At 67.9% G+C, this 43868-nt stretch carries 39 protein-coding genes; 15 read left to right on the top strand and 24 right to left on the bottom strand.

The features are described 5' to 3' along the window. The 4 genes from Q8M82_RS15965 to Q8M82_RS15980 all read right to left on the bottom strand — a co-directional run. On the bottom strand, positions 1 to 1276 hold a 1276-nt coding region (locus Q8M82_RS15965), incomplete at its 3' end, for an AtzE family amidohydrolase (RefSeq protein ID WP_305692314.1). Next, complete coding sequence (locus Q8M82_RS15970) at positions 1273 to 1497, bottom strand: DUF4089 domain-containing protein (protein WP_305692315.1); 225 nt, start codon at positions 1495 to 1497, stop codon at positions 1273 to 1275. The genes Q8M82_RS15965 and Q8M82_RS15970, both read right to left, overlap by 4 nt. After that, a complete protein-coding gene (locus Q8M82_RS15975; protein WP_305692316.1) occupies positions 1494 to 3110 on the bottom strand; it encodes a regulator in 1617 nt (538 codons plus the stop codon). Before Q8M82_RS15975 ends, Q8M82_RS15970 begins: the two co-directional genes overlap by 4 nt. Positions 3111 to 3142: 32 nt before the next feature. Next, entirely contained in the window at positions 3143 to 3781 is a 639-nt protein-coding gene (locus tag Q8M82_RS15980; protein WP_305692350.1) for a cysteine hydrolase family protein, read from the bottom strand. Between the two features lie 320 nt (positions 3782 to 4101). Here Q8M82_RS15980 and atzF point away from each other — a divergent pair, with 320 nt between their 5' ends. From atzF to Q8M82_RS15995, 3 genes are all read left to right on the top strand, one after another. Then, on the top strand, positions 4102 to 5898 hold the full coding sequence (gene atzF, locus Q8M82_RS15985; protein ID WP_305692317.1) for an allophanate hydrolase: 1797 nt from the start codon (positions 4102 to 4104) through the stop codon (positions 5896 to 5898). Between the two features lie 70 nt (positions 5899 to 5968). After that, positions 5969 to 6211 carry a type II toxin-antitoxin system Phd/YefM family antitoxin gene (locus tag Q8M82_RS15990; RefSeq protein ID WP_305692318.1) on the top strand — a complete coding sequence of 81 codons (243 nt, stop codon included), beginning with the start codon at positions 5969 to 5971 and terminating at the stop codon, positions 6209 to 6211. Next, on the top strand, positions 6211 to 6645 hold the full coding sequence (locus Q8M82_RS15995; RefSeq protein WP_305692319.1) for a PIN domain-containing protein: 435 nt from the start codon (positions 6211 to 6213) through the stop codon (positions 6643 to 6645). Before Q8M82_RS15990 ends, Q8M82_RS15995 begins: the two co-directional genes overlap by 1 nt. Before the next feature lie 12 nt (positions 6646 to 6657). Here Q8M82_RS15995 and Q8M82_RS16000 read toward each other — a convergent pair whose 3' ends face one another. From Q8M82_RS16000 to Q8M82_RS16025, 6 genes are all read right to left on the bottom strand, one after another. Then, complete coding sequence (locus Q8M82_RS16000) at positions 6658 to 7344, bottom strand: GntR family transcriptional regulator (protein WP_305692320.1); 687 nt, start codon at positions 7342 to 7344, stop codon at positions 6658 to 6660. Positions 7345 to 7393: 49 nt separating this feature from the next. Continuing rightward, positions 7394 to 7774: an oxalurate catabolism protein HpxZ gene (hpxZ, locus tag Q8M82_RS16005; protein ID WP_305692321.1), complete on the bottom strand. Its 381-nt coding sequence runs from the start codon at positions 7772 to 7774 to the stop codon at positions 7394 to 7396. A gap of 155 nt (positions 7775 to 7929) precedes the next feature. Then, entirely contained in the window at positions 7930 to 9633 is a 1704-nt protein-coding gene (locus Q8M82_RS16010) for a dipeptide ABC transporter ATP-binding protein (RefSeq protein WP_305692322.1), read from the bottom strand. 178 nt (positions 9634 to 9811) lie between these two features. Next, positions 9812 to 10711 carry an ABC transporter permease gene (locus Q8M82_RS16015; protein ID WP_305692351.1) on the bottom strand — a complete coding sequence of 300 codons (900 nt, stop codon included), beginning with the start codon at positions 10709 to 10711 and terminating at the stop codon, positions 9812 to 9814. 13 nt (positions 10712 to 10724) lie between these two features. Next, entirely contained in the window at positions 10725 to 11738 is a 1014-nt protein-coding gene (locus Q8M82_RS16020; RefSeq protein ID WP_305692323.1) for an ABC transporter permease, read from the bottom strand. Between the two features lie 170 nt (positions 11739 to 11908). After that, on the bottom strand, positions 11909 to 13498 hold the full coding sequence (locus Q8M82_RS16025) for an ABC transporter substrate-binding protein (RefSeq protein ID WP_305692324.1): 1590 nt from the start codon (positions 13496 to 13498) through the stop codon (positions 11909 to 11911). Positions 13499 to 13820: 322 nt separating this feature from the next. On the opposite strand from Q8M82_RS16025, the gene Q8M82_RS16030 reads away from it, so the two are divergent. The 3 genes from Q8M82_RS16030 to Q8M82_RS16040 all read left to right on the top strand — a co-directional run bounded on the left by Q8M82_RS16030 (position 13821) and on the right by Q8M82_RS16040 (position 18845). Continuing rightward, positions 13821 to 14744 (top strand): LysR family transcriptional regulator, encoded by a 924-nt coding sequence (locus Q8M82_RS16030; RefSeq protein WP_305692325.1) that lies wholly within the window; start codon positions 13821 to 13823, stop codon positions 14742 to 14744. A gap of 76 nt (positions 14745 to 14820) precedes the next feature. Then, complete coding sequence (locus Q8M82_RS16035) at positions 14821 to 16872, top strand: hydantoinase/oxoprolinase family protein (RefSeq protein ID WP_305692326.1); 2052 nt, start codon at positions 14821 to 14823, stop codon at positions 16870 to 16872. A 2-nt stretch (positions 16873 to 16874) separates the two neighbouring features. Then, complete coding sequence (locus Q8M82_RS16040; RefSeq protein WP_305692327.1) at positions 16875 to 18845, top strand: hydantoinase B/oxoprolinase family protein; 1971 nt, start codon at positions 16875 to 16877, stop codon at positions 18843 to 18845. A gap of 112 nt (positions 18846 to 18957) precedes the next feature. Here the strand turns inward: Q8M82_RS16040 and Q8M82_RS16045 are convergent, their stop codons facing one another. From Q8M82_RS16045 to Q8M82_RS16060, 4 genes are read right to left on the bottom strand one after another with little or no spacing between them, the layout of a single operon-like run. Next, complete coding sequence (locus Q8M82_RS16045; RefSeq protein WP_305692328.1) at positions 18958 to 19671, bottom strand: MOSC domain-containing protein; 714 nt, start codon at positions 19669 to 19671, stop codon at positions 18958 to 18960. A gap of 11 nt (positions 19672 to 19682) precedes the next feature. Continuing rightward, entirely contained in the window at positions 19683 to 20573 is an 891-nt protein-coding gene (locus Q8M82_RS16050; RefSeq protein ID WP_305692329.1) for an ABC transporter permease, read from the bottom strand. Continuing rightward, positions 20570 to 21526, bottom strand: coding sequence for an ABC transporter permease (locus tag Q8M82_RS16055; protein ID WP_305692330.1), 957 nt, complete (start codon positions 21524 to 21526; stop codon positions 20570 to 20572). Before Q8M82_RS16055 ends, Q8M82_RS16050 begins: the two co-directional genes overlap by 4 nt. Before the next feature lie 51 nt (positions 21527 to 21577). Continuing rightward, complete coding sequence (locus Q8M82_RS16060) at positions 21578 to 23269, bottom strand: peptide ABC transporter substrate-binding protein (RefSeq protein WP_305692331.1); 1692 nt, start codon at positions 23267 to 23269, stop codon at positions 21578 to 21580. Between the two features lie 232 nt (positions 23270 to 23501). On the opposite strand from Q8M82_RS16060, the gene Q8M82_RS16065 reads away from it, so the two are divergent. From Q8M82_RS16065 to Q8M82_RS16085, 5 genes are all read left to right on the top strand, one after another. Then, positions 23502 to 24836 carry an NAD(P)/FAD-dependent oxidoreductase gene (locus tag Q8M82_RS16065; protein ID WP_305692332.1) on the top strand — a complete coding sequence of 445 codons (1335 nt, stop codon included), beginning with the start codon at positions 23502 to 23504 and terminating at the stop codon, positions 24834 to 24836. A gap of 248 nt (positions 24837 to 25084) precedes the next feature. After that, positions 25085 to 26428 (top strand): amidase, encoded by a 1344-nt coding sequence (locus Q8M82_RS16070; protein ID WP_305692333.1) that lies wholly within the window; start codon positions 25085 to 25087, stop codon positions 26426 to 26428. A 71-nt stretch (positions 26429 to 26499) separates the two neighbouring features. Further along, the gene (locus Q8M82_RS16075; RefSeq protein ID WP_305692334.1) at positions 26500 to 27822 is read left to right on the top strand and encodes an NAD(P)/FAD-dependent oxidoreductase; all 1323 of its coding nucleotides are present in this window, start codon (positions 26500 to 26502) and stop codon (positions 27820 to 27822) included. Positions 27823 to 28158: 336 nt separating this feature from the next. Further along, on the top strand, positions 28159 to 28827 hold the full coding sequence (locus tag Q8M82_RS16080) for a haloacid dehalogenase type II (protein WP_305692335.1): 669 nt from the start codon (positions 28159 to 28161) through the stop codon (positions 28825 to 28827). A gap of 4 nt (positions 28828 to 28831) precedes the next feature. After that, positions 28832 to 30301 carry an aldehyde dehydrogenase family protein gene (locus tag Q8M82_RS16085; protein ID WP_305692336.1) on the top strand — a complete coding sequence of 490 codons (1470 nt, stop codon included), beginning with the start codon at positions 28832 to 28834 and terminating at the stop codon, positions 30299 to 30301. A gap of 156 nt (positions 30302 to 30457) precedes the next feature. Here Q8M82_RS16085 and Q8M82_RS16090 read toward each other — a convergent pair whose 3' ends face one another. After that, complete coding sequence (locus Q8M82_RS16090) at positions 30458 to 31735, bottom strand: NAD(P)/FAD-dependent oxidoreductase (RefSeq protein ID WP_305692337.1); 1278 nt, start codon at positions 31733 to 31735, stop codon at positions 30458 to 30460. 183 nt (positions 31736 to 31918) lie between these two features. On the opposite strand from Q8M82_RS16090, the gene Q8M82_RS16095 reads away from it, so the two are divergent. Continuing rightward, entirely contained in the window at positions 31919 to 32797 is an 879-nt protein-coding gene (locus Q8M82_RS16095) for a GNAT family N-acetyltransferase (RefSeq protein ID WP_305692338.1), read from the top strand. A gap of 108 nt (positions 32798 to 32905) precedes the next feature. Here Q8M82_RS16095 and Q8M82_RS16100 read toward each other — a convergent pair whose 3' ends face one another. The 9 genes from Q8M82_RS16100 to Q8M82_RS16140 form a co-directional block, all read right to left on the bottom strand. Then, positions 32906 to 33382, bottom strand: a complete 477-nt coding sequence (locus Q8M82_RS16100) for an Lrp/AsnC family transcriptional regulator (RefSeq protein ID WP_210184465.1) — start codon at positions 33380 to 33382, stop codon at positions 32906 to 32908. A 118-nt stretch (positions 33383 to 33500) separates the two neighbouring features. Further along, on the bottom strand, positions 33501 to 34895 hold the full coding sequence (locus Q8M82_RS16105; protein WP_305692339.1) for an aminotransferase class III-fold pyridoxal phosphate-dependent enzyme: 1395 nt from the start codon (positions 34893 to 34895) through the stop codon (positions 33501 to 33503). A 42-nt stretch (positions 34896 to 34937) separates the two neighbouring features. After that, the gene (locus Q8M82_RS16110) at positions 34938 to 35372 is read right to left on the bottom strand and encodes a helix-turn-helix transcriptional regulator (RefSeq protein ID WP_305692340.1); all 435 of its coding nucleotides are present in this window, start codon (positions 35370 to 35372) and stop codon (positions 34938 to 34940) included. A gap of 163 nt (positions 35373 to 35535) precedes the next feature. Further along, a complete protein-coding gene (locus tag Q8M82_RS16115) occupies positions 35536 to 36462 on the bottom strand; it encodes a 2-hydroxyacid dehydrogenase (RefSeq protein WP_305692341.1) in 927 nt (308 codons plus the stop codon). Between the two features lie 10 nt (positions 36463 to 36472). Beyond that, positions 36473 to 37333 (bottom strand): GNAT family N-acetyltransferase, encoded by an 861-nt coding sequence (locus Q8M82_RS16120; protein WP_305692342.1) that lies wholly within the window; start codon positions 37331 to 37333, stop codon positions 36473 to 36475. Then, on the bottom strand, positions 37333 to 38052 hold the full coding sequence (locus Q8M82_RS16125; RefSeq protein ID WP_305692343.1) for a cupin domain-containing protein: 720 nt from the start codon (positions 38050 to 38052) through the stop codon (positions 37333 to 37335). The genes Q8M82_RS16120 and Q8M82_RS16125 overlap by 1 nt, the downstream gene beginning before the upstream one ends. A 90-nt stretch (positions 38053 to 38142) precedes the next feature. Next, positions 38143 to 39492 carry an oxygen-independent coproporphyrinogen III oxidase gene (hemN, locus tag Q8M82_RS16130; protein WP_305692344.1) on the bottom strand — a complete coding sequence of 450 codons (1350 nt, stop codon included), beginning with the start codon at positions 39490 to 39492 and terminating at the stop codon, positions 38143 to 38145. A gap of 103 nt (positions 39493 to 39595) precedes the next feature. After that, a complete protein-coding gene (locus Q8M82_RS16135; protein ID WP_305692345.1) occupies positions 39596 to 40351 on the bottom strand; it encodes an SDR family NAD(P)-dependent oxidoreductase in 756 nt (251 codons plus the stop codon). A 327-nt stretch (positions 40352 to 40678) separates the two neighbouring features. Continuing rightward, positions 40679 to 41488 carry an IclR family transcriptional regulator gene (locus tag Q8M82_RS16140; RefSeq protein ID WP_305692346.1) on the bottom strand — a complete coding sequence of 270 codons (810 nt, stop codon included), beginning with the start codon at positions 41486 to 41488 and terminating at the stop codon, positions 40679 to 40681. Between the two features lie 203 nt (positions 41489 to 41691). Between Q8M82_RS16140 and Q8M82_RS16145 the strand changes: the two genes are divergently transcribed. The 3 genes from Q8M82_RS16145 to Q8M82_RS16155 form a co-directional block, all read left to right on the top strand. Beyond that, on the top strand, positions 41692 to 41982 hold the full coding sequence (locus Q8M82_RS16145; protein WP_305692347.1) for a DUF1330 domain-containing protein: 291 nt from the start codon (positions 41692 to 41694) through the stop codon (positions 41980 to 41982). A gap of 182 nt (positions 41983 to 42164) precedes the next feature. Beyond that, on the top strand, positions 42165 to 42710 hold the full coding sequence (locus Q8M82_RS16150; protein ID WP_305692348.1) for a TRAP transporter small permease: 546 nt from the start codon (positions 42165 to 42167) through the stop codon (positions 42708 to 42710). After that, the coding region (locus tag Q8M82_RS16155) for a TRAP transporter large permease (protein WP_305692349.1) at positions 42605 to 43868 on the top strand (1264 nt) is incomplete at its 3' end. The genes Q8M82_RS16150 and Q8M82_RS16155, both read left to right, overlap by 106 nt.

The raw sequence follows: 43868 nt of genomic DNA on the forward strand, positions 1-43868 counted from the left end.
CGTCGCCGAACACCGGCACCGCCGCGACCGGCAGGCCGATCGCGGAGATCGGCTGGGTGAACAGCCCGAGATTGGGCCGCAGCGGCACGGTCTCGCCGCGCAGTTCCAGCGTCCTCTGGCCGACCAGCGGCGCCGGACAGGGCGTGGCCGGCGCGATGATCAGGTCGACATCGCCGAACACCCGCATCATCGCGTCATGAAACCAGCGCCGCGCCCGCTGCGCTTGGACATACCAGGCCGCCGGCAGCATGGCCCCGGCCAGGAAGCGGTCGCGCGTCTCGGGGTCGAAATCATCCGCCCGCTCCCGCAGGCGGTCGAGATGGAAGGTTGCGCTTTCGCTGTTGGTGATGAGGAAGGCGGCCGCGCGAGCAATCGCCGCGCCCTCCAGCGCGACCGTTCCCGTCGCGCCCAACGCCTGCGCCACAAGCGCCACGGCCGCAGCCGCCTCCGGCATGCCGTCGGTCGCGAAATGCCCGCCCGCCACCGCGATCCGCAAACCACGAATGCCCGCCTGCAGAGACGGCAGTGTCGGTTCGACCGGCCGCTGCGCGCAGGCGGGATCATGCGCATCCGGCCCCTGCAGCGCGTCATAGGCGGTCGCCAGATCGGTGACGTCGCGCGCAAAGGGACCGAGATGGTCGAGCGAATCGCAGAAGGGGAAGCTGCGCGTGCGCGACAGCCGGCCATAGCTCGGCTTCAGGCCGAAGACGCCGCAGAGCGAACTCGGCACGCGGATCGAGCCATTGGTATCGGAGCCGAGCGAAAGCGGGCTGAACCCCGCCGCCGTCGCCGCCCCCGAACCGGAGGAGGAGCCGCCGGCCATGCGGGCCGGGTCGTGCGGGTTGCGGCAGGGCCCGTCATGAGCGTTCTCGCCGGTGAAGTCATAAGCGTATTCGCCCATGTTCAGCCCGCCGAGCAGCACCGCGCCAGCCGCCGTCAGCCGCTCGACCAGCACCGCGTCGCGCGCGGCCGGCGTCCGCGCGCGGTTGATCTTCGAGCCCGCCCGCGTCGGCAGGCCTTCGATGTCGAACAGGTTCTTGGCCGCGAAGGGCACGCCCGCCAGCGGCCCGAGCGGCGCGCCGGTGGCGCGGGCGGCATCGACCGCGCGCGCCTGCGCCAGCGCCCGTCCGGCGGTGACGTCGGTGAAGGCGTTGACGACCGGATCGAGCGCCGCGATGCGGGCCAGGAAGGCCTCCGTGACGGCCACGGCCGTCACCTGCCCCTCCCGGACCTGCGCCGCGATGCGGTGGGCCGGCGCGAAGACATCAACGCTCACGCGGTCGCCTCCGGCGGACCCGGCCGGAACACCGGGGCCAGTTCGAGCGAGGCCTCGTCGATCGGTGCAGAGCGGACGACCTCGGCCATGCCATGGGCGATGGCCAGGAACTGCAGCACGACCGGCCGCTGCGCATCCGTGATGGTCAGCCCCAGCACCGGCGCGATCGCATCGCAATGGCGCGCGGCGTCGAAGCCTGCTTTCGGCTCGGCACCGCTCATTCCGCCGGCTCCAGCGTCGCGCGCGGCTCGGTCGTCATTGTCTTGGCTCCGCTTTCCGCCGCCAGGTTCTTGCCGCAATACCAGAGGAACCCCGCCACCATCGCATAGGCGAGGCTGATCGAGGGTGTCACGCCCAACCCCCTCCCGATGCCGATCGCTTCGCCATGCATCAGGCCGAAATAGGTCAGCACGGCGCCGGCAGCCGCGAAGGCCGCGGCCTGCAGGAACTGCCTCTCGATGACGAAGACGGCGATGGCACCGAGCACGAGCCCCGACAGGATCGCCCCGCCGCCCATCAGTTCGAGCCCGTGATAGAGCACGCCCATATTGGCCATCTTGTCGATGCCGACGGCCGCCGCATTCGTGCCCGCTGCGCCGAGCGCGCCGTCGATCTGCACCTTGGCCCAGGCCGCCAGATGCGGCGTCACCGCCAGCACGATGGCGGGGGCATGGCTCCTCGGCGTGGTCTGGAAGGCCTGCGCGCCGATCAGCATGCCGATATAGAGCAGGATCGGCGAGATCGCGACGATCGGGATCAGCGCCAGCAGCAGCGCGACGATGCCGAACCAGCACAGCACGATCACGATCAGCCCGGTCGCCGCCGAGTAGCCGATGCGCCCGCCCATCGCCTTCCAGCCGGGATGACCGATATAGACGGCGTTGATGAAGGGATTGCCCATCAGGCAGCCGATTAGCGAGACGACGCCGTCGGCCGTCAGCACCTGCGTCGTGGGGTAGTGGTCGCCCGCCGCCTCCGCGCTCTCGACATTGTCCATCGCCTCGACGAGATCGTAGATGCCGAAGGGGATGGCCGTGACCAGAATGATGCCGAGATAGGTGAAGCCCGAGAAGACATGGTCGAAGGCCGGCACCGGCAGCGAGAAGCCGAAATTCGAGAAGGCCGCGCCGAGCTTGGCCAGCGAGAGTCCGCCGACATCGAGCCCGACCAGCGCGGATCCCCAGGCGATGACGAGGCCGAAGGCGATGGCCACGAGCCCGGCGGGGATGCCGCGCGGATAGCGAATGCCGCCGAACCAGCTCACCAGGATGATGGCCAGGCACACCAGCCCGATCGCCGGTGTCAGGAAGATCTCCAGTGCTGGCCGCATCGAGATGAAGGCGATCGAGACGCCCGCCAGCGTGCCGAGCAGCGCCGCGCGCGGCGTGATCTTGCGGATATAGGGCGCGATGAAGCCGCCGATCATCAGGATGAAGCTCTGGAAGAACACCCAGACGAGGCCCGCCTCCCAGCCTTTGACCGGATCGCCGGTCATCGTCGCGATCGGCAGCATGATCACGAAGGTGACGACGAACATGTGCGGCACGCTGATGCCGGACGGCAGCGCGCAGACATCGTCGCGGCCGGTCTCCCTGGCGAGCTTCCAGGCCAGCCAGGCGTAGTAGCCGGTCGAGAGCGCCATCATCAGCCCGAGCGCCGGCAGGATGCGCCCGTAGATCAGCTGCGTCGGCATCTTCAGCACGAATTGCAGGAGCCCGGTCAGCACCAGCAGGTTGACCAGGATGTTGGTGCCGAAGCCGAACAGGGCGTTCCAGTCGCCCGGTGCCCAGAGCTTCGGTGAGGTCGTCGTCGCGCTCGCCGTCGTCGTCGCCATGTCCCCCTCCTGTCCCGGCTTCCCAGCCCCGATCAGGCCGCCTGCTCCCGCCCGGAGAGCGCGGCCAGCACCTCCGTCGTCGTGGAAACCCAGCCGAAGATCCCGCCCTGGGCAGCGATCATCGCCAAGCCGACTTCGTGAAACTCGGGGAAGTAGGAAGCGCAGGCATCGCCCAGCACGAGGCAGCGATAGCCGCGGTCATTCGCCTCGCGCACCGTGGTGTGGACGCAGACCTCGGTGGTGACGCCCGTCACCATCAGCGTCTCGATGCCGCGATTGCGCAGCATCAGCTCGAGATCGGTCTGGTAGAAGGCGCCCTTGCCCGGCTTGTCGATCACCGGCTCGCCGGGTAGCGGCGCGAGCACGGGAATAATCTCGTGCCCGGCCTCGCCGCGGATCAGGATGCGCCCCATCGGCCCGCAGGCACCGATGCGCTTGTCGGCCGGGCCGCGCAGGACCTTGGCCGGCGGCGCGTCGGCGAGGTCGGGCCGGTGCCCCTCGCGAGTGTGGATGACGAGCAGCCCCGCCGCTCGCGCCATCGCCAGGATCGCCCGGCACGGCTCGACCGCCGCCAACAGCCGCGAGACGTCGTTACCAAGAGCGGCCCCGAAGCCGCCAGGCTCGAGGAAGTCGCGCTGCATGTCGATGATGATCAGCGCGGTGCGCGCCATGTCGACGCCGAGCGGGAAGGGCCGGGCAGGAATTTCGATGCGGCTCACGGTGCGGCGCTCCCCGGATCGCGGATCAGCGGAACGGGCTTTGCAAGGCCCGTGCCTGACAGCGAGTCAGTGCCGGAAGCGGAATCAGATCATGAGAAGCGCAGCCGAACCCATTGCCGGAACGGGGAAATTCCGACGATCCCAAATCTGAGCCGAGACGGCCTCCGCCCGCCGCAATCGAGAAAGCGGCGGACGAGCGCGCTCGTTGCATAATCCTTGCATGCAATTCCTTGTGTTTTGCCTAATCGATAGGCGCCACGAAAGAGAACCCTGTGACGACCCTGACCAGCCTGCTCGCCGCCCATCTCGATGGCAGCGCCACCATCCCGCAGACGATCGCCGCCTGCTATGCCCGCCACCGCACCCATGGCGACGCCGCGATTTTCATCGCGCTGCGGCCCGAGGCGGAGGTGCTGGCGGAGGCTGAAGCCCTGCAGGCGGAAGGGCCGCGCGGCCGCGCGCTCTGGGGCGTGCCCGTCGCGGTCAAGGACAACCTCGACGTCGCCGGCCTGCCCACCACCGCGGCCTGCCCCGCCTTCGCCTTCACGCCCGCACGGGACTCAACTGTCGTCGCGCGGCTGCGGGCAGAAGGCGCCATCGTCATCGGCAAGACCAATCTCGACCAGTTCGCCACCGGGCTGAACGGCACTCGTTCCCCCTATGGCGTGCCGCGCAATGCCCTGCGCGCCGATCTCGTCCCCGGCGGCTCCAGCTCCGGCTCCGCCAGCGCGGTCGCGGCCGGCATCGTTCCGGTGGCGCTGGGCACCGACACGGCCGGCTCGGGCCGCGTTCCGGCGGGACTGCAGAACCTCGTCGGCCTCAAGCCCAGCCTCGGCCTCGTCTCGACGGCGGGCGTCGTACCGGCCTGCCGCACGCTGGACTGTGTCTCGGTTTTCGCGCTGACCGTCGAGGATGCCTGGGCGGTGCTGTCGGTGGCGGCCGGCCCCGACGCGGGTGATCCCTGGTCACGCGCCCTGCCGCTCGGCCGGCCAGGCGCGGTGCCACCAAAGCTCAGGATCGCGGTGCCCCGCCCGGAGGATCTCGACGTCGCGGGCGATGCCGCGGCGGCCGCGAGCTTCGCCGCAGCGGTCGAGCGCGCCAAGGCCCTCGGCGCCGAGATCGTCCCGCTCGACATGGCGCCGTTCTACGAGACCGCGCGCCTGCTCTATGAAGGACCCTGGGTCGCCGAGCGCTACCTGACGATCCGCGACCTCCTGGCGAAGGACCCAGAGGCGGTCCTGCCCGTGATCCGCCAGGTCGTCGCGCGGCGGCCTTTGCCCGACGCGGCCGAGACCTTCGCCGCGCGCTACCGCGTCGCCGAACTCGCGCTCGCGGCCAAGGCGGCGATGAAGGGGATCGACGCGCTGATGGTGCCGACGGCGCCGCGCCCCGTCACCTTGGCCGAGATGGCCGCTGACCCCGTCGGCGCCAATTCGCTGCTCGGGCGCTACACTAATTTCGTCAACCTGCTCGATCTCTGCGCGCTGGCCATTCCCGCCAGCCTGGCGGCCGACGGCACGGCGGCGGGCGTGACCCTGATCGCCCCGGCAGGCCACGATGCCGTGCTCGCGAGCATCGGACAGGCGCTCCATGCCGCCGCCGGGCTGCCGCTGGGCGCGACCGGCCTGCCTCATCCCGCCGTGACACCAGCGCCGGTTCGGCCTGCACCCGACGCCATCGAGATCGCCGTCGTCGGCGCTCATCTTTCCGGCATGCCGCTGAACCGCGAACTGACCGACCGGGGCGGCACTTTCCTGCGCGCCACCACCACCACCGCCGATTACCGCCTCTTCGCCCTGCCGGGCGGCCCGCCGGCGCGGCCGGGGCTGATCCGTGTCGGGACCGGCGGCGCCGCGATCGCGATCGAGGTCTGGTCCCTGCCGCCGGAGGGCTTCGGCCGCTTCGTCTCCGGCATCTCCTCCCCGCTCGGCATCGGCACGCTGGCGCTCGCCGACGGTACGAGCGTCAAGGGCTTCCTCTGCGAGACCATCGCCACGGACGGCGCGCGCGACGTGACGGAGTTCGGCGGCTGGCGCGCCTTCGTGGCCGCGCAGGCGAAGGTGGGGTGACGCAGGGACGGGACTTCGCCGAACAGCGCGCACGTGATAAGGTCACTTGTAGTCACCATGCGAGGTCGCGATGAAGGAAGTCCAGTTGCGGGAAGCGAAGGCTTCCCTCTCCGCTCTCGTCGACCGCGCCGTCGCCGGCGAGCCCGCGCTCATCACCCGGCACGGCCGCAAGGAGGCGGTCGTGCTGTCTTTCGCCGAGTACCAGCGGCTCGCCAACGTACCGAGCTTTGAGGAGCTGCTGGCCGCCTTTCCGGGCGAGCCTGGCGATGTTCCCGATCGGGATCGTTCTCCGCCACGCGAACTCGAGTTCTAATGTACCTGCTCGACACCGACATGCTTTCGGCATCGGCTCCGACCAAGGCCCGGCAGCACGACACCTGGCTGGAATGGCAGGCTCGGGCCAAGGGACGGCTTTTTCTGTCCGCGATCACGATCGCTGAGGTCGAGGGCGGCACCTGCGCATGCTTGCGTCGTGGCGCGACCGCCAAAGCACTCCGACTGCGGCAGTGGATCGATACGATTGCGCATCTCTACGACGGACGCATCCTGCCGTTCGATCTCAATGTCGCCCGCGCCGCGGGGCCGCTGCTCGACCGGGCGCGCGCTCACGGGACGGGTTTCGCCGACATTGCCATCGCCGCGACAGCAGCGGCATACGGTCTGGTCGTCTTGACCGGCAACGAGAGGCACTTTCGCCCACTCGAGATCGCCTGCATCAACCCCTTCCGGGAGCTTCCGCCGCTGTGAACCGGCCTGCGCTCACCGCGTCTCCGCATAGCTGCGGAACACGTCCCTGACGATGCCGATATGGGCGCGCATCGCCTCCTGCGCGCCCGGCTGGTCGCCGCGCAGGATCGCCTGCACGATCAGGTCGTGCTCCTGATAGGAGCCGCCGAGCCGGCCGGTCGCGCGAAACTGGGCGCGACGGAAGGGCGCGACGCGCAGGCGCGTCATCAGGGTCAGTTCGGCGAGATAGCTGTTATGCGAGCCGGCATAGATCGCGGCGTGAAAGGCCTCGTTCTTCTCGTGATAGCTCGCCGGGTCGCCCTTATGAACGAGCAGCCGCAAGGCCTCGTGCAGGGCTTCGAGCGCCCGCCGCTCGGGCACGGTCATGTTGCGGGCGGCGAGCCCGGCGCAGAGCGCCTCCAGCTCCGCCATCGCCTCGAACATGTCGTTCAGCTGACTCGGCGTCGGCAGCGCCACCACCGCGCCGCGATGCGGCCTGACGCTGACCAGCCCCGAAGCCGAGAGCTGGCGGATCGCCTCGCGCACCGGCGTGCGCGACACGCCGAACCGGGTCGCGATCTCCTGCTCGTCCAGTGGCGTCCCGGGCTCGAGTTGGCCCGAAACGATCGCATCGGAGAGCTGCAGCCGCAGCGCCTCGGTGCGCGTCACCGGCACTGTCGCAGGCCTTGGGGTTCGGATGGGAGCGGAACCTGGCTGCATGACCCTGTCGCGTCGGGAGAAGGAGGGAAGCTGCGGTCGCCCGCGCCGCTCACTCGACGATGGCACTGACATGGGCGGCGACGACGCGCCAGCCCTCGGGAAACTTGACCCAGGTCTGGCTCTGGCGGCCGATCTTGCCCGCCATGCTCTCGCGCCGGAACAGCGTATTGGCCGTGGCGAAGGCGTCGCCATAAGTGGTGATGACGGTGCGCTCGATGGTGCGCGTCAGCCCGGCGGACGGTCGCGCCGCCCGGAACGCCGCGATTTCGCCGAAGCCGTAGAGATTTTCGCCGATGCCATAGCGGATCGTCTCCGGTGCATCCTTGAAGCAGGCATCCAGCACCGCGACGTCGTTCTCGTTCAGCGCCTTCTCGTAGACCATGAAGGCGGCCTCGACTTCGGCGACGACGGCGGGATCGTTGAGGGTCATGGTGAGGTCTCCAGTCATTGTCGCGTCGTCTTCCTCAGCCCTCATCCTGAGGAGCGACGCAGGCGCGTCTCGAAGGATGCTCCAGAAGGCGCAAGCTGGAGCATCCTTCGAGACGCCGCTTTGCGGCTCCTCAGGATGAGGGCTGTGAAGACCATTCAAACCGGCGGATGGGGAATCGCCGTCAGCAGTTCCTTGGTATAGTCCGCCTTCGGGTCGCCGAGCACCTCTTCGGACGTGCCCTGCTCGACGATCGCGCCCGTCTTCATCACGATTACCCGGTCGCAGAGCAGGCGCACGACATTGAGATCATGCGAGACGAAGAGGTAGCTCATGCCGAGCCGCTCCTTCAGCTCCTGCAGCAGGTTGAGCACGACCGCCTGGACCGAGACGTCGAGCGCCGCCGTCGGCTCGTCGAGGATGACGAGGTCGGGCTCGAGCGCGATCGCCCGCGCAATGCCGACGCGCGCCTTCTGCCCGCCCGAAAGCTGGTGCGGAAAACGGTCGATCAGCTCGACCGGCAGCCCGACCAGCCGCGCCAGATCCTCGCAGCGCGCCCGCAGGGCGTCCCGCCCCGAAATCCCGCCCATCCGCAGGATCGGATCGGCGATGGCGCGCTCGGCCGTGAAGCGCGGATTGAGGCGGTCGGTCGGGTCCTGGAACACCATCTGGATGCGCCGGCGATGCGCGGAGGCCGCAAACTGCTTGGCAGGGATCGCGCCGATATCCGTGCCGTCGAACAGGATCGAACCGCTGGTCTTGTCGATCAGCCGCGTGATCATCATCGAGGTCGTCGACTTGCCGCAGCCGGACTCGCCAACGAGCCCGAGCGTCTCGCCCTTGGCCACGCTGAAGCTGATGCCGTCGACGGCGCGGAACGGGGCCTTCGGCTCCTCCGTCTTGCCCATGAGTTTCGAGAGGAAAGAACCGCTCGCAGGCCGCGGATACTCCTTCACCAGATTCTCGACCCGCATCAGCGGGGCGGCATCGGGCGCCGGCGCGGGCTTGGGGGCAGCCAGCTGTGCGGCCGGTCCCTTTTGCGCATCGGGCAGCAGGTCGCGCAGGCTCATGCCGATGCGCGGCGTCGCCTGCATCAGCTTGCGAGTGTAGGGGTGCTGCGGATTGCGGAAGATCTCGCCGGCCCGCGCCGTCTCGACGACGTTGCCCTTCTCCATCACGACGACCTTGTCGCAATAGGCCGCCGCCAGGCCGAGATCATGGGTGATCAGGATCGTCGACATGCCGCGCTCGCGCGTCAGCTCGACGATCAGGTCCATCACCGCCTTCTGGGTCGTGACGTCGAGACCCGTCGTCGGCTCATCGGCGATCAGGAGCTGCGGCTGGCAGGCGAGCGCCAGCGCGATCACGACGCGCTGGCACATGCCGCCGGACAATTCGAACGGATAGGCGTCGTAGCGCTCTTCGGGCCGCGCGATCCTGACCTTGGCCAGCGCCTCGATCGCCTTATCCCGCGCCGTCGCCCGCGTCGCCTGGACATGCTCGAGCAGCACGTCCTCGATCTGCTTGCCGACCTTGCGGATCGGGTTCAGCGCGGCGCGCGGGTTCTGGAAGATCATCGAGATTTCGCGCCCGCGGATATCGCGCATCTGCGCTTCGCTGGCAGCCACGAGGTCCACGCCGGAAAACGAGATCGAGCCTTCCGCGACCTTGCCGGCACGGTCGAGAATCCGCACCACGGCATAGGAGGTCACCGACTTGCCGGAGCCGGATTCACCGACGATGGCAACCGTCTCGCCCTTGGCGACACTGACATCGATCGCCTTGACCGCCTGCACCGTGCCTCGCCGCGTGGCGAATTCGACGGTGAGGTTCTTGATGTCGAGGAGCGGGGGCGTGGTCATGGCAAGGTGCTCCCGTCATTCCGGGGCGACGCAAAGCGTCGAGCCCGGAACCCATATCCGCTGTCGGCGCAGGATGAGATACAAGCGTCACAGATATGCTGGAACCCCCTGTGGCTATGGGTTCCGGGCTCTCGCTCCGCGAGCCCCGGAATGACGCAGAGGTTCACGAGCGCGCCCATCAATTCCTCCGCTGCGGATCGACGAGGTCGCGCACGCCGTCGCCGAGCAGGTTGAAGCAGAACACCGCGGTCATCAGGGCGAGCCCCGGGAAGAAGGCGATCCACCACTCGCCGGAGACGATGAAGCTCGCCCCCTCGGCGACCATGATGCCCCATTCCGGCGTCGGCGGGCGCACGCCGAGCCCAATGAAGGAAAGCCCCGCCGCGTTCAGGATGGCGTAGCCCATGGTCAGCGACATCTGCACCGCCATGATCGGCATGATGTTGGGCACGATCTGCGTCAGCAGCAGCCGCCAGTCGGAATTGCCCGAAAGCCGCGCCGCCTGGACGAAGCCGGCCTCGCGCCGGACATTCGCCTCGGCGCGGGCGACGCGGGCATAGAGCGGGAAATTGATGATCGCGGTGGCGATGACGATGTTGGTAACGCTGTTGCCGAGCGCAGCCACGATGCCCATCGCCAGCACGAAGAGCGGGAAGGCCATGATCGTATCGGCCAGGCGCCCGACGACCTTGTCGACCCAGCCGCCATAAAAGCCGGCCATGACGCCGGCCAGACCGCCCATCGCGAAGACGAGCGCGACCGAGCAGACCGCGATGGCGAAGTCGAGCCGCGTCGCCACGATCACTCGGCTGAAGATGTCGCGCCCGAGCTGGTCGGTGCCGAACCAGTGCCGTGCGCTGGGCGCCTGCAAAGCGGAGTTGGTGTTGCTGGCCAGCGGATCAAAGGGGACCAGCGAAGGTCCGAAGATCGCCGCCAGCAGGATCAGCGCGAAGAGCCCGAAGGCGAGCCCCGTCACGGGGTTCTCGGAGACGATATGGCGGGCATGCGCCAGCAGGCTGGTCGAGGGCGGCGCCTCGAAGCGCAGCGCGGGCGCGGCCGTGGGATCAACCTTGGTCATGTCGTTCATGCCCTCACCCCTCCAGTCGGACGCGGGGATCGATGACGCCGTAGAGCACGTCGATCATCAGGTTCAGCGCGACATAGAGGATCGCCATCGTCAGCACGAAGCCCTGGATCGGCGCATAATCGGAGGCGATCAGCGCCTCGACCGCATAGGAGCCGACGCCCGGCCAGGCGAAGACCTTCTCGACCAGCACATTGGCGCCGAGCAGGAAGGAGAACACCATGCCCAGTGTGGTCACGACGGGCAGCATCGCGTTGCGGAAGGCATAGGTGCCGATGACCTTGCGGCTGGAGAGCCCACTGGCACGCGCGGTCCGGACGAAATCGGCGCCGAGCACGGCGAGCATCGAGGCTCGCGTCATCCGTGTGATCGGTGCCAGCGAGAAGATCGCCAGCGTGATCGCCGGCAGCGCGATCTGGGCGAGCGCGGCGCGGAAGGTCGCGCCATCCCGCGCCAGCAGCGTGTCCACCAGATAGAGCCCGGTGACGCGGGCCGGCTCCGAGGCGAAGACATCGAGCCGCCCCAGCGGGGCCGGCGCCCAGCCGAGGATGAAGTAGAACACATAGACGAGCAGCAGCCCGGTGAAGAACACCGGCAGCGAAACGCCGGCCGTCGCCACGATGCGACAGAGATGGTCGATCCAGGAGCCCTGCCGGACAGCGGCGAGCACACCGAGCGGCAGCGCGACGGACATGGCGAGAAGCAGCCCCGCCAGCGTCAGCTCGGCCGAGGCCGGCAGGCGGGCCGCGAGATCGGCCGTCACCGGCTGGCCGGTCGTTAGCGACATGCCAAGATCGCCCTTCACCAGGGCGGTGACATAGGAGACGAACTGCACCGGGAGGGGCTGGTCGAGCCCGAGCTTGCTGCGGATCTCGATGATCGCCTCCGGCGAGGCGGCCGGGCCGGCGAAATAGGCCGCCGTATCGCCGGGCAGCACCCGCGTCAGCAGGAAGGTGACGATGATGACGCCGATCACCGAAGGGATCGTCGTCATCAGGCGCTGGCCGATCAGGCGAAGCATGGCGCGCGCTCCGTCATTCCGGGGCTTCGCGCAGCGAAGAGCCCGGAACCCATGAACACGAGGGTCACTGATCGAAGCGGCGGCATGGCGGCGCCTTCCCGGAGAAGAGGGTGGTCATGGGTTCCGGGCTCGGCCCTGCGGGCCGCCCCGGAATGACGGCCGTTGCACCCTCACACGCCCTTGGTCAGGTAGCGGAAGTCCGGCTCGCGGCAGGGCTGGAACTGGTAGCCGCCGATCGACTTCTGCAGCGCGACGTCATGCGTCGGCTGGTTGATCGGCACCATCGGCACCTCGGCATTGATCAGCTTGATGAAGTCGATGACGTTGGCGTCGTAGGAGGCCTTGTCGGGCGCGAAGCGGGCGGCGTCGACGAGCTTGTCCAGCGCCGGGTTCTGGTAGGCGGCGATGTTGAAGATCGAATTGTTGCCGTGCATCGTCCAGAACAGGTAGTAATCCGGATAGTCGAGCCAGCCGGCGAAGCGGTTGAGCACCATCGGATTGGTCTTCTTGGCGATCTCGGTGCGGAAATTGGCGCCCGGAACCTTATTGATCTCGACCGTGATCCCGATCTGCGAGAGCGATTCCTTGATCAGAACCGCCATCGGCTCGGCCACCGTCGCGTTGCCGGCGTCGAAATACAGCGTCGTCGAGAACGGGCCGCCAGCGGCGTCGACCAGCGCCTTCGCCTTGGCGACGTCGGTCGTGTAGGGGAAGGGCTGCGGCCAGGCGACCTTCGGGGTCGTGCCGCCGGCCATCGAGACGCCGCGGCCAAACAGCGCCGCCTGCATGATTTTCTCGTAAGGCATCACCCAGGCGACGGCCTGGCGCAGGCGCACATCCTTGAACGGGCCGACCTGCGTGTTGAGGTAGCAGCCCCAGACCCCGTTGGGGATCGGCACGCCGACGACGTTGATCTTGCCGGCGTCAGCCAGGTCCTTGAAGTCCTTCGGCGGCAGCCCGTAGGACACGTCGGCATCGCCGCGCTCGATCAGCGCCCGGCGGGTCGAGGGCGAGGCGATGTCGCGGGCGATGATCCGGCGCAGCTGCGGCAGCTTTCCGCAGGCCCAGGCGTCGTTGCGGACATAGATCGTCTCGACGCCTGGCTTCCAGCTCTCGACCTTGAACGCGCCGGAGCCGGCGATGTTGTTCTTCAGATACTCCTTCGCCCATGCGTCGCCGCCGCTATTGGCGATGGCGAGTTCGGAGTCGAACACGAAGGGAATGGTGACCGCCAGATTGGGCAGGGTCATCTTGTCCTTGCGGACGAAATCGATGCGGAAGGTCTTGTCGTCGACCGCGACGAACTGCTCGGGCTTCTCCAGCGAGCCGGCATTCATCTGCGTCGTCGCGAAGCCGCCGATCGAGACAGCGCGGTCCATCGACCACTTCACGTCCTTGGCGGTAACCGGCCGGCCGGAATGGAACTTGGCGTCGCGCAGCTTGAAGGTGGCGCTCATGCCGTCGGAGGCGACCTGGTAGCTCTCGGCAAGTTCGCCCTCGAGTTCGCCCATCGCGATGGTGTTGCCGCCCCCGCCTGGGATCGGAACCGGCTTGAAGCGCAGCAGGCGATCATAGCAGTTCAGCGACACGCCGTTCACCGGCTGCGACGAGCCGATGCCCTGCATGTCCAGGCTGTTGGGCCCGTATTCCTGTACCAGCAGCAGCGTCTCGTTGCGGCTCGGCGCCTGGGCCTGGGCCGCCCCCTTGGCGACGAAGGGAGCAGCGAGGCCTGCGGCCAGGGCGGTACGGCGCGTGATCATCGAGGTCTGTCCTTGGTTGGCAGGCGGGTAAAGGAACGGCTCAGCCCGCTTCGCTAGCAGGGAGTGTGCCAAGTCGGACGGCCTGTGATTCCAAGGACTTCTGGGCAGATCGACAATGACGACCCGGCTACTGGCGCATCATTGTATGCACGGCAGCTAAAATTGATGATCAATTAGGCAATTTGTCGAGAGCCTCCCCGCCGGGCTTAACTATTCGTTCAGTGTCGGCTGGCTCGGCTGCTCCAGCCTCGCCACCCCTTGCGCTGCGGCGAATCCAACTGTGGAGTTGTCTCGCCGGCGGCACCGGGCAGGAGAGAAGCGGATGCGCGCGCGTCAGATCGAGGTCTTTCGGATGGTGATGCGCTGCGGCACGCTCACCAGCGCGGCCGAGGCCCTGAACGTTTCGCAGCCGGCGCTGAGCCAGATTCTGCTCCACACCGAGGACGAGCTCGGCTTCAAGCTGTTCCAGCGCGTCAAGGGCCGGCTGATCCCGACGCCGGAGGCGGAGGATCTCTACCCCGAGGTCGAGCGCCTGTTCGGCGACCTCGAGGCCCTGCGCCGCCGCGCCCGCGACCTGCGTCACGGCAAGGCCGGCATCGTGCGGCTCGCCGCCTCGGCGCCCCCCTCGCTGTCGGTCGTGCCCGAGGCGCTGCGCCATTTCCGCAGCGCCCACCCCGCCCTGCGGGTGCTGTCCTATGTCGTGCCGGCCGAGATCATCATGCGCATGCTGGACGACGGCCAAGCCGGGCTCGGCATCGCCATGACCGACGAGCCGATAGCCGGCATCGACACCGAGATCATCGGGCGGACGCAAATCGTCTGCGTGCTGCCTACGGGCCATGAGCTGGCGCAGAAGGCCTCGATCGCCGCCGCCGACCTGCAGGACGAGACGCTGATCTCCTACCGCGCCACCTCCCTGCAGGGACGATTGCTGCGCGACGCCTTCGCCCGGGAGGGGCTGGCCTTCCAGCCGGAGATGGAAATCGACGTTTCCATCATCGGGCTCGCCTTCGTCCAGCAGGGGCTCGGGGTCGCGGTGGTGGATGGTCTCCTGCCCTGGCACAGTTTTCCCGGCCTCGTGACCCGGCCCTTCCTGCCTGAGGTCTCCCTGCCTCTGTGCCTGCTCACCAGCGCGCGCCGCCCCCTCTCGCGCAGCCACGATCTCCTGCGCGCCCATCTGCGCACCGCCTGCCGCGATCTCGGCCTGCTGCCGGCGCCGGATCCGGACCATAAGCCAGCCTTATAAAGCTGGATGGGCTTGGTCTTTGACGGCGAGGCGCGCGGGACCCGAGATGGCGACGCACTTCAGGGACAGGCGGATCATGAGCTGGCGTATCGGCGTCGACATCGGCGGCACCTTCATCGACTTCTGCGCCCTCGAGACCGGCACCGACCGCGTCGAAACCATCAAGGTGCTGACGACGCCGGACGCGCCCGGCAAGGAACTGCTCGACGGGCTGGCCCTGCTGCGCGAGCGCCACGGTATTGCGCCGAGTGAGGTCGTCTCCTTCGTCCACGGCACCACGGTCGGCATCAACACCATCATCCAGCGCAAGGGCAGCCGGCTCGCGCTGATCACGACGGCTGGTTTCGAGGATGTCATCGAGCTCGCCCGGCTGCGCATGCCCGAGATGTACTCGCTGTTCTGCGCCAGGCCCGAGCAGTTGATCCCGCGGGACCGCATCCGCGGCGTCCGGCAGCGTCAGCTCGCCAGCGGCGAGATCGCCGAACCGCTCGACACCGACGGTCTTGCCGCAGCCGTGGCCGCCATCCGCGCCAAGGGTATCGACGGCGTCATCGTCTCCTTCCTCCATGCCTATCGCAATGGTGCCCATGAGGCGCAGGCCAAGGCGCTGATCGCGAAGCTCGCGCCGGAGCTCTTCGTCTTCACCACCAGCGAGGTCTGGCCGGTCATCCGCGAATATGAGCGCACGACCACCGCGATCCTGAATGGCTATGTCCATCCCCGTGTCGCCGGCTACCTGACCGCGCTGGAGGAGGCCCTCGCCTCGCGTGGCGTGCCGGCAACCCCCATGCTGACCAAGTCGAACGGCGGCATCATGAATGCGCCGACCGGCAAGCGCGCCTGCGTCAACATGCTACTGTCCGGCACGGCGTCCGGCGTCATCGGCGCGGCCTGGCTGGCGGAGCAGGCGGGCGTCGGCAACGTGCTGACGCTGGACATCGGCGGCACCAGCGCCGACCTCGCGCTCATCATCGACGGCCAGCCGCAATTCGGCACCGGCGAGGTCGTCGGCGACTTCCCGCTCTTCCTTCCCAGCGTCTCCGTGACCTCGATCGGCAGCGGCGGCGGCTCGATCGCCTGGGCGGATGATTTCGGCGTGCTCAAGGTCGGCCCCGAAAGCGCCGGCTCGACGCCGGGCCCAGCCTGCTATGGCCGCGGCGGCACCCGCGCCACGGTCACCGACGCGATGGCGGCGAGCGGCTTCCTCGGCCACACCCCCCTCGCCTATGACCAGATCGGCATGGACCGTGCCCGAGCCGACGCGGTGATCGGCGATCTCGCCGGGCGCCTCGGCCAGACGCCCCAGGCCACTGCCGAGGCGATCATCGCGGTTGCGGTCTCCGAAATGTTCGTCGAGGTCAACAAGCTCGTCGCGCGCTACGGCGTCGATCTGCGCGACTTCACCCTGATGCCCTTCGGCGGAGCCGGCCCGATGCTCGGCTGCTTCCTGGCGCGCGAACTCGGCATCCCCCGCGTCCTGGTGCCGCATCGGCCCGGCGTCGTCAGCGCGCTCGGCGGGCTGATCGCCGATGTGAAGGGCGACTTCATCCAGACCGTCTTCGCTGCGGCCGTGCCGGATGCGCTTCCGCTGCTGCGCGAAGCGCTGGCGCGGTTGAAGGCGGACGGGCTGGCCTGGATCCGGCAGGACCAGGGCTACGACGGCACCGTGGTCGAAGCCTTGAGCGCCGACATGCGCTATCACGGCCAGTCCTTCGAGATCGAGGTGTCGCTCGAGGAGGCCTGGCTGCACGACGGCGACCTTGCCGCCATGACCGCCGCCTTCCACAGCCAGCATCTCGCCATCTACGATTTCAACGACCTCGGCGCCGAAGTGCAGATCGTCAATCTGCGCCTCGTCGTCAGCGGCGCGACGCCGCGTCCCCGGCCCGCACCGGCGGCCGACCAGCCGGCAGCGATGGCGGCGCCTGCGCGCCGGATCGAGGTCTGGCTCGACGGCGCCAGCCGCGAGGTCGATCTCCACCACCGCGATGCCCTGCGCAACGGTCACCGCTTCTCGGGCCCGGCCGTCGTCGCCCAACAGGACACGACGATCTGCATCCCCGAAGGCTTCGATGCGCAGGTCGATGCCCGCCTCAATCTCCACCTCATCCTGCGCAGCGAGGCCTGATCATGGTCGACAAGATCACCTTGCAGGTTCTGGCGAACCACTGCCGCGCGGCGGCCGAGAACATGGCCTACACGCTCTATCGCACGGCCCACTCGACCTTCGTCAAGGAGACCGAGGACTTCACCGTGATGGTGATGGACCGGACCGGCCGCGTCGTCGCCGTGCCGATGGATCTGGGCGCGACCTGGTATCCGGGCATGAACTACAACCGCGCGATCGAGCTCGTCGACGAATACCGGCCCGGCGACATCGCCTTCACCAACGACCCCTATAGCGGCTATCTCGCCACCCACGCGCCCGACACGCATCTGTGGAAGCCGATCTTCCACGAGGGCGAGATCGTCTGCTTCGTCGGCGGCCATGTCCACAACACGGACATGGGCGGCGCCGTGCCGGCCTCGCTCTCCCGCTCGCTGACGGAGATCCACCAGGAGGGCATCCGCTTCCCGCCGATGACGCTGATGCGCGACGGCGCCTTCGACGAGACGATCCTGCGGATCATGACGATGAACGTCCGCAAGCCCGCCCTCAACATGGGTGACCTGAAGGCGCTCGCCGGCGCGCTCAACACCGGCGAGCGCAAGATCCTGGCGATGGTCCGGAAGTTCGGCGCGAAGGGCTTCATGGACGGTCTCGACGGGCTGATGAACTATGCCGAGCATCAGGCCCGCGACATCCTGCGCGGGATGCCGGACGGCGAATATGTCTTCGCCGACTATGCCGACGAGGACGGCGTCGACGGCAATCCCTGCCGGCTGAAGCTGACGCTGACCATCAAGGGCGACGAGGCGATCCTCGACTTCACCGGTTCCGACCCGCAGCTCGGCTCCTCGCTCAACGTGCCCACAGGCTCCGACCCTCGTCACACCCTGCTGCTCGTCGGCGTCTACTACGTCCTCTACACGCTGAACCCGCAGATCCTGCTCAACTCCGGCCTGACCCGACCCTTCACCTGCATCGCGCCCGAAGGCACGGTGCTGAACCCGACCTTCCCGGCCGCCGTCGGCATGCGCAGCCTGACCTGCGCAAGGCTGCGCAGCCTGGTCTTCGGCGCCTTCAGCCTCGCGGTGCCCGAGCGCATGCCCGCCGCGCCGGCGGGCTCCAGCTCGATCGTCAACGTCATGACCACCGACGAGCGCACGCATCGCAGCGTCATCGCCGCGATCAACCCGGTCGTCGGCGGCGGCGGCGGCATGCCCCATCGCGACGGCACCAATGGCTCGGGCGCGGACGCCGCCTATCTCAAGAACACGCCGATCGAGATCACCGAGACCGAGGTGCCGATCCAGTTCACCCGCTATGGCCTGCTGCCGGATTCGGGCGGCCCCGGCCGCTGGCGCGGCGGGCTCGCCACCGTGATGGAGTTCAAGGTCTTCTCGCCGAACTCGCGCATCACCGTGCGCAACCGCGACCGTTCGATCTTCCGCCCCTGGGGCACGCTCGGCGGGCTTAGCGCCGAAACCTCGAACTTCATCATCAACCCCGGCCGGGCCGGCGAACGCATCCTCGGCAACACCGATATTGCCATCGCCGAGCCCGGCGACGTCATCCACATCCATTCACCGGGCGGCGGCGGGCGCGGCTGCCCGCTGGAGCGCGAGCCGGAGCGGGTGCGGCTCGATGTCGAGCGCGGCTATGTCGGGGTTGAAGCGGCGAAAGCGCGCTACGGCGTGGTGATCACCGACGGCGTCGTCGATGCCGAGGCGACGGCGGCCCTGCGGGCCGAGATGCGCAAGGAGGTCCATACGACCCATTTCCATTTCGGCCCGGAGCGCGACGTCTTCGAGCGCCTCTGGACGAAGGGCAATTACGACGCCCTGACGCGGCTGCTCGCGGCCCTGCCGGTCCATTGGCGCTTCTTCGTCAAGACCAAGCTCTTCGCCGCAATGCGCGAGGTGGAGAATGGCGGCGATGTCTCCGCCGCCTTCACAGCCGTGCGGCGCGACTATCCGCAGGTGCCGGAGGTCGTTTGAGCCGCACCGTCATTGCGAGCGCAGCGAAGCAATCCAGGAGCCGTCGAGCGAACCCGTCTGGATTGCTTCGCTGCGTTCGCAATGACGCGGAAAGGCCTCGCAAGCCTGGGAGCTACGATAGGCTCACCACATCTCCGGCCCGAATCTCACCGGGCGCCACCACGTCGCAATAGATCCCGAAATTGCGTCCGTAGCGCTTCACGATCGTTCGCAGCAGCTCGACATCGAGCGGCAGCCCCTCCTGTTCGAGGGTGATGAAGCCGCAGCGCCCGCAGGGCTCGCTGCCCCTCAGCACGACCTCGCCGATCCGGATCTCCCGGCCGATCCAGCCCTGCTCCGGCATCGCGTCCGCCTCGTCCGGCCAGTCTACGACGACACTGGGGCGAAAGCGCCGTTCGTCGATGACGCTCTCGGGATGGTCGCGCCCGAGACTGCGCATCGCGGCCGTGGTGATGAGATGCAGCGGCGCATGCTCGTAGCGCGGCCGGAAGCCCTCGCCGGGAACGGGATCGAAGGGCTTCAGCAGCGGCCGGAACCCGAAGACCGCCGACAGCGCCTCGATCGTTTTCGGATCGTCGGGGCCTGCCCAGCTCTCGCCATCGGCAGTGATCGCGACGCCCTCGCCGGTGAAGCGGGCATGGCCGCGCGGCACCTCGATGAAGTGCTTCTCGCGGCCGGGCGAGGCGATCCGCCCCGTCTGCGCGTCGAGCAGGCCCCAGAGGCGGTCACCCACGATGCCCGCCGGGCCGACCGGCGCCGTCTCCAGCCGCTCCCCGCCCATCGAACTGACCGGATAGCGCCAGAGCGACGCGACCGATCCCGTCACGGCAGTCTCCGTCACGGCAGGTCCATGCGCGGATCGAGAGCGTCGCGCAGGCCGTCGCCGACGAAGTTGAAACTCGTCACCGCCAGCGTGATCGCGGCGCCGGGGATGATGGCGAGCCAGGGCGCGCTCGTCAGATAGCTCTGCGCGTTCTCGAGCATGTTGCCCCAGCTCGGCGTCGGTGGCTGGATGCCGTAGCCGAGGAAAGAGATGTAGCTCTCGGCCAGGATCGCATGGGCGACGTTCAGCGTGGCCGCGACCACGATCGGCGCGATCGCGTTGGGCAGGAGCTCGCGCACCATGATGCGGATGTTGCTCGAGCCCATGGCGACCGCCGCCTGCGCGAATTCCCGCGTCCGCAGCGAGCGGATCTGGGCCTCGACGACGCGGGCGACCTCCATCCAGGAGGTCATCGCGATCAGCATCACGATCGACGGCACGGAAGGCTGGATCAGCGCCGAGATCGCCAGCAGCAGGAAGATCGTCGGGAAGCACAGCATCGCGTCGACGAAGCGCATCAGCGCCGCGCCGATCACGCCCTGATAATAACCCGCCGCGACACCGACCGCGATGCCGATCCCCATCGCCAGCACCATCGCGCAGAAGCCGACGGCCAGCGAGATCCGCCCCGCCATCAGCAGTCTCGCCAGGATGTCGCGCCCAAGCGGATCGGTCCCGAGGATATGCGGTCCCGAGAAGGGTGGCGCGAAACGCTGCCGGATGTCGATGAAGGTGTCGCTGTAAGGCAGCAGCATCGGCCCGAAGACGCAGGCGAGCGTCATCAGGATGATCGTCACCGCTCCGAAGACCGCGAGCTTGTGCCGCCGGAAGCGGCGCATGCCGCGGCTGTTCCAGAAGCCCTCCGCGCGGGCGGGCAGAGCGTCGAGCGTCGGATCGAGACTCATCGGCCGCTCCTCGCGATGCGGGGATCGGCGACTCCGTAGAGCAGATCGGCGAGCAGACTGCCGAGCAGCACCATGACGGCGGTGAACATCAGGATGCCCATCACCACCGGATAGTCGCGATAGCTGATCGAATCGAGGAAGAGCCGCCCCATGCCGGGCCAGGTGAAGACCGTCTCGGTGACGAGCGCGCCCGAGAGCAGCGAGGGCACATGCAGGCCGGTGATCGTGATCATCGGCAGCAGCGCATTGCGCAGCACATGCTTCATCAGGATCTGCCGTTCCGGCACACCCTTGGCACGGGCCGTGCGGACGAAGTCCTGGTTGATGACGTCGAGCATCGAGGAGCGCATGTAGCGGCTCCAGACCGCGGTCGAGACCAGCGCCAGAACGATGCAGGGCCCGACCAGGTGGTGCAGCCGGTTCAGGAAGGAGCCGTCGCCGATGGTGAAGCGGTTGCCCGAGGGCAGCCAGCCGAGCCCGACCGAGAAGACGTAGATCACGACGAGTCCGAACCAGAAGGTCGGAATCGACAGCGCGATCATCGTGCCGATCGTGGCGATGCTGTCGAACAGCGAATAACGCTTCACCGCGCCGATGATGCCGATCCAGGCGCCGATCAGCATGGCGAGCAGCGTCGAGCTCAGCATCAGCTCCAGCGTCGGCCCGAGATGGCCGGCGATGATGTGCAGCACCGGCTGCTGGTCGCGATAGGACAGGCCCCAATCGCCGCTCAGCATGCGCCAGAGCCACTCGGCATACTGAACCGGCAGAGGCCGGTTCAGCCCGAGCTGCTCGATGATGCGGTCGAGATCCTCCTGGTTCATCTCGCCGCCGGCCGCGAATTGCGACAGCGGCCCGCCCGGAGCCAGATGCAGGATCGCAAAGCCGATCATCGAGACGATCAGCAGCAGCAGGATCGCCTGCATCAGTCTTTGCAGAAGAAAGCCGCTCATGGCGCGCTCGGCTTCGCGGTGGAGAGGTCCGGGCGGGGGCGCGTCATGGTCTCAGCGCGCCCAGTACCAGCTGCCCATGTTCCAGGTGTTCTGGCGGGCGTTGACGTTGGGCTCGTAGCCGATCAGGCCTTCCTTGTAGCCCTCGACGGGGGCGTACTGGTAGATCGGCAGGATCGGCAGTTCCTCGCGGGCGATCTCCTGCAGCTTCCAGTAGATCGCCTTGCGCTTCTCCTGGTCGAAGGTGGTCTGTCCGTCCTTCAGCAGCTTGTCGACCTCGGCGTTCTGCCACTGCATCTGGTTGGCGCCGCTGCCGTTCTTGGCCGGGATCGCATCGGAGGCGAAGCGCGCCGCCGGATCGGGATCGATCACGGTACGGAAGGCGGTGCCGACGATCAGCGATTCGAATTTCGAGCGCGTGTAGAACTCGCCCCAGATCACCGCAGCCGGCATGTTGTTGATCGTCATCTTGGCGCCGATCTGGGCCCAGTCCTGCATCATCAGCTGCTGGGCCTGCTCGCGCAGCGCCGCGCCGGTCGTCGTCGAGACGGCAAAGGTCAGCGGGACGCCGTCCTTCATCCGCGTGCCCGAGCCCGAGCGCTTCCAGCCGGCCTCGTCGAGGATCTTGTTGGCGAGGGCAGGATCGTAGACGTGCTTGGGGAGGTTGGGGTTGTAGGCCCAGGAATCCTGAGGCGTGAAGGATTCGGTGGGGATGTGGAGACCGTAATAGATGATGTCGATGATCGCCTGCTTGTTCAGCGAGGCGTAGAGCGCCTTGCGCACCGCCTTGTCCTTCAAGACGGGATGCTCGAGATTCGGCATCAGCATTTCCAGCGAGGCGCTGGGGATCTTCACGACCTTGCGGCCCGGCAGCTTGACCGCCTCGGCATAGAAATTGGCCGGGATGCCGGTACCGATGATCAGGTCGACTTGGCCGGTGCGGAACTGCGCATAGAGCGCGGTCTGGTCGGGCACGTATTTGAGGACGGCGCGCTCCAGATAGGGGCCCTTGCCGTGGAACTTGTCGTTGGCGACGAGCTGGATGTTGTCGCCGGGCGTGCGCGTGCCCCATTTGAACGGGCCGGTACCGACGGGCGTCTGGTTGAACGGCGCGGTGTTCGGGTCGGCCGCCTTTTCGAGAATGTGCTTGGGCACGATGAAGGTGTTGGACAGCAGCGCCAGATAGGGCGCATAGGCCTTCTCCATCCGCCAGGAAATCTCCAGCGGTCCGGTGACCTTGATGTCCTTTACGAAGGCATGGCCGACGCGGGTACGGGCCTTGAAGCCCGGCGCGTTGATCAACTCGAGCGTGTACTTGACGTCCTCTGCCGTGAAAGGCGTGCCGTCATGCCAGGTGACGCCGGGACGCAGCTTGACCTTCCAGGCGAGACCGCCCTCGGAGATCCCGCCATTGGCTTCGCTGGGTATCTCCCGCGCGAGGTCGGGCATGAGATTGCCTTTGGGATCGGCCACCCACATCGTGTTGAAGATCTGCATCCAGACCGTCTCGTCGACCTCGATGCCCGGCATCAGCGGGTTGAAGGCGGTCGGCTCCTGCGACAGGCCGACGACGACCTGCCCGGTGGGTTTGGACGGCGGTGGCGGGGCCGCTTTGGTCTGGGCGCGGGCACTGCCCAGCCCCGTCGCCGCGAGCAGGCCGCCGGCGCCGAGCGCGAGCATGTCGCGGCGGTGGATCGCGGGCATCGGGAAAGCGGACGTCACGCTGCCGTCGGATATCTTGGTCATTGGAAACCCCTCTTTATGAGCGACGAGCCTGCTTCTGCGGCAGGCGATGACGGTTGGCCGATTGTCGGCCCTCCCCTCACGCTAGGCAACGTCGGCGGTATCGGACGCCGATGACCGCGGGCAGGTGCACAGATTATGCCGTTTGACGGCACGCCTTTGGCATAGGCTTCTGCCGCGATGCGGTGCTATCGAGGCCCCGTTTCCGGCCCATGCCGAAGGATCGAACGCTGCCATGTCGCCCCCGGTCACACGCATCCACAGCGACGAGACGCTGCCCGCTCAAGCCGACGTCGTCGTCATCGGCGGTGGCGTCGCCGGCATCACCGCAGCCTACAATCTCGCGAAGAAGGGCCATTCGGTCGCGGTGGTCGAGAAGGGCTATGTCGCCGGCGAACAGTCGAGCCGGAACTGGGGCTGGTGCCGCCAGCAGAACCGGGACCTGCGCGAACTTCCCCTCGCCCAGCGCGCGCTCGAAATGTGGAAGGGCATGAACGAGGAGCTCGGCGCCGACACCGGCTTCCGCCACACCGGCCTCGTCTATGTCACGACCAAGCCGTCTGACCTCGCCGCCTGGTCGGGCTGGATCGACAAGGCCCGCGAGATGCAGATGCACAGCCGCGTGCTCTCCGCCGCCGAGGCGAAGGAGATGTCGCCGGGCTCGGCCGAGAACTGGATCGGCGGCGTGCATTCCCCCGGCGACGGCAAGGCCGAGCCGTCCCTGGCGGTTCCCGCCTTCGCCGAAGCCGCGCGCAGGCTCGGCGTCACCATCCACCAGGACTGCGCGGCCCGCGGCCTCGAGACCTCGGCCGGCCGGGTGTCGGCCGTCGTGACCGAAAAAGGCACAATCAGGACCAGCAGCGTGCTCGTCGCCGGCGGCGTCTGGACCTCGATGTTCTGCCGCCATCACGGCATCGACATGCCGCTCGCCGGCGTCCAGTCGACCTCCTTCTTCACCGCGCCGATCTCCGGCCCGCCGATCACCGAGGGCGGCATCTCGACGCCCGACGTCACCTTCCGGCGCCGGCTCGACGGCGGCTACACCATCGGCATCAGTGGGCGGGGCCTGCTGCGGCTCAGCCCGCAGGGCATGATGTATGCGAGGCCGTTCTGGCGGACCTTCAAGAAGCGCCACAAGCTTCTCACGATCACCGCGGACAAGACCTTCTTCGCCGGCCCCGAGGCGCTGATGCGCTGGAGCAACGACAGCGTCTCGCCCTTCGAGCGGATGCGCACCTTCGATCCGCCGCCGCAGGAGAAGCTGATCTCCTTCGCGCTCAAGCGCATCGCCGAGATCTATCCGCAGCTCGCCGATGTGAAGATCGTGCAGAAATATGGCGGGCTGATCGACTTCACGCCCGACTGGGTGCCGGTGATCTCGCCCATCGACAAGCTGCCGGGCCTCTATGTCTCGGCCGGCTTCAGCGGCCACGGCTTCGGCGTCGGCCCGGCGGCTGGCAAGCTCGCGGCCGACCTCATCGCCGGCGACGCCCCCATCGTCGATCCCCACCCCTATCGCTACAGCCGCCTTGTCGACGGTTCGGATCTGGGCGAACCCGGGCTGATGTGAGTACGGCGTGGGGTCCTCCCCTCCACCATCTTGGATTACACGCGACGTCATCCCGGACAAGCTGCGACAGCGGCGCCGATCCGGGATCCATGCCGGAGCGCGTCCGGGAGAGGCTCAGGCATGGATCCCGGGTCTCCGCTTCGCTCCGCCCGGGATGACGCGAGGATGCCAGAACGGCCGGTGCGGCATGGATTTCCGCGGTAGCCCTCGCTAAGCGAAAAGGCTCGAATCCAACCGGAGAGACGATCATGCTGCGGACCGTGCAAGGCTGCGCCGAGGCGCTCGCGAGCGGCGCCACCACGTCGCGCGCTCTGGTCGAGGACTGCCTGGCGCAGATCGCCGAGCCGGCGGGTGAAGGCGCCCGCGCCTTCATCTCCGTTTCAGCCGAAGCCGCTCGTATCTCGGCCGATGCCCATGACGCCCTGCGCAAGGCCGGTCGCGCGCCATCGCGCTATGCCGGCATCCCCTTCGCCGTGAAGGATCTGTTCGATGTTGCCGGCGAGGTCACGACGGCGGGCTCGCGCGCGCTCGCTAACGCCCCTCGGGCGAAAGTCCACGCCCCGACGGTGGCGCGCATGCTGGCGGCCGGCTTCATCCCCGTCGGCCGCACCAACATGACCGAGTTCGCCTATTCCGGCATCGGCGCCAACCCGCATTACGGCACGCCGCTCAGCCCGTGGGACCGCGCCGCAGCCCGCATCCCCGGCGGCTCCTCCTCCGGCTCGGCGGTGGCGGTGGCCGACGGCATGGCGGTGGTTGCGCTCGGCAGCGACACGGGCGGCTCCTGCCGCATTCCCGCCGCGCTCTGCGGCATCGTCGGCTACAAGCCGACCGCGCGACGCGTGCCGCTCGACGGCGTCGTGACGCTCTCGGGCAGCCTCGATTCGCTCGGCCCGCTCGGCGCCAGCGTCGCCTGCTGCACCATTGTCGATGCGATCCTCGCCGGAGAAGTCCCTGCCCTGCCGACGCCGCGCCCGCTCGCCGGCCTGCGCCTCGCCATTCCCCGCGAGATCATGCGCGACGGCATGGACGCGACCGTCGCGGCCGCCTTCGAGCGAGCCATCGCGACGCTGTCCGCGCAGGGCGCACAGGTCAGCGAAGTCTCGTTCTCAGCCCTGCTCGACATCGCCCCCGCGATGAGCCGCGGCGGCTTCACCGGCCCGGAATCCTATGACTGGCATCGCGATCTGCTGGCCGCGAAGGCCGAACTCTACGATCCGCGCGTACGCAGCCGCATCGAAGCCGGTGCGACGATGACGGCCGCCGACTACGTTGCCCTGACCGCAGCACGCCGTCGCATCGTCGCGGCGATGGACGCGCTGACTGCACCCTTCGACGCGCTGCTGATGCCGACCTGTCCGATCGTGCCCCCGCGCATCGCCGAACTGGCCGAGGACGCGGAATACTACCGCCTCAATGCGCTTTTGCTGCGCAATCCGAGCCTCGGCAACTTCCTCGACCGCTGTGCCATCAGCCTGCCCTGCAACCGCCCGGGCGAAGCGCCCGTCGGCCTGATGCTGATGGGCGAAACCGGTGGCGACGCGGCTCTGTTCGCGATCGCCGCCTCCGTCGAGGCGGCATTGGCCGCCTGATGCGAAAATGATCCAAGGCAGCGGCGCCGAACGCCGCTAGTGGTCCGGCCTGGATCTGCCGGAGACACGCCATGAGCCCCACCATCAAGCCCATCGCCAGCGACGCCGCCCTGCCGGCTGAGGCGGATGTCGTCGTCATCGGCGGTGGCATCGTCGGCGCGGCGGCGGCCTATGTCCTGGCCAAGCGCGGCCGCTCGGTGGCCCTCGTCGAGAAAGGCGTCGTCGGCGGGGAGCAGTCGAGCCGTAACTGGGGCTGGTGCCGCCAGCAGAACCGCGATGCGCGAGAACTCCCGCTTGCGATCCGCTCCATGGAGCTGTGGGACGCACTTGCCAGCGAGATCGGCGAGGATACCGGCTTCCGCCGCTGCGGGCTCGTCTATGCCACCAATGACGCCGCGCAGATCGCCCAATGGGAGCGCTGGCGCGAAACGGCGAAGCAGTTCGGCGTCGAGACGCGGATGCTGACCGGGCCGGAAGCCTCCGCCATGACGGCGGGCACCGGCCGCAACTGGCTCGGCGGCGTGCATTCCGTGACCGATGGCAAGGCCGAGCCGGCGCTTGCCGCGCCGGTGCTCGCTCTGGGCGCCCGCCAGCATGGCGCGACGATCCATCAGGGCTGCGCCGCGCGCGGGCTCGACGTGACCAACGGCACCGTCACCGGCGTCGTGACCGAGAAGGGTACGATCCGCACCCAGTCGGTCATCCTGGCGGGCGGCGCCTGGGCCTCGGGCTTCTGCCGCCATCACGGCGTCGTCTTCCCGCAGGCCAGCGTCCGCGTCACGAGCCTGCGCACGGAAGTGGCGCCGGCCTGGCTCGACGCCTTCTACACGCCCGAGATCGCCCTGACCCGCCGGCTCGACGGCAGCTACACCATCGCCATCAGCGGCAAGGGCACGCTCGAATTGACGCCGCAGGGCATCCGCTTCGCCCGCCAGTTCATGCCAATGTTCGTCAAGCGGCTGAAGGCGGTCGAGTTCGGCATCGGTTCTTCCTTCTTCCACGGGCCGGAAGCCCTGGGCGGCTGGACGCTGGACAAGGAAACCCCGTTCGAGCGCATCCGCGTGCTCGATCCCGCGCCCAGCCGCAAGGCGATCGCGACGCTGCTGGAGCGCGCCCATGCGCTGGTTCCGGCGCTGCGCAGCGTCGCCGTGCGGGAAAGCTGGGGCAGCTATATCGACTCGACGCCCGATGCCGTGCCGGTGATCTCGCCGACCGTCGGGCTAAAGGGCCTCGTCCTGGCCGCCGGCCTCAGCGGCCACGGCTTCGGGCTGGGCCCCGGCGCCGGCCATCTCGCCGCCGATCTCGCCACCGGCGACACCCCGATCGTCGACCCCCGCCCCTTCCGCCATGCCCGCCTTCTCGACGGGTCGCAGGGCGAGGTCGGCGAGTTCTGAGGCGCCCACTGACTCTGTCTCTGCGCCGGTCATTCCGGGGCAGGCCGCAGGCCTGAGCCCGGAACCCATGAACACCACGGCCCCGAGGATGAAGCGGCCGCATCGCGCCGAGTTCTGACGCGACGGCGGATATGAGTTCCGGGCTCGCCGCTGCACGGCGCCCCGGAAAGACGGACAGGCTACCCGCTACCAGCATGGCAATCCGTGCTGCCGATGCCGGGTCGATCGGCAGAATCTTGGGCCGCCGGCCCGCAAATCCGCGCCCGACGTCGCACCCTCCCGCTAGTCTTGGCTCATCGGCGGCGATGTCCGCCCTTTCGAGAGAGCGAGCGGACCATGACCATCTGGCGGCCGAAATTCATCACCTTCGACTGCTACGGCACCCTGATCTATTTCGAGATGGGGCCAGCCGCGCGTCGCGTCTACGGATCGCGCCTGTCGCCGGCACAGATGGACGCCTTCGTCGAGGATTTCAGCAGCTATCGTCTCGACGAGGTGCTCGGCCCCTGGAAGCCCTATCCCGACGTCGTGCGCAGCGCCGTCGCGCGCACCTGCAAACTGCACGGCTTCGCTTATGACCCGGCCGACGCCCAGGCAATCATCGACGAGATCCCGACCTGGGGTCCGCATCCGGACGTTCCGGCCGGCTTGGCCAAGGTGGCGAAGGACATTCCCCTCGTCATCCTCTCGAACTCGATGACCGACCTCATCCCGCATTCCGTGGCGAAGCTCGGCGCGCCCTTCCATGCCGCCTACACGGCGCAAGAGGCCCAGGCCTACAAGCCCCGCATGCAGGCCTTCGAATACATGTTCGACCAGCTCGGCTGCGGGCCGCAGGACGTGATGCACTGCTCGTCCAGCTTCCGCTACGACCAGATGACCGCCTATGACATGAAGATCGCCGCCCGCGTCTTCGTCAATCGCGGCCACGAGCCGTCGAACCCCTATTACAGCACGCATGAGATCAAGGACATCGGCGGCCTGCCGGCTCTGGTCGGGCTCTGAACCGATGACCGATTTCGCGCCGGACTCGATCGCCTTCTCGACCGGCCACTATATCGGCGGCGAGGTCGTCGAGGCGGGCGAGCGGATCGCCGTCTCGCGACCGTCTGACGGCGCGACTTACGCCGATCTGCCGATCGCCGATGCCGAGACCGTCGACCGCGCCGTCACCGATGCGACGAAGGCGGTCGCGGCGAGCGGCTGGGCGACGCAGCCGCCACGCGAGCGCGCCCGCGCCCTGCGGCGCTGGGCCGATCTGATCGAGGAGCGCGCGGTCGAACTCGGCCGGCTCGAGGCTGTTGGCTCGACGCGGCCCATCGCGCAGGCGGTCACGGGCGACGTCGCCAGCGTTGCCGAGGGCATCCGCTTCTTCTCCGAATGGGCCGACAAGCTAGGCGGCGAGGTCGCGGCCACTCGGCATGACCATCTCGGCCTGATCGTCTCGGAGCCCTATGGCGTCGTCGGCGCGATCACGCCCTGGAATTTCCCGCTCAGCATGGCCTCCTGGAAGGTCGGCCCGGCGCTCGCCGCCGGCAACGCCATCGTGCTGAAGCCCTCGGAGCTGACGCCGTACTCCACCCTGCGGCTGGCGGAACTCGCCGTCGAGGCCGGCATCCCCGCCGGCATCTTCAACGTCGTCCAGGGCAATGGCGTCGTCACCGGCGATGCGCTCTCGCGACACCCCGGGATCGCCAAGCTCTCCTTCACCGGCTCGACCCGCACCGGCATCGCTGTGATGAAGGCCGCCGCCGAAACCGGCATCAAGCCGGTGACGCTGGAGCTCGGCGGCAAGAGCCCGCAACTCGTCTTCGCCGATGCCGATCTCGACAGGGCCGCCGCCTGCATCGCGGGCTCCCTGCTCGCCAATGCCGGCCAGGCCTGCGTCGCCGGCTCGCGGCTGATCGTTCAGCGTTCCGTGATGGACGAGCTGGTGGCGCGGCTGCAGGCGCGGCTGGCCACGGTCGCGCCCGGCCCGACCTGGAAGGCCGCGACGGGCTATGCGCCGATCATCTCGGAGACGCAGGCGCGGCGCATCGACGACATCCTCGCCCGCAGCAGGGGGCAGGGCGCGGAATGCCTGCTCGGCGGCGGGCGCATCGAGGGTCATGGTGGGGCCTTCTACCAGCCGACGCTGCTCGCCGGTGTGACCGCGCAGACGGCGGCGGTGCGCGAGGAGATCTTCGGGCCGGTGCTGACCATCCAGGCCTTCGACGACGAGGCCGAGGGGCTGAGCCTCGCCGACCACCCCGAATACGGGCTCGCGGCCGGCGTCTACACCGCCGATCTCGGCCGTGGCCTGCGCGCCATGCGCGCGCTGAAGGCCGGCACCGTCTGGATCAACCGCTACAGTCGCACGCTCGACTTCATCCTGCCGACCGGCGGCTACAAGACCGCCGGCATCGGCAAGGACCTCGGCCGCCAAGCGGTGGAGGCCAATCTGCGCCACAAAACGGTGTTGATCGACATCGGCGGGTGACCACCGTTCAGGCTTCTGCGGCCCTCATCCTGACGAGCCGCGCAGCGGCGTCTCGAAGGATGCTTCAGAGGGTGCCGGAACCTCCTGAACCATCCTTCGAGACGCGGGCGTTCGCCCGCTCCTCAGGATGAGGGCTGAGGGTCGGCAGGAACCTCCTCAGTGCCGCCAGTCCTGATATTTGTAGTACATCCCGACGAAGGGCAGGAACCAGGGCGGGCCAAAATGGCCGGGCACCACCGGCCAGTCGAGCCCGGCGAGCGGGTTGGCCGCCGCATCGCCGCCCATCACCCGCGCCATGATCTGCCCCATATGCACCGACATCTGCGTGCCGTGGCCGCTATAGCCGGTGGCGTAGAACACGCCTTCGCGCTCGCCGGCCCGCGGCAGCCGGTCGGCGGTCATGTCGACGAGCCCGCCCCAGCAATAGTCGATCCGCGTCTGAGCGAGCTGCGGGAACAGCTCCAGCATCCGCGCCTTCAGGATGCCGCCGCTCTTGGCGTCCGATGCCGGGCTCGACAGGGCGAACCGCGCCCGCCCGCCGAAGATCAGGCGGTTGTCGGGCGTCAGCCGGAAGTAGTTGCCGATGTTCATCGTCGTCGTCGCGGTCCGGCGCGTCGGCATGATCGAGGCGGCGAGATTGTCCGAGAGCGGCTCTGTCGCGATGATGAAGCTGCCAACCGGCACGATGCGCCGGCGCAGCCAGGCGAAAGGCCCCTGCCGCGAAGCGCCGGTCGCGAGCAGCACCTGCTTGGCCTCGAGCGCCCCGCGCGTCGTGACGACGCGATGCGCCTGCCCGGCGATCCGCTGGAGCGACGTTACAGCAGCGCCTTCATGAATTTGCGCCCCTGCGCGGGCCGCGGCCTCCGCCAATCCGACGCCGAAACGGCCCATATGCATATGGCCGCTGCGCGGGAAGACGAGCCCGCCATGAAAGCCGGACGAGCCGATCTCGCTCTGGACATCGCCTGGCGCCACCACCGCGAGGTCGGGCTCGACGGTGGCCTTGAGCAGCTCGGCGCTCTTCTGCAGCTTGGCGAAATGCCCCGGTTTGGCCGCGAGCTTGATCTTGCCGGTGCGGGTGAAGTCGCAGTCGATCGCCTCCTCCCTCACCAGCGCCTCGACCGTGTCAACGCCGGCGTCGAAGACGCGATAGAGCGCGCTCGCCCGCTCGATGCCGATCTGCATCGCCAGCCCGCCGAGATCATGCGCGAGGCCGTTGTTGCAATGGCCGCCATTGCGGCCCGAGGCCTCGCCGACGACGCGCCCTGCTTCCAGCACGGCGACGCGCGCCCCTGCCTTCGCCAGGCTGCGCGCCGCCGAGAGACCGGTGAAGCCGCCCCCGATCACCGCGACATCGACCTGCCCTTCGAGGGGTTCCGTCGAACCGGACGTGAAGCGCGGCGCGGAGGCCAGCCAAAAGGGTTCGAGCTTCATCGCAAATCGGCCTCGGTTGGAAGCAGGGCCCGGCCGGCGCCCGCGCGCAAGCGCGCGAGGCAACCGCGCCGGGGCGGGGAACACGCAGCTTGCACGACCCTAACCTGCTGTATTGTATGAATTATGCTATTCCCGAGCAGCCTCCGCGGCCCTATGATCGGGACTTCCCGTGAGGCACAGGCCTTGGCTTACAAAACGGCAAAGCGCCGGCTCGGCTACGAGATCGCCATCAGGCCGATGGCGGAATCCGATCTCGACCAGTTGCATCAGCTGTCGATCGGCGTCGGCTGGCCGCATCGTCCGGAGGACTGGCGCCTCGTTATCGGGCTCGGCCACGGCATCGTCGCTTGCGACGCGATTGGGCGGGTGCTGGGCTCGGCGATGTGGTGGCCCTTCGGCGAGCGCTTCGCGACCGTCGGCATGGTCATCACCTCGCCGCGGCTGCAGGCGCAAGGCGCCGGGCGCGAACTGATGGAGATGATCTTTGCGCAGACCGGCTCCCGCGATCTGCGCCTGACCTCGACCAAGGCGGGCTACAGGCTCTACCGCTCGCTCGGCTTCGAGCCGATCGGCCGCATCTTCCAGCATCAGGGCAAGGCTCTGCCGCCCCATGGGCCTGTCGCCGCCGCGCCCGGCCTGCGCCAGGTCGTTCCCGGCGATCTCGATGCGCTCGCAGCCCTTGATGCAAGCGCCTATGGCGCCGACCGGCGGCAGGCTATCGCCGCAGCACTGCTTTTGGCCTCGGTGGGCACGCTCGTGGAGCGCGATGGCGCGGTCGTCGGCTTCGCGCTTTGCCGCCCGTTCGGCCGCGGCCATGTCGTCGGACCGATCGTCGCGGAGGATGACGCGATGGCGATCGCCCTGCTCACGCCGCATGTCGAGGCCCATCAGGGCGCCTTCCTGCGCGTCGACACCGCCCAGGAACAGGGCGCCTTCGGCGCCTTCCTCGAATCCTGCGGCCTGACGATCTTCGACACGGTCACCCCGATGATCCGTGGAAGGGCACATGGCCCAAGCGGCTGCGCGCGCATCTACGGACTGGTCAACCAGGCGCTGGGCTGAGCCCACCCGTCATTGCGAGCGCAGCGAAGCAATCCAGGGGACGTCGAGCGGGCGGCCGGCTGGATTGCTTCGCGGCGCTCGCAATGACGGGTCAGAGACCCGGATCGCTCACACGTCGAAGAGCACCGGCAGCGGATATCCCGGCTTCTGGATCGGCGACTTGATCACGACATAGCTGAAATATTTGGAGATGCCGATATTGCGGTCGAGCAGGGTCTCGATCAGCGACTGGTAATGCGTCAGGCCTCGGGTGACGAACTTGACGAGATAATCGTAGCCGCCGCTGACCATGTGGCACTCCACCACCTCGTCGACCCGGCGCAGCGCCGTCTCGAAGCGGATGAAATACTCCTTGGTGTGGTCGGCCAGCGTCACCTCGGTGAAGACGGTGATCGTCTCGCCGAGCTTCTGCAGGTTGATCGTCGCGCCATAGCCGGAGATGAACCCCGCCTGCTCCAGCCGCTTGACCCGCAGCAGGCAGGGACTCGGCGAAAGGCCGACCGCATCGGCCAGATTGACGTTGGTGATCCGGCTGTTGTTCTGCAGCTCGATCAGGATCTTCATGTCGATGCGGTCGAGCCGCACGCCCGGTGTCACGTCGAAAGCCTCACCCCAACCCCGGCGCGCGGCCCTCGCGGAGCCGCCGCCGTCGCGTCAACCTAGACCGTCGGCGCCTCCGGGCAAAGCAAGGATCACGCCGCCCTCACGCTGCCTTGGCGGTGACCAGCGCGGCCTGAACCTCCGGCAGATCGAGCATGTCGTCGAGCGTCTGGCACAGACGCGAAACGATCAGGTCGATCTCGCTCTCGCTGCAGCAGAGCGGCGGCGCGAGCCCGATGATGTCGTCGGCAAAGGCGCGGAAGATCACGCCGTTGGCGTAACCGCGGGCGAAGAGATGGTCGGCCAGCTTGACGCTGCGCGGCAGCTTTTCCTTGCTCGCCTTGTCGGCGACGAGCTCGATCCCGGCCAGAAGGCCGCGCGCCCGCACTTCGCCGACGAGCGGATGGTCGGCCAGAGTCGCGAGCTTCTTCTCGAAATAGGCGCCGACGCGCTGGCCATTGGCCAGGATGCCGCCCTCGTCGTAGAGCCGAAGCACTTCGAGCGCGACTGCGGCCGAAACCGGATGGCCGGAATAGGTCTGGCCATGGCCGACCGGGCCGCCCTCGGGTGCGTTGTCCTTGATGCCGCGATAGATCTTTTCGCCGAAGGCGAGCGCGCCGAGCGGCGCGTAGCCGGAGGTCAGCCCCTTCGCCATCGTCATCAGATCGGGCACGACGCCCTCCCCCTCGCAGGCGAACATCGGCCCCGTCCGGCCGAAGCCGGTGATGACCTCGTCGGCGAGGAAGAGGATGTCGAGCTCAGTGGCCGTGTCACGCATCGCCTTGAGCCAGCCCTTCGGCGGCACGATCACGCCGCCCGAGCCGACCACCGGCTCGCAGAAGAAGGCTGCGACATTGTCCGCGCCCAGTTCCGCGACCTTGGCGCGCAGCGAGGCGACGCTGGCCGCGATCACCGAGGCGTCGTCGGAGCCCGTCGGATTGCGATAGGCGTAAGGTGCCGCGACATAGTGCCGGACATGGGCCGGGAAGTCGAAATTCGCATGGAAGGCCGGCAGCGCGGTGACGCCGGCCCCGGTCGAACTCGAGCCGTGATAGCCGCGCTCGAGCGAGAGGATCGCCTTCTTCGTCGGCCGTCCGGTGACGTTGTAGTAGAACTGGATCAGCCGCAGCGCGCCATCGATCGCGTCCGAACCGCCCAGCGAGAAATAGATGTGGTTGAGGTCGCCCGGCAGGAGTTCGGCGAGCTTGGCGGCGAGCCGGATCGCGGGCTCGCTGCCGAAGGAGAAATAGCCGGTCGCATAGGGCAGTTCGCGCATCTGCGCTGCGGCGGCCTCGACGATGCTCTCATGCCCGTAGCCGACATTGACGCACCACAGCCCGGCGAAGCCGTCGATCAGCTCGTGCCCTTCCGAATCCGTGATGAAGGCGCCCTTGGCCGACTTCATGATGGTGACGCCGCGTTTCTCGTGCCCGGCCCAGTTGGCGACGGGATGGACCCAATGGAGGCGGTCGAGCGCTTCGAGCGAATTGACGGTCATGGCAGGCTCCTGCGGCGCAGATCGATGGTGGCTTCGTGAGGTTCAGGCGGCGCTCTGGAGCGAGGCCTCGGACCCCGGTCGCCGCCGCGGCATCCCACCCATCTCGCGCAGATAGCGCCCGGGGGTCATACCGCAGATGTTTTTGAAATGGCGCGAGAAATGGCTCTGGTCGAAGAACCCGGCTTCCGACGCCGCCAGCGCCATCGGCACACCGTCACGCAGCAGCCGCTTCGCATAGCCGATCCGGCGATGGCAGATATAGCGATGCGGCGTCAGCCCGACCTGGCGCCGGAACACCGTCACGAAGCGGCAGACACTCAGGCCCGCCAGCGCCGCGAGATCTTCGAGATAGATCGCATCGGTGAAATGGCGCTCGATATGCCCCAGCGCGCGCCGGATGCCATGGCTGGCGGGCAGCGCGGACACCGTCATCCCGCTCTCGTGCAGGGCTGGCTCGACCGGGACGGGCTCGTGCATGGACCTTTCGACCTCCGCGGATGGTGTCTTCATCCTGGCCAAAGGTTAGACCGGGCCCGAGCCCTGTCGGCGCGGCGTTGGGCGCCCGTCGTGACACGACCTGCCCAATTCGCCACCGCCGGCAGCAGATCGTGCTTCGCCCTGGGGAAGGCGGAGCGGCGGCTCAGTAGCCGCGCTTGCGGTCGACCGCGCCCAGCAGAGGCTCCCCCGCCTTGTGCCGACGCAGATTCTCCAACACGAGATCCACGGCCGTCTCCGGCTGGGTCATGCTGGCGACATGCGGGGTCAGCAGCACCTTGGGATGGCTCCAGAGCGGGTGGCCAGGCGTCAGCGGCTCGGGCGTGCAGACATCGAGCACCGCGGCCGAGATCTGGCCGCTCTCGAGGGCTGCCAGCAGCGCCTCCTGGTCAAGATGCCCGCCCCGGCCGACATTGACGAGCCGCGCGCCCTTCGGCAGTTGCGCAAAGAGTTCCGCGCCGAGCATGCCGCGCGTCTCCTCCGTCAGAGGCAGCAGGCAGACGAGGATGTCGGTACGGCCCAAAAAATCCGGCAGGGTCTGCGTGCCTGCAAAGCAGTTCACGTCCTCGATCTCGCGCCCGGAGCGGCTCCAGCCGGAGACCTGGAAGCCGAGCGTCCTCAGCATCCGGCAGCAGGCCTCGCCCAGCATGCCGAGCCCGAGCACGCCGACGCGCCGCGTCGAGGCCGGCCGAACCCGGATCTGCTGCCATATCTCGGCCCGCTGCTGGCCGACATAGTCGATCAGGTCGCGATGCAGCCCGAGCACCGCCATCGAGACATATTCGACCATGCCGTCGACGATCCCGCTCTCGATCATGCGCGCCACCGGCAGGTCCGGCGGCAGCTTCGACAGATCGAGATGGTCGACCCCGGCCCCCGAGGACATCAGCAATTCGAGATTGGGAAAGCGCTCGGCCAGGTCGTCCGGCGGCATCCAGGCGACGAAATAGCGGATTTCCGCCGGATCGCCGATATCAGGCCAGATCCGGAAGGGAAGATCCGGCGCCTTCTCGGCGAGAATCTTGGCCCATTCAGCGCCGCGGGCGGGGTCCGATTTGTAGAGCAGTGCCATTCCTGTCCCCTCAGCCCAGTGCCTGGCTGGCCAGCGTATAGCGACGCACAGGTCCCGCCGGCCGCGGCAGGCTGCCGCGCACCATGCTGTTGACGCTGTCGACCGGCTTCAGCCCCGCTGCCATCACCATCTCGGCGAGCGACGAGCCGTCATCGACATCCACCCGCACGAACTGACCCTGCCGCGCCTGCAAGCCATGCGCCAGCAGCGCCCGCGCATCCGCGAGGTCCGCGGCCACCACGGGACCGATCACGAGGCCCCGACCGAAGCGGCGCACCATGCTGAAGCCTGCGACCTCGCCGCCGCGCATCAGCACGGTCCCCTCGCCCGCCTCCAGCACCGCCCGCAGCAGCCGCCCGCGCGGCAGGCCTGTGGCCGCCTGGTCGAGTTGTTCCAGCACCGGTAGATCGGCCAGCGCAGCCGGGCGGAGCGTGGTGCCATCGACGAGAGCGAGGATGGGATCGGCGCCGACCTCGCCCTGATATTGGCGGATCGCTCCGTAGACGACGAATCCGAGCTTCTCGTAGAGCGGCTGGCCGGGAACGGTGGCGTTCAGCAGGAGCGAGCGCCCCTCCGTCTGCGCGAGCAGGGCCTGCATCAGCCGCCGCCCGAGGCCGCCGCCCTGATGCTCCGGAGAGACGATGATCATGCCGAGCGTCGCATGATCCTCGCCATAGGGCCACCACAGCGCCGTCGCCACCACCTCCTCACCGACCGTCGCGACCACCCCGCGACCAAGCCCGATCGCCATCGCCCAGTCCTCGACGCGGTGCGGCCAGCCCACCGCACGGGCCAGACCGGCACCGGCGGCGGCAACGGCCGGCTTGATGTCGCGCAGCAGGGCCGCTTCCCGGATCAGCGTGTCGCCCATCAGCCGACGCTCTCCTGAACGACGTAGACCTTCGCCACATGCACGCGGCTGGTCCAGGCACAGGGCGCGCCCTGCGGCACGAAGACGGTCTCGCCCTTAGCCACGGTGAGGACGGTGCCGTCCGCCATGGTGAGATCGACCGAACCCTCCAGGATGTGCATCAGCTCGGCCAGGCGGTGCGGCCGCGAGATCCGGGCATAGGGTGTCGAATCCCACAGGCCCGCGCGAAGCTGAACCGCCTCGTCGGTGAAGACATTGTGGCTGCGGCATTGCGGCGCCGGACCGAGAAGAACCTCGGGAGACGGTGGCGTCGAGGGCGACAGCGGCAGATCCCGGGTGATCGGCGTCGCACCCGGCAACGCGCTCATGCCGGCCGTCTGCGCATGGAAGGCGAAGAAGCTGCCCGGTGCCGCCTCGACACGCAATTTCGTGCCGCGCCCGATCACCACCGCTGCGTGAGCCCCGACGGTGAGCGCGGGCGCGCCCTCGACCGACAGCGTCAGTTCGCCCGCCAGCACCACCAGCGTCTCGGTATGCGGGAAGGCGGCGATCGCGACGGTGCCCGAAAAGGCGCATCTGCCGGCAGCCGCGGCCTCCGACCGCCAGGCGATCTCGCGGCCCGCCGCGAAGGGATCGGCCGGGCCGAGCCCCTGGCCTGGGGCGGAGGCGGGCGGCGCGGACATCGCGCGGTGGAGCATCACGAGGGCGGGCGTCGTCATGGGCGGGGCGGTCCGTCGCTGTCGTTTCGGAGCGTCCAGCCGCTAAGGCATTCAGGCTCTGAGGGATTGCACTATCTTTTCGGTCCCCTCTCAGACGGCCCGGCTGTAACGCCGCGCCGGCTGGTCGATATGCGCGTCGAAGGCCGAGGCGACCTTGCGCACCAGGAGCCGTGCCCGCTCCGGCAAGCGGATGACGGTACCGTCCTGATCCACCATCCCGTCCTGAACCAGCGGCGCGAGCCGGGCAATCGACGGCGCCAACTGCTCCGGATCGGCGCCATGGCGCGCGCAGACCGCCTCGACATCGACCGAAAGGTCGCACATCAGCCGCTCGATCAGGTCGGCCCGCAGCCGGTCGTCGTCGCTGAGTCGGTAGCCACGCACCGTCGCCAGCCCTCCCTCGCGGACGCGCTCGCCATAGCGGCCGGTGACGACCTCGTTCTGGACGTAGCCCTGCGGCAGCCGCCCGATCGCGGAGGCGCCGAAGCCGATCAGCGCCTCGCAGCCATCGGTGGTATAGCCTTGGAAATTGCGCCGCAGCTGCCCGCTGCCGAGCGCCTGCGCCATCTCGTCGCCGGGTCGGGCGAAATGATCGAGACCGATGCGCACATACCCGGCCGCGACGAGGTGCTGCGCCATCGCCTCCGCCTGCTCGTGACGTGCCGCGCCATCGGGCAGATCCGCCAGCGCAATCCGCTGCTGGTGCTTCTTGAAGTCCGGCACATGGGCATAGCCGAAGATCGAGAACCGGTCCGGCGCCATCGCCAGGCAATGCTCGACCGTCTCGATGCAGGAGGCCGTGCTCTGGCGCGGCAGTCCGTAGATCAGATCGAGATTGACCCCGCCGATGCCGGCCTCGCGCAGTTGCGCGATGACCGCGGCGGTCCGATCGACGCTCTGGACCCGGTTGATCGCGCGCTGGACGTCCGGATCGAAGCTCTGCACACCGAGGCTGGCGCGGTTAACCCCGGCCTCACGCAGCGCCTCGATCATCGCCGGCGAGAGATGGCGCGGGTCGATCTCGACGGCGATCTCGGCTTCTGGGTGTAGCGAGAAGCGCGCCCGCAACAGCGCGACGAGATCGACGAAATCCTCCGGCGCCAGGATGGTCGGCGTGCCCCCGCCGAAATGGACATGGCGCACGTCCAGCGGCGTCCGCAGACGCGCCGCGAGCGCCTCGATCTCCTGGCGCAGGACACTCAGATAGGCGCCGATCGGCGAATCGCGGAGCGCCACCGTCGTGTGGCAGCCGCAATACCAGCACATCGACCGGCAGAACGGGACATGCAGATAGAGCGAGCCCTTGGCCGTCGAGGGCAGCGCCGAAAGCCAGTCGCCGTAGCAATCGCCGTCGACATCCGCAGCGAAGTGCGGTGCCGTCGGATAGCTCGTATAGCGCGGCAGGCGTTCGTCGAGATAGCTCGTCCCAGGCGCTTGCACGGCCGTTTCCCCCTGCGCCGGTCGACCGGCTCGGCGGAGAAACATAAGCGGCGCCGCGCGCCCGTCTTTGCGCTAGAGCAAGTCGCGGCGCCGGCTCAGCGACTCAGACCAGCCCGCCATCGACATGCAGCGTCTGGCCGGTGATGTAGGACGCCTCCGTCGAGGCGAGAAAAGCGATCGCGGCAGCGACCTCCTCCGGAAGGCCGCGCCGCCCCATCGGGATGATCGCTTCCATCCGCGCGATCGCCTCGGCGGAAAGCTTGCTGCCCTTGCCCTCGTCCTTGCGGATCAGCCCGGGCGCGACCGCGTTCACCGTGATGCCGTCGGGCGCCAACTCATGCGCCATCAGCCGCACGGTGGTCTCGAGCGCGGCGCGGCTCGCGGCGGTCGCGGCGAAAGGCTGCATGTCGGTGCGCAGCGCATGCGCGACGAAGGAGGAGGTCGCGACGATGCGCCCGCTGCCGCCGGCCTTGAGCAGAGGGCGCGCCAGCCGGGCCAGCCGCAGCAGCGCGACGACGGAATCCTCGACGGCACCGCGCAGTTCCGCCTCGGCCAGATCCATGATGCCGCCCTTGCGGGCATGACCCGCCACGGCGGCGATGGCGTCGAGACGGCCGAAGCGCTGATCGGCCAGCGCCACCGCGCGCTCCGCGGTCGCGGCCTCGGCGATGTCCCCCATCAGGGTGGCGACGACGGCGCCCGCCTCGCCTGCCGCGGCCGCGACCGCCGCGAGCCCGGCCTCGTTCGAGCCCGTATGCAGCACGAGCCCGACGCCGGGCCCTGCCAGCCGCAGCGCGGTCGCCCGGCCGATTCCGCTCGCCGCACCGGTGACGAGATGGATGCGCTCAAGGGAGACCATCGGCAGAAGGAACCTTTGCTGTGGTCTCGGACCGAATTGGCGGTTCGAGGGCGGGGTGGGCCGGGCCGGACAAGTCTGCGAATACTGATACGATTGAAATCGCTCTATGATTTCATCAGGCATCTCTTTTGCGCAAGGGGCACGAGCTCAAGCCTCCGACGTCCGCGGTCACTGAACGCGGGGCGACTCCGGTTCGCAACTCCCGTGACGTTGCCCTCCGTTTTTGTCCAGCGCTGAGTTCGTTTCCGGCGGTTGTGGAGCCCGTCCGGGCTGGTGACGCGTTGAGCTCCGACGCTGTGCTTGTCGCACAGCTGTATCGAAGCGGCGTTACAGTATTCTGGATAATTCCGCGCTGATCAGTCGAGCCGTTTCACGGACTAGCCTTCCGCATAGTTCGTGGCGCCGCTCGTCATGCCGGTAGACCGGCATGCTGATGCTGACCGCGCCGACCGGCTCCCGTGCGCGGTTGAAGATCGGGCTACCGAAACAGCGGATGTCCGGCTCGTTCTCCTCGTCGTCGAATGCGAATCCCTGCTCGCGCGTCCGCTTCAATTCGTCCAAGAGCCCAGCGGGCGTCGTATAAGTCTTGGCGGTGTAGCGCTTCAGATCGAGGCCCTTGAGGACGTCCCTCAGTCGTTCGTCGGTCAAACCAGACAGCCACGCCTTACCCACGGAGGTCGAATGCAGTTCGACCTGGCCACCGATGCTCGTTTTCATCTGCACCCTGTTCGAGCCGACGAGTTTGTCGATGTAGACCATTTGCCCGTTGCTCGGCACGGCGAGATGCACCGTCTCGTCGGTCGCGTCGCGAAGCGAAACGAGGAAATCCCTCGAAATCGTCCGCAGATCGGAATCCTCCCAGGTCTTTGCCGCGAACTGAAGGAGACGCGGCCCTAACCGGAACGTGCCGCCGTCCTCTGCCTGCGTGACCAGACCCTCCGCGATGAGCGCGGAAACGAGACGATAGGTCGTGCCCCGGGGAAAGGGCGCGCGCTTCGTCAACTGGGCAATGTTCAAAGCTCCGGGCGCGTCGGCAATGATCTGCAGCACTGTCATGAACTTCGTGAACGAGGCCGCTCCCTGCACGGAAGCAGACGCCTTGTCCTCGCGCACCTCTGTCGGCTGACCTTTGCTCATCACGTCTCCTCGGAAGCTTGACACCACAGCATCAAGGCCGTTAGATAATTGGACAAAATGTCCACATTGTAGGCAGTTTTCGCATCTCGGTTCTAGCTGGCTGATCGATGACGATCAACGGAAATCACCGGAAAACCGCATGTGACCGTGATGGACGTCGATACTCTGTGAGTAAACGCAGAGATAATCTGGGAGGATAGGCAATGTCGAAAAAGGGATACTGGATTGCATTGGTCGACATTGCCGACCTTGAAGGTTACAAAGGCTATATGGCTCTGAACAAAGCCGCTTTCGAAAAGTATGGAGCGTCCTTTGTCGTTCGCGCGGGCCAGGGCCAGATCATGGAAGGTCCATCGGCGAACCGCTGGGTCGTGATCGAATTCAAAGACTACGAGACCGCTCTCGCCTGCTACAACTCCCCCGAATATCAGGTGGCAATTCAGGCCCGCGAGAAGCACGCCAAGGCTCACTTGGCCGTGGTCGAAGGTGTCTGAAATCCCAGGCCCCTGTCCGCACGGCGGGGGTTTGTCTCCTTCATCTGGCGCGCAGTTCGACTGACAGGCTGAGCTTGGCCTCGCTCGACCACCTGGGTGGTCGTGCTTCGCCTGAGGCTTGCCGATGACCGTCGGAGCGCGGCGAAAGTCGCCGCGGGCGCGCGCAACCTTCGGGAGCGCCCATGTCCTCAGCATTGCGATGGCTGTTCAAGGCTTTCGACCTCTTCGTCGTCCTCGGCATGGCTGTCATCAGCCTGCTGATCTTTGCCAATGTGGTGCTGCGCTACGGCTTCAGTTCGGGCATTCCCTTCGCCGTCGAGGTGTCCCGCGTCGTCCTCGTCTGGGTCATCTTCATGGGATCAGTGGTCGCCTTAGCAAAGGGCGCGCATCTCGGTGTCGAGTCGCTGGTCGTCCGGCTGCCGCAGAAGGCGCGTCTGGCCTGCTTCCTCGTGTCCTACGGGCTGATGCTGTGGTGCTGCTGGCTTTTGGCCGAAGGTAGCTGGGCGCTCACCGTCATCGAGTGGAGCAACATCCTGGCCTTGTCCGGAATTCCCGTCGGCGCGCTTTACGCGGCAGGGCTCGTCGCCGCGATTCTGATGGCTCTCGTCCTCCTTCTTGATCTGTGGCGCGCTCTGCGGGGCCTCCTTCCCGCTCCCTGGTCGGGGGTGGCGCATGTCGAGCCGCTTCCTGTCGTGCTTCCCACGCTGACGCCGGAGAAGACATCGTGAGCGGTCTTGTCTTCATCGGCTCGCTCCTCGGCGCCATGGCCATCGGGGTTCCCATCGCCTTCGCGCTGATGCTGTCGGGCATCGCGATGATGCTCCTGATGGGCAATCTGGATCCGAATATCCTGGCGCAGCGCCTCGTCAATGGCGCCGACAGCTATCCCCTGATGGCGATCCCCTTCTTCCTCATCGCGGGTGAACTCATGAATGCCGGCGGCCTCTCGCGCCGCATCGTGAACGTGGCCCTTGCACTCGTCGGCCACATCCGGGGCGGGCTTGGCTATGTCGTCATCGGAACAGGCCTCGTGCTGGCCAGCGTCTCCGGATCAGCGATCGCGGACACGGCCACGCTCGCTGTCATGCTGGTCCCGCTGATGCGGGACGCCGGTTACCACATGGGGCGAGCCTCGGGCTTGATGGCGGCAACAGGCATTATTGCCCCCATCATCCCGCCGTCTGTCGGCTTCATCATTCTGGGCGTCACCGCAAACATCTCGATCGTCGGTCTGTTCTTCGCCGGAATTGTGCCAGGGCTGATGATGGGCCTTAGCCTGACGATTGCCTGGTGGTTCCTCTCCAAGAAGGAGACGGCGGTGGCGCGGCCCAAGGTGCCGCGTAGAGACCTTCCGAAAATCATCATTGCCGCCGGCTGGGCACTGATGATGCCGGTGATCATCCTGGCGGGACTGCGCTTCGGCATATTCACGCCAACCGAGGCCGGCGTCGTCGCAGCGGCCTATGCGCTGTTTGTGGGAACCTGCGTCTATCGCGAGCTGACGCCGCGCCTGCTCTACGATGCGCTGCTCGCCGCCGGGCGGCTGACGGCGGTGATCATGCTGCTGGTCGCGGCCTCGATGATCTCCGGCTTCATGCTGACGATCTCCAACATGCCCGCCCAGCTCGTCAGCATCCTCAGTCCGTTGATCGAGTCCCCGATCCTGCTGATGGCGATGATCGTCTTGGTGGTCTTCATCGTCGGCACTGCGCTCGACTTCGCGCCGTGCATCACGATTTTGGTCCCCATCCTCATGCCGATCGTCAAGGCTGCCGGAATCGATCCGGTCTATTTCGGGGTCATCTTCATGATGGTCAACGCCGTCGGCCTGATCACGCCACCCGTCGGAACCGTCCTCAATACGGTGAGCGGAATCAGTGGCGTTT

The organism is Allobosea sp., assembly GCF_030694325.1.
Lineage (GTDB): Bacteria > Pseudomonadota > Alphaproteobacteria > Rhizobiales > Beijerinckiaceae > Allobosea.

Coding starts and splice junctions, on each gene's coding strand:
- Q8M82_RS15970 (WP_305692315.1), bottom strand. CDS start 1,497: ATGAGCGGTGCCGAGCCGAAAGCAGGCTTCGACGCCGCGCGCCATTGC.
- Q8M82_RS15975 (WP_305692316.1), bottom strand. CDS start 3,110: ATGGCGACGACGACGGCGAGCGCGACGACGACCTCACCGAAGCTCTGG.
- Q8M82_RS15980 (WP_305692350.1), bottom strand. CDS start 3,781: ATGGCGCGCACCGCGCTGATCATCATCGACATGCAGCGCGACTTCCTC.
- Q8M82_RS15990 (WP_305692318.1), top strand. CDS start 5,969: ATGAAGGAAGTCCAGTTGCGGGAAGCGAAGGCTTCCCTCTCCGCTCTC.
- Q8M82_RS15995 (WP_305692319.1), top strand. CDS start 6,211: ATGTACCTGCTCGACACCGACATGCTTTCGGCATCGGCTCCGACCAAG.
- Q8M82_RS16000 (WP_305692320.1), bottom strand. CDS start 7,344: ATGCAGCCAGGTTCCGCTCCCATCCGAACCCCAAGGCCTGCGACAGTG.
- hpxZ (WP_305692321.1), bottom strand. CDS start 7,774: ATGACCCTCAACGATCCCGCCGTCGTCGCCGAAGTCGAGGCCGCCTTC.
- Q8M82_RS16010 (WP_305692322.1), bottom strand. CDS start 9,633: ATGACCACGCCCCCGCTCCTCGACATCAAGAACCTCACCGTCGAATTC.
- Q8M82_RS16015 (WP_305692351.1), bottom strand. CDS start 10,711: ATGACCAAGGTTGATCCCACGGCCGCGCCCGCGCTGCGCTTCGAGGCG.
- Q8M82_RS16020 (WP_305692323.1), bottom strand. CDS start 11,738: ATGCTTCGCCTGATCGGCCAGCGCCTGATGACGACGATCCCTTCGGTG.
- Q8M82_RS16025 (WP_305692324.1), bottom strand. CDS start 13,498: ATGATCACGCGCCGTACCGCCCTGGCCGCAGGCCTCGCTGCTCCCTTC.
- Q8M82_RS16030 (WP_305692325.1), top strand. CDS start 13,821: ATGCGCGCGCGTCAGATCGAGGTCTTTCGGATGGTGATGCGCTGCGGC.
- Q8M82_RS16035 (WP_305692326.1), top strand. CDS start 14,821: ATGAGCTGGCGTATCGGCGTCGACATCGGCGGCACCTTCATCGACTTC.
- Q8M82_RS16040 (WP_305692327.1), top strand. CDS start 16,875: ATGGTCGACAAGATCACCTTGCAGGTTCTGGCGAACCACTGCCGCGCG.
- Q8M82_RS16050 (WP_305692329.1), bottom strand. CDS start 20,573: ATGAGTCTCGATCCGACGCTCGACGCTCTGCCCGCCCGCGCGGAGGGC.
- Q8M82_RS16055 (WP_305692330.1), bottom strand. CDS start 21,526: ATGAGCGGCTTTCTTCTGCAAAGACTGATGCAGGCGATCCTGCTGCTG.
- Q8M82_RS16060 (WP_305692331.1), bottom strand. CDS start 23,269: ATGACCAAGATATCCGACGGCAGCGTGACGTCCGCTTTCCCGATGCCC.
- Q8M82_RS16065 (WP_305692332.1), top strand. CDS start 23,502: ATGTCGCCCCCGGTCACACGCATCCACAGCGACGAGACGCTGCCCGCT.
- Q8M82_RS16070 (WP_305692333.1), top strand. CDS start 25,085: ATGCTGCGGACCGTGCAAGGCTGCGCCGAGGCGCTCGCGAGCGGCGCC.
- Q8M82_RS16075 (WP_305692334.1), top strand. CDS start 26,500: ATGAGCCCCACCATCAAGCCCATCGCCAGCGACGCCGCCCTGCCGGCT.
- Q8M82_RS16080 (WP_305692335.1), top strand. CDS start 28,159: ATGACCATCTGGCGGCCGAAATTCATCACCTTCGACTGCTACGGCACC.
- Q8M82_RS16085 (WP_305692336.1), top strand. CDS start 28,832: ATGACCGATTTCGCGCCGGACTCGATCGCCTTCTCGACCGGCCACTAT.
- Q8M82_RS16090 (WP_305692337.1), bottom strand. CDS start 31,735: ATGAAGCTCGAACCCTTTTGGCTGGCCTCCGCGCCGCGCTTCACGTCC.
- Q8M82_RS16105 (WP_305692339.1), bottom strand. CDS start 34,895: ATGACCGTCAATTCGCTCGAAGCGCTCGACCGCCTCCATTGGGTCCAT.
- Q8M82_RS16110 (WP_305692340.1), bottom strand. CDS start 35,372: ATGCACGAGCCCGTCCCGGTCGAGCCAGCCCTGCACGAGAGCGGGATG.
- Q8M82_RS16115 (WP_305692341.1), bottom strand. CDS start 36,462: ATGGCACTGCTCTACAAATCGGACCCCGCCCGCGGCGCTGAATGGGCC.
- Q8M82_RS16120 (WP_305692342.1), bottom strand. CDS start 37,333: ATGGGCGACACGCTGATCCGGGAAGCGGCCCTGCTGCGCGACATCAAG.
- Q8M82_RS16125 (WP_305692343.1), bottom strand. CDS start 38,052: ATGACGACGCCCGCCCTCGTGATGCTCCACCGCGCGATGTCCGCGCCG.
- Q8M82_RS16135 (WP_305692345.1), bottom strand. CDS start 40,351: ATGGTCTCCCTTGAGCGCATCCATCTCGTCACCGGTGCGGCGAGCGGA.
- Q8M82_RS16140 (WP_305692346.1), bottom strand. CDS start 41,488: ATGAGCAAAGGTCAGCCGACAGAGGTGCGCGAGGACAAGGCGTCTGCT.
- Q8M82_RS16145 (WP_305692347.1), top strand. CDS start 41,692: ATGTCGAAAAAGGGATACTGGATTGCATTGGTCGACATTGCCGACCTT.
- Q8M82_RS16150 (WP_305692348.1), top strand. CDS start 42,165: ATGTCCTCAGCATTGCGATGGCTGTTCAAGGCTTTCGACCTCTTCGTC.